A 43,396-nucleotide genomic window follows, 5' to 3' on the forward strand; every position below is an offset into this window, starting at 1 on the left:
CTGAGTCTTTCCATTGCTAGTCTTAGCTTGTATCTAAGTCGTTTGAATTTGTGTCCAATACTTAGATCATGTTTTGATTTAAGTTTATCAAGATGTGAGCAAAGTTTGGCTATTTTGCTGAAATCTCCCTATATTATTTACTTACCTTTTTTAGCCGCAATGGTATCAACGAGTTCTAATTCTGGTAAGCGGAAAGTGATAATTTTATCCCAATTACCACCTTCAAATAATACAGCCACTTTACCATCACTTACCCGTTGTACAAGTCCTTCATAGCGATAATAAGTATCTGCGGGGTTTTTTACACGAACAGTAGCACCAGGTAGGATCATTTTTTTAGCCTCGTTTGTTAGTTGTTAGTAATTAATTTGGCAGTCAGCTTATAGCTTACGCCACGCTACGCCAACAGCTATCAGCGTTGGGCCGTATTTTTATCATGTATGTAAGTTGCTTGTGAGATGTTAGGCGGAATTTTCATCACCAATACAATAATAGAATATCCGATACAAAAAAGCTAACTAATGCTAACAAAAGTTCGCTTTTTCTTCATGCTTTATCCTAGAAGTGTCAGCACTATCTAGTCCACAGGTTAACACGGTTAATCTAACCCATCAGCAATTACCATCTTTGACGATAACGGTGATTAGCTACAGATTCTACAATGCCTATAGCAATGAAATTTGTCAACATTGCCGAACGTCCGTAACTCATCCAAGGTAAAGGAATACCTGCTACTGGTGCTAACCCTACAGTCATAGCTACATTAACAATAAGTTGAAATAGGATCATGGACAAAACACCGATGGCTAAAAGAGAACCAAAGTTATCTTTAGCAGTTTTGGCAATATGTAGCAATCGTAAACAAATCCCACAAAATACAGCTAATACAATTAAACATCCAAATAAGCCAAACTCTTCTGCTACAGCAGAAAATATAAAATCTGTATGTTGTTCAGGAACAAAGTTTAATTGAGTCATGGGACCTTTGAATAAACCCCAACCCCAAATTTCCCCTGAACCAATAGCAATACGAGATTGTATTAAATGATAACCTGCACCTAGAGGATCGTGATCAGGATTAATAAAGACACTTAACCGATCTTTTTGGTAATCTTTTAGTACATGATTCCATGCGAAAATTCCTAGTTCTCCACCTAACATATTTAATAACCAACAACTTATAGCACTAATGCCAAAACTTTTCCAGGGTAAGGTTTTCCAACCAATTATGGCCATTGTACCTGCCCAAATCAAACCTAGTGGAGTAATGGCAATATCTTTCAGTATAAATATTGATTGCGGAAGTGGCCAAGATATGCTAAACATAATCGCAGCTACTATAGGGGAAATTAATAAGATTAACCAGCCTGGGTTAGCATTTGCCCAATAAAGCATTCCAATAACGATAGCAGCAAATACTAATGAGGTAGCTAAGTCTGGTTGTAGGAAGACTAAAGCCCAGGGAGTGGCGGTAATGAGTAAGACTCGAAAGAAACTGTCAAGGGTGGAAGCTGTGCGTTTATGGAGTAATGCGGCTATGGTAATAATGACACCGATTTTAGCAAATTCTGAAGGTTGTACGTTAAAGCCAAAAATTGGTATCCAGCGTTGTGCGCCTTTGGCACTTGTACCAACAATCATTACTGCAATTAAGCTGGCATTAGTTAAGGCATAGATAGTCCAATAGTAATTTAAAAGGTTTTCGTAGCGAATGCGAGCAATAAAGAGGGCAATAATTGAACCAATAATTGCTACTAACCAATGCCACCACCAGTCAGTTACGGGCTGTTTAAGTTCAGTACTAAGAATCATTAAGCCACCAAACATACTTACAGCTATTGGTAAAATAAATAGAAGTATATCTACTTGTTGCCAAGGTTTAAGCCAATATTGCCAAGAAAATTTAGAGCGTAAAGGTTTAAGTAGCATTTTAAGGTAAGTAGATCAAGGAGTCACCAAGTCAATTCAGTAGGGGTTTAGCAGTGCTAAACCCCTAAATGGAGTTAGGAGTCAGTTTTGTATTTTAAGCCAATAGATGATAGCTAAACTGAACTTAAAGCCATCACAGAAATTTTTGCTGCTACTGTTTGCGCGATCGCTTTTAAAGCCTTTGCAGAAGCAGAATTAGGTTCAGATACGACAATGGGTACACCATGATCACCACCAATTCTGGTAGAAATTTCTAAGGGTACACATCCTAATAAGGTAATTTCTAACTCGGAAGCAGTTTTTTCTCCACCTCCTGAACCAAAAATATCGTATTGCTTATCAGGTTGATCTGGAGGAATAAAATAACTCATATTTTCCACAATACCTAAAATGGGAACATTCATTTGTTCAAACATCCGTAAACCTTTACGAGAGTCTAACAAAGCTACATTCTGTGGTGTTGTCACAATGACAACGCCAGCCATCGGCACAGATTGAGTTAAAGTTAATTGTGCATCACCTGTTCCTGGTGGCATATCTACTATTAAATAATCTAACTCTCCCCACTCCACTTGATACAAAAATTGACGAATTACTCCGTTTAACATCGGTCCTCGCCAAATCACAGGCTGATCTCTATCTATTAAAAAGCCCATAGATACCAATTTTACACCATGATTAAAAGCAGGTTCTAAAATCTCTCCTGCATCTGTGGAACGTACCGCTATTTCAACATCACTCAACCCTAACATGGTGGGATCATTTGGTCCGTAAATATCTGCATCTAATAAGCCAACTTTAGCTCCTGTTTGTGCTAAAGCTACTGCTATATTTACTGCTACTGTGCTTTTACCAACTCCACCTTTACCACTGGAAACAGCGATAATATTTTTTACTCCTTTGACACCAGTACGATCCGGTAAGCTCTTTTGTTGTGGTGTTTCTGCTGTCACTTCTACCTGAATATCTGTAACTCCAGGTAGTTTGTTAATGGCTTTTTTGCAGTCTTCAACAATAAATTCCCGCAATGGACACGCAGGAGTGGTTAACACTAAAGTGAAACTTACTTTGCCACCGTCAATTTTAACATTGCGAATCATGTTTAATTCTACCAGACTTTTGCGAAGTTCTGGATCTTCTACTGGTCGCAATACTTCTAGGACTGAGTGGGTATCAAGAATATCATACATGGGTGTTTACCGTTGCTGCCTTATATCAATCTTTAAAAAGTTGGCAAAAAATTTGCATTGTCATGTCTTTGCATCTTAACTTTTTTTGTGGATATCCCACTAGACATCTAGTGGTAATTAAATGTTCATAACCATTAAACTCCTTGTAAGCTGATGAGCAGCACTCTCTGCATAACTAAAAAACCTAAAATTAGTGTAGTGCAAGCATCTTGCTTGCATCTATTATTCAAATTAAAAGCACAACAGCTTATTAGGGACAATTCATGAATTGTCCCTACGATAATTTTCACTCCTATGTATACTAAATTTCTTGAATCACTCCAGGATATGATTATATTTGTAATTGATTCAATAAGTCTGTACCACATTCTAAATTAATTTTATTCAATATATGATTACGAATAATATTAATTCTATAATCTCTTTTGTTATGCCAATTCTGCAAATTAATAGTTGTGACATGACGTACTAACTTTACACTGTTTGTTAATAAAACAATATCGGCGGCCAATAGTTCATCCCACGTTAATGATCTCTCTTCAGCTTGAAAACCCATTGATTCGGCATCTTGTAAAATTAGGTGACGCATTATACCTGGCAATACACCGTCACTAACTGGCGATGTGACAAGTCTTGTATTGTATAAACAGAAAATATTTGCTGAGGTACTACATACTACTTTATTACTTGTGTTAAGCATGACTGCATCACTGTAACCTGCTTCTACTGCTTCCTGTAATGCCATAATTTGATCCAAATAACAGAGACTTTTGATCCGTGATAGTGGAGAATTTTCATTGCGTTTTATTGTAGATAGAAAAAGTTTGATAGGTTCGTAATTAAGGGGTTGCCAATTATTTACGGTGGCGATAATTGTTGGTTTAGGTGTAGATAATGATGGTAATAATCCTCGCTCCCCTATTCCTCGTGTGACGGTAATCCTGAGAATACCATGAGGGTTGGTTAATTGTGGAATAATTGTAGTAATGGCTTGATTAATGCGATCGCTGTTTATTGGTATTCTTAGTAAGTTACATCCTTGTTCTAGTCGTTGAAGATGTGCTTGTAGTTGAAATGGAGTATGATTGAAAATTGCTATTGTTTCAAATAAACCATCGCCTAATAAAAGTCCCCGATCTCGCAGATCGAATGGAACTACTGTTTCTTTGTATAATATACCGTTGATCCAAAGCATATCTTATTTATTTAAAAATCTAATATAAAGTACTTAACTGTTCATAATTAAGATCATTTGTGGTTTGTAACCCTAGCATAGAATATATATCTACTTCTGAATTTCCCTCTATAGTAATTACTAAAGCTTGAATTAGGGCTTTAGCTTTCAATAACGTTTCTTGAAATTCCATTTTTGGGTCAGAAAGTGCTATTACTCCACCACCAATACCTATAGATATATGTTCAGGAGTTAAAACTGCCGTGCGGATGACAATATTCAAGTCTGTACTACCATTTAACGCTAAAAAACCGATCGCTCCTGAATACACTCCTCTAGCTTCTTTTTCCAAGCGATCAATAATTTGCATAGTACGCAATTTTGGTGCACCAGTCATTGAACCTCCAGGAAAGCAGGACTGAATACAATCTATTGTTGTTAAGTCTGGTCTTAATTTTCCCTTTACCGTTGTTACTAATTGATGTACTGTTGCATAAGTTTCTACATCCATCAATTTTGGTACGGTAACACTACCAAGTTCACAAACCCGTCCTAAATCATTACGTAACAAATCTACAATCATCAAGTTTTCAGCCCGATCTTTGTCACTATGGTATAATTGGGTACGAAGGATAACATCTTCAGATGGGGTTTTACCTCGCGGAATTGTTCCTTTAATGGGTTTAGTTTCTACCCATTTTTCAGGATTAATTTTGAGAAAGCGTTCTGGAGAAGAACAGGCGATCGCTATTTCACCAAACCGTAAAAATGCTGAGTAAGGCGCAGGGTTAATGTGACGTAAATTACGATAAAATCCTAAAGGATCAAGAGTATGATAGCTGTGTAATTGATTTGTAAGACATACTTGATAAGTTTCTCCTTCGTAAATTTGCTGTAAACAGTGATCAATATCTTGGATATAAGTCTGATATGGACGATGTAAAGATAAATTAATAGACTGTTTATTTTCTTGATGGACTATCTTAGGTAGAGGATCAAGATTTGTTAATTGTTGTTCAATATTGTCAAACCAGGTTCCTGGAGAGGATGGTTCTCCTATTTTGATTAATTGCAACAAGTAAATACAATGTTCTTGATGATCAATAGCAATGAAGCGATCGGCAAACAAGAAAATAGCATCAGGTAAAGGAGAAAAATTGACTAATTGAGATCCGCATTCTGCTTTCAGTTCATAACCAAAATAACCCACAAACCCACAGTTAAAATCAAAAGGTAGTTCATCAGTGTAACAACGACGATATTCTATTTCCCTGTTAAGATAAGTGAAAATACTTTCATGACGACAAACTACTGTGTCTGATTGTGTAATTGTGAGTTTTTGCGTTTTGGTATAATAGCGAATTAATAAACTATGGGGACCACTGCCATCTCCCATAAACGAAAAACGAGATAAACCAGATTCTACAAGACTACTATCCAGCCAAAAAGAATTAGGTGCATCTCCAAAAATTTGGACAAATATTTTCTCAGTATCATGATAAACATTCAATTTACGAGTATATACTTGAAAATCCTGGGACTGTTTTGAGTAATGATGGCTATAAGACTTTTTATTATTATATCCTGTAAAATACTGCTGTCTTGTAATTTTACAATGGTGTTGTATAAAATTTAATGTTATATTTCTGAAATTTTCCAGTAATTTTTGACCATATTCTGTACAAATAGACTCTGGATGAAATTGTACACCCCAAAAAGGTAAATAGCGATGACGCAAAGCCATAATTAACCCTGTTTCTGTCCACGCAATTTTTTCCAAACAGTTCGGTAAGTCATCAGCAATTATTAAAGAGTGATAACGTACTACTGAAAATTGTTGAGGAATATCTGTAAATAATTGAGAACCATTATGGAAAATTTTACTAAGTCTACCATGTTGCACTTCGGGAGCATGAATTACCCTAGCACCGTGTAAATAACCTATTCCTTGATGTCCTAGACATACTCCCAGTAAAGGGATTTTAATATTCTTAATTATTTGTTGACAAACTCCAAAATCTGCTGAATTTTCAGGACGGCCTGGACCTGGAGAAATGACAATGTTATCAAAGGACATTTTGCTAATTTCGTCCCATTTTATCTGATCATTAGCAATGACTACAGGTGATTCTCCATTTACTTCCCCAATCATTTGGTATAGATTAAAGGTATAAGAGTCATAATTATCAATGATTAGTGTTCGCATAATTAAGTTACATTAAACCCTGTAGAGGGCAAGAATTTGTTACCTTACTTGACAAGGTTGAGTCTTTATATCAATGCGTTGTGTTCTGCTGTTGCTTAACTCAACCTACAAAGTTATAAAGTTGATCTTTCAGATTTTACATGAATTATCTGCTTTTTTGACAGGATGAGTTATATATACATAGAAGTTGGGTTATTTTTTGCAACCTAACTACAAAATACTGCTAAATTCACCAATTAATTAACCGTCAACTTAACTAACAACTCCTCACGAGAAAGCTGAGATAAATTCAATAATAAATCAGTTCTTTCTGTTAAAGGAAGTTCTATTATTCCATTCACAGCATTAGATAATTCCTCATCTAAATTACCAAAACGGGCTGTTAATAAACTCACAATTATTAAACGTAAACCCTGTTGTAAACCTTCTAATTTTCCCTCCTCACGCCATTCTTCCCGTTGTTTAAGATATGCTGGTGATAAAGTCATAATTAACTCCCTATCTTCATCAGTAAAATTAGTCTTCACTTCTATATTTTTACGCCATGATGCTAAAATTTCCAGTAGGTAATGCCATTTTTTATTCTCTGTAGATACTTTAATTAATTCTTTGACTCCTTGGGTTTGAGTCTTCCCTTTTCCTAACACTGTTAACCAAAATGTGTCTTGATTTACTGGTAATTCATTAAGAACTACAATAGCTGTCTTTTGTGCTTCAGGTAGAAAATAAATTACCTTACACCACTCATCATCTTCTTCAGCCCGAAATGCTGCTAGTTTTTCTTCTGAACAAGTTGGTGTTAAAATCCATAAAAATGCTAATTCTTTCTCTAATATTTTTCTTCCTTCCCTTTTTGCTTGTCTGAGTAATTCGCCATGTACACTATATAATTTTAGCATACAATTTCTAAATGGTTCAATTAGACATTTTCTCAGTAGGAGTTCCTGGACTAAACCATATATCTATTTCTCTCACTTGACTTTTAACATTTTTATCTATTTCTACCATGCCTAAACATTTGAGTAATTCCTCTAAATATTCCTTGGCAAATTGGTCGTGAGGTTGTCTAGTCATGGTAATATTTTTTATCAAGATACAATAGGTAAAACTTGCTGAAAACGTTGACTTTGTTGGGTTAGAATATTGATTGATCTACAAACTTTTGTAAAACCTATTTAACCCAACCAGCAGTAATTACAAATTCAAGTTTTCTAAAAATGGTTGAAAATTAGTAATTAAATCTTCATAACTAAGTACAATAGTTGGAAAAGACTTACTACCATAATCAACACCAGATAATAATGGAAAGGGATCATCTTGTAAAGATTTCCAAGTACCACCAGCAGCTTTTAAAATTACCCAAGCACCTGCAATATCCCACACTTTTGGAGTTGCTTCTATACCTCCCAAAACTGCTCCCATGGCCACAGTTAAAAAATTATAACTAGCAACTCCTAACATCCTCAATTTACAAGGAAAACCCGCCTGAATAATAGCGGTACTTCGAGAACAAAGATTCAAAAAATGATTACCACTGATAGGATCTTTGCTAGTTTCAATTAAGCCATGATTTAAAAACGCTCCCGTTGGCATTTCTAAACCAGAATTACCACCCCAAAAACCATGAAAAACCTGATTTAAAGGTGGCATAAAAACATAACCAAAAACAGGTACACCATGATAAAGTAATCCTAGAGAAATTCCCCAAATGGGTATACCTCTAGTAAAATTGGTTGTACCATCTAAAGGATCAATTACCCAACACCAATCTGTACCGGGAAAAACTTGATTGTTCTCTTCGCTTAAAATACCATGATCAGGAAATGCTTTCATAATAGCATTAGTTATTTCTTGATCAGCCCATTTATCAGCTTGAGTTACTAAACTACCATCAGCTTTTTCTAAACCTTGTACTTTGCCAAAATCTAACATTAATTGTTTTCCCACTTTGTTAGTAGTGGTTACACAAAAGTCTAAAATCTCACTCCAAAAATCCTGCATAACTTAACCATTACTAATTATTTATCAACTGTAGGACTTACGCAAGTGTCACACTAAACAATCTGTTGAGTGGGTGCGTCAGATATCAAGAATTTGGTTATTTACATGATTTATAATGTCTGACGTGGTTGGTGAGCTTGTCGAACCAGACCCTACCAATGTACCAGTTGCCTAAGTCCTGAACTGTATCAATTATCAATTGTCAATTATTCATTGTCAATTAATCTAAATCACTTTCTAAAACTTTAGACAAAGCCTGTTTACCACTAGTTTTAAATTCAGCGACATTTACTTGATTTAAAAACCAAATTGATATGATCATTCCCGCAGCTTCTAAAGCAAAAACTGCACCGTAAGCTAAACTTAAATTACCTACAAAAATCTGTTTTCCTAAATCTAAAACACTACCACCAATTATAGTAGCAATACCCCTAGATATAGACTGTGCTAAACCCCATGCACCAATAAATGTACCCGCAGCTTCAGCTATGGTTAAATCTAACATTAAACTTACTGCACCAGTAGTTACAAAACCAGTGGATAACCCAAATATTACTAAACCAAACTTTAAATAATTACCATTGGCAGAAAATCCAGAAAAGCCCAATAATAAAGCGGAAAAAGCTACTAATAAACAACCTAGTTTTATTGTTCTTCTTTTACCTAAACGTGGTACTATGAAAAATCCGGTAATGCTATAGGCAATTAAAATTCCTGTACCATAAAAAACGTTTAATTTTGTACTTTCGGAAAATGGCATATTAAATACTTGTCCTGCATAGGGTTCTAAAATTGGATCTTGCATAAACAAGCTAATTGTCATCACTAATAAAAACATGAAAAATAGTCCAGTTTGTGGACTAGCTGTTAAAATTTTCCACGCTGTTTCTAAACTAATATTATCGTCTCTATTTTGAGAATTTGCCCTGATAAAAAATCGAGAATATTTTTTTTCTACCCCTACTGTAGCAATAAGCGATAAACAAAATACAATACTAGGAACTACTAAAAATAAGCGATTTATGGCAGTTTGTAAAGTTTCTAATGTTGTATTTCCATCCAATTGTTCTAACAAGCTAGAACTAATAATTGCGCCCACAATTATTCCTACCATTAACATAGACCATACAATTCCCACAACTTGAGAACGGTTATCTTCTTCAGAAATGTCTACTAATAAGGCTGCAAATGCTGTGCCACTAGCGCAAATTGCTAACCCATAAATACCAAATACTAAACTTAAAACTGCTAACCATCCGATACTTCCTAAATTCCAAACCCAAGTATTATTAATAGTGGCTACATTATTTAATTGCCACATTACTTGTATCATTAAATAAGCAGCGATCGCAAATATTGCTGCCCCAAACCAAATATAAAAAGTTCTATGATATCCTAACAATGGTTTACCATCAGAAAATTGCCCAAATAAAATTCTTGTTGGGGCAATAAAATAGGGTATTGCCAATATTAAACTGCCTATAGTTGCAGGAATTGCTATTTCTTTAATCATGACTCTATTTAACACTCCTAGAGTTAAAATAGACATCATACTTAAACCCATTTGAAATAATCCTAACCTAAACATTGTTAAAATGTTCACTGTTGGCACATCTAAAAATGTCTTTTGTTCATCAAAAGTCATAACCAATTTTTCCGTTATTTACACAATTGAATATCCCATTAAATAATATAAACCGAAAAACTAATTATTTCTACACAGACTTATATATAAATAGTAGGTATAAAAAAAGTTGACTATAATATATATTAGCGATCATTTCATAGTAAATAATTATTTTTAGCCTGTCTAAATATAAAACCTAGTACAGCTTGGCGTAAATAAAACAACCATTCTAAATTGTCCAAAAGCCTATACTGTCTTGGTTTTAACTTTTGACTTTCGCCCTGCGGTAGTAGTCACTCACTCATGAGTTTTATCAGGATCTTTAGTAGCTACTTCGAGAACTAAACCTTCTTTAGCCATAATTGCACCTGAAAATTTTGCTGCTGCTTGTTGGGCGATATTATCGAGAAAATCGTCATCATGGGATGGATCATGGTGATAAATAACCAGAGTCTTTACCTTAGCAGCTTCAGCCACTTTTATCGCTTCCTGCCATGTAGAATGTCCCCAACCAATTTTAGGCGAATTAGGAGAATTATATTCATCATCAGTATAAGTAGCATCATATACTAATACATCCGCATCACGAGCTAACCATAACACATTTTCATCCAAATGATGAGGATAATGTTCCGTATCAGTGATATATACTGCCGCACCGCCACGCCAATTTACTCGATATCCCACTGCTTCCCCTGGATGGTTGAGATGGGCAGTTTCCACCTCAATATCATCTATCTGTATGAGTTGTCCCGGTTTAATATCATGAAAACTTAAAGTAGACTGCATAATCTGTAAAGGTACAGGAAAATTAGGATGCAGCATTTGATCATTCAGACGCTGTTCTATAGTTGAACCATCAGGAGCGATCGCACCATAAATGTTAAACTTATTACCAGTAATAAATGCAGGTATAAAAAAAGGAAATCCTTGAATATGATCCCAGTGGGAATGGGTAAACAAAAGATGTCCTTCTACGGGCATTTGTGATAACAGCGACTGTCCTAATATATGAAGACCTGTACCACCATCAAATATCAATCTTTTACCACCGACTTGCATGGATATGCAAGGTGTATTACCACCGTAACGGACAGTATTTAAACCAGGACTGGGAATACTGCCCCGAACGCCCCAAAAATGCACTGTAAATTTATTTCCTATCCTAGTCATGAGTATTGTTTACTGAACGGTCAAATGATTAAAAAACATTAACAAACAAAATTTCTTAATTTTTTACTGTAAATCAGGTTTCAGATGATGAGGCTTTCTTCCATTTACGAATCCTATATATTTTACTATTATGGACTAAGTTTGAGTGTCATACATTTTATATTGTCAAAATTTACGGAAATTTACGGAAATTTAAGTTCATAATTAGATAATTTTTCCAGACCATTACCATAGGTCAAATTATACTGTAGTGGTGTAATACTAATATACTGTTCCTGAATGGCAACCACATCAATAGGAATATTTTGAGGCAAGTTTAAACCTATAGGTGGTTCAACATCTTCCAAAACCTCACCAGTTAACCAATAATAAGTTTTACCGCGAGGATCGACTCTTTTATCAAAAACATCTACATAACGTCGCACTCCTTGGCGAGTACAAACAACACCAGCAATTTCTGACCAAGGAACTGGAGGAACATTGACATTCAGTAACATTAATTCTGGTAAAGGTTGCTGGGAAATTCGTTTCACTAAAAGTTCAGCAAATTGAGCGGCAGTTTCAAAATTTTTGTAAGTATGACTAGTTAAACTAAAGGCAATACTGGGAATACCCTCAATTAAACCTTCCATAGCCGCAGAAACTGTTCCAGAATAAAGGATTTCTGTCCCTAAATTTGCACCTTGGTTAATTCCCGATAGTACCAACTCTGGTGGCCTATCTAATAAAGCCCATAATGCTAATTTTACACAGTCTGATGGTGTGCCATCACAAGCCCAGGCTTTTACGGTAGGATGAAATACAGACTCAATCATCTCAGCCCGAATAGGTTGTAGTAAAGTTAGTCCATGTCCAGTAGCTGATCTTTCCCGATCTGGACAAACCACAGTAACATCATGACCTGCTATAGCTAGAGTATTAGCTAAACTATGAATACCAGGGGCATAAATGCCATCATCGTTACTAATTAATAATCTCATTTGTCACCAGAAATAGTTATTGTAATTTGTGCAATACAAAACTCACACAAAATGCTCATATCTGAACAAATAGAGCAAATTTGATGTTTGCTTCCTGCTTCTTCCAAGGATCTTGTCCACAGGCCTAAATTCCGCACTTGCCGCACGTATTCGGTGTTCTAGGGCTTTTTTTAACAATATAGCAGGATTTTAATTATGATCTTTAATCTGCCGACAGCCATTATGGTCAGGACTTACACAACTGGCACATTGGTAGGGTCTGGTTCGACAAGCTCACCAACCACGTCAGACAGTATAAATCATGTAAATAACCAAATTGTTCATATCTGACGCACCTACTCAACAGATTTTTTAGTGTGACACTTGCGTAAGCCCTAATAGTAATTAATCTTTTCTACCTTACTACATAAGTTGGGGATCTTGCTGCTATGTCTGATATACCAATCCTAAATCATAATTATTCATGATCAAATACGTAATTAGTAAAAGATATTTTTAATATCCTACAAAGTTTGACTTTGTGGTTGAAGTGGTATATTGAGCGTAATCCATAGTCTTAACCATTAGTTGCATAAGACACAAACTTAATAACCGTATTTTCTTTAATTAGGATTGCTATAGTTAATTAAATGTGCATAACCACGAAACCCTTGTAGGGACAATTCATGAATTATCCCTACGATGATTTTCACTAGATGCTTATTAACTAGTACATTTACGTTTTCGTAAACAGTCCGTAGTTTGATCATCCCTGGACAATATATCTGCTGTTACTTTTAAATCAGTACTAGCAATCAATGTGATTTGAGTATTTTTTGTGACAAGCTCATAAACCGCAATACTAGAATGAGTGTTGCATAAATAGAATGACAACATCATCAATCCTATGGTAATGTTTTTTTTCATAGGTACATTTAAACAAACTTTTATTTGAGATAACGGTTCTAAATTGATGCCATCACGATAACCTTACATAAACTTTCTATTACAATAATATCTGTAAAAATTCGCACAAAAATCTGTCTGTAGAGTCTAATTAGATACTACAGAAGTGAAATTTTTCCTTCTATTATCGCTTACCTGCTTTGAGGTAAGAATATATTAAGTTTTATAGGTTATTAGCTGTTAATTGCTCAAATCAGCCATAACTAAACTGAACAATACCCCCCAGTAAGTCAATTTAGTTACAAGATAACAATCTATTTAATTATTCTCCTCTCAGTAGAAAGACCCGGATAAAAAAAATCTTTTTTACATTTATTTTTAAAAGATTCTACTTTAAATACAAGTTCTATAAAACACATAAACAATAAACTCTTTTAGACTGATGACTGAGTACAAGGTTCCCCAAATCTAAAAAATATTTCAAATTAATCCAAATCCCAGGCTGAAATAACACTAGTAATTCCAGTAATAATAATTTTATAACTAGATAACTAACAAGTAATTAAAATGTAATCAATTATGCTTACTACTCAGAGAATTATCGAACTAGGTCAAAATATATTACTGACATTTAATATCTGTTTTTATGCTAAATACTACAGTATATTTTTAGCTATACATAGGATAGCTAACCTATTTAATGACTATAACCGCTAGATAAATGTTGCTGTCTAATAGACATAGGAGTGAAAATGAATGTGGGACAATTTATAAATTGTCCCTACAATGATTTCAAACCACGCTTATGTAATTATCACAGAGGTATAATAAACATAATGTAAAACTCAGGTTACAAGTCAGTAACTTAGCCTGCCGTAAGCCATAGCTAGTGTAATAATGTGAGATCCTAACGTAGTTCTTACTTGGCTTCGCTAATGCACCTTTGCGCGAAATAAAAACTGTGGTTCATTTAGCTGAAAATAGATGTAAAGCTGAAAATAGATGTAAAATAGATATAAAAATACTACCTAGTTTATATAAATAAACTGAGTGTCAAATTACACAAAATCCACTTAAATAATAAGGGGCTTACTTGTAAACAATAACTTGCGTATAACCTAATTATCAGTAAAGTCAAAACTTATTAACTATATTTTATCAGTGACAAGGAGTAGTAGCTGTGTCAGAGTCCAATAAAAAAATCATCCCCATATCTCGTACAGAACCCAGCAAACAACGCCGTCGTCAGCGACAGGTATCGAAAACAGGTGATAAAAAGGCGACTAAGCAAAAGCCATTACCATCTAGGGACACTGGCATGACTCCCACAGCACCTAATCAGAACAAGGGTACTATTGCTCCTGGGGAGAAACAACCACCATCAGGAGTGATGATACCTACCGCATTTAAACCTGTACCACCAGTTAAAGAACCAGGTAGAGGACAAGTTAACAGGCAAATTAGCGGGCAAAAACCAACTACATCAGGAAATACGAGATTAAAAACGGTACGTATAGAAAAACCAAAAGTTCACAGACGTACATCTCGCAAAACCAGGTTAAAACCAATGGCACAAACTATGTTATATGCTTTGAGGTTATTAATTATGGGTGTGGGTATTGGGGCAATTGTTGGCACAGTTCTATCAGTTTTAGATCCAGCTAATCGTATTAATACTACTACTTCAGTTACTTCAACTAATCAAGCTCAAAAACTACCTCAAAATCATACTTCTAGTCTTCTTGTTAACCAAGAAATTACTGATTTAAAATCATCCGTTCAGAGTTTAACTACTGCTAGTGCTGAATTAAACGCAGGAGTATTTTTACTAGATTTGGATAATGGTAACTATGTAGATATTAATGCAAATACTGTTTTTTCCGCTGCTAGTACCATTAAAATTCCTATTCTTATTGCTTTTTTTCAAGATGTAGATGCAGGTAAAATTCGTCTGGATGAAATGCTAACTTTAGAAAAGGAAATGATCGCTAGTGGTTCTGGAAATATGCAATATCAAGAACCAGGAACTAAATATACTGTGTTGGATGTGGCCACAAAGATGATTACTATTAGTGATAATACAGCTACAAATATGTTAATTGCTAAATTGGGGGGAAAAGATGTCTTAAATCAGCGTTTTAGCAGTTGGGGATTGACTAATACTAACATACGTAATCCTTTACCAGATTTAGAAGGAACTAATACCACTAGTCCTAAAGAGTTGGGGGTATTGATTTCTTTGGTGAGTCAAGGTAACTTTGTGAGTATGCGATCGCGTGATTTAATCTTAGATATTATGAGTCGCACAGAAAGAGACAATTTGATTCCTGCTGGGCTAGGAAAAGGAGGAAAAGCGTACCATAAAACTGGGGATATTGGCAAGGTACTAGCTGATGCAGGTTTAATTGATATTCCCAATGGTAAACGTTACATTGCTTCTATCATGGTAGCAAGGCCAAAAAATGATCAACGTGCTGCGACATTAATCAATCAAGTCTCTAGCACAGCATACCAGTATTTTAGTCAAACTCAAGTTACACCACTAATCCCTACAAATAATATTCCTACCAACAATATTCCTACCAACAATATTCCCACAAATATCATTCCTACAAATAACACAAATAACATCAATAATCTACCTACTACTAACTATTATCCTCAAAACTATAGATAAAAACTATAGATGAGATAATTTATAGAGTTGTTATTCAAATCTTATACTTGAGATGATCTGATTCAGACATCAAAAGAAGTAGCTACTCATTTCAACACTAGTAATATTATTTTTATATTCTCATACTTATATCTAACCATTTAGATTGAGTTATGGGCGCACTACTAGAAATATAATCAACTCCAGTTTCTGCAATTTGACGAATAGTAGTTAAATTAACATTTCCCGAAGCCTCAATTTTCACTTTACTATCTTGCTGTCTAATTAATTCGACTGCTTTTGTGATCATTTCTATGGACATATTATCTAACATGATCATATCCGCAGCACAATCTAAAGCCTCTTGTACCTGTTCCAAGGTTTCTGTTTCTACTTCAATATTTAAAGTATAAGGAATAGAAGCGCGAATTTGAGTAATAGCTGAGGTAATACCTCCAGCAGCTACAATATGATTGTCTTTAATCATTACAGTATCATCTAACCCCATTCTATGATTAATTGCACCCCCTACAGCACTAGCATACTTTTCTAAGATTCTTAAACCAGGCGTTGTTTTGCGAGTATCAACAAATTTAGTAGGTAAATCAGCTATTCTTGTTACGTATTCATGAGTTAAAGTGGCAATTCCACTCAAACGCATAGCTAAGTTTAATGCTACACGCTCACCCATTAATAAACTATCGAAAGAACCATGAATCTCAGCTATAATATGACCTGGTTGACAGATAGCACCTTCACTAACGACATAATTAAACTCGACTTTATTACTGAGTAATTGAAAGATTCTAGCGGCCACAGGTAAACCTGCAATGACACCAGGTGCTTTAGCAATCCATTTAGCAGATTTAAATGTAGATTTGGTACTTAATAAAGATTGAGTGGTGCGATCGCCTCTTCCTATATCTTCAATTAACCAGCTTTGTAACAATGGATCAAGAATTAGGAAGGGTGGTAATATATTTGTATAAGTATTCACGGTTGCAAGTTTGATGAACAGTATCAGTAATTTTAGCATAAGATCCGTAGATCCTTACAGGATATACAGCAGTTTCCGTTATTATGAGGTACAGATGTTAATGATAAAAGCCTTGTAAGACAGTCATCTTGCTGTGTTCATAGTGTACCTCATGTAGATGGAATGTGCTGTAACATTTGCAATGTATCGTGGTAATTTTATGATGATGGTGTGACAAAATGAGAAATTATTTAATGAAAATTAATAATTATTCACAACATCTATTGATATAATTTTACATGAACTTCTAAATAGCATTGATTCTAATATTCTATGTAAATTCTGCTACAATAAGCTGTTGTGCAGCTAGATTTTATATAATGATATTCACAGAAAAGTTTGCTGAAACTTTTTTCAATTTTGAGTGCATGACTCTTGAGTTGCTGCTGTGTATTAAAAATGCACAACAGCTTAATCCTGTTAAATATCAAATAATTATCAAATAATTAAATTAAAATCTCAAAATTATGAACACAATAAATATCGGTAAAATCTACGGATTTGATTATCTTCGTGCAGTTTGTTGTATACTAGTTGTGGCTATACATTCTAATATATCTGGTTTATTTTGGGGATATGAGAATATTTATGAATTTATAGTATACAACATATTTAACTTAGCAGTTCCTATATTTATGCAGACAGCACTAGTTTTATTTTTTATTAACCGTCAAAAGTATCCTAATTATTTCTGGAATAAAAGATTATTTAAGATTATTAAACTGTATTTATTTTGGGGAATGGTTGCCCATATTTTCAACTTAATTTTCAACAATGCTATATATACTAATTTTTTAAGTCAATCTATAACTTGGCGTAGTTTAATAAGTTTTATTATTGAAGATGGATATGGAAACCCTTTTTACTTTTTCTCTTGCTTATTATTTATGACAATGTTAGCTGAATTGGTTGTGATGCTCATAGAAAAAACTCGGATACAAGCAGAATTTATCATCTATCCAGGGTTAATTCTATCTTGTATAACTGTTTTCTTATTACCTTTAATTCCAGAAATTATAGGTACACAATTTAAGACTATAGTCGAAGTTGCTAACCCTCTAAATTTTATACCTTATGTATTTTCGTCATTTTTAATTACTCAATGTCTAATTAAAAAGAAACAAGCAAATGATACCTATCAAATTAATTATCTGCAAATATTTGTCTTACTATTTATGATAGTAATATTTATTTTTATTGAGTGGAAATTTTTCAGTAAACCCTTTGTTTGGGAAGATCACAAACATTTTTCTCTTTCAGTATATACTAGATTATCTTTAGTTTTTAGTGCTTGGTTAGTTACTTTAGTCTCAATGAAAATATCATCAATTCCTCAACCAATTATTAAACTATTTTCTGATTTATCCCTGGGTATATATGCTTTACATACATTTATCTATATATTCTTGCAAAAACTAATAATAGGTATAGTTCCTGATCAAACCTATTTACCTATTTTATTATTTACCATGACTTTAATAACAGCAACTTTTTCGACAAAAGTCGTGAGAAATTTCCGAATTTTTCAGGATGTTGTTTAAGGAAAACAACAAATCTCATAGTAATATTTTCTCAGTATGATAATTTATATATGGTATAGAAAATTGAGAGCGATCGCCTGATTTACCCCTTGACAAAATCTTCAATTTCATCTATATTAATGTTATCTGTGGGAAACTGTGCACCCATATATAAAGTCTCCGAACAAGCTAAAATAAACGTCATAATTGGTAAAATTCATCTTGGGTATAAAAAACCAAACTTTGAGGAAAAACAATGCGGGACACATTTAATCGTATGATCGGTAAAACTCGTTATATTGTATCTCGATTATTTCTAAACTTAAACGGAAGTGATGTTGCACCAATATTAGGAATATTAAATCGGGTAGCAAGAGAGGCAATAGATACAGAAGGGGACATAGAAGAATTAGGAGAAGGATTAGTAGATATTTGTCAGACTATCTTACAGTATGATCAATATTGGCATTCTGCATCCAATGAAGGAGATGTTTTTTGGAATGAAGGGGAAGCAGGAGACTACTTTAATGAACTATTTACTGACTCGGCACAGAGGTATGGTGCAGATTTACAATTAGATAGTAGTAGTGAATTACTATCACTGCCAGTAACTCGTAATATCATGATTATGATTACAATAGCTTGTGAAGGGGAAGTTCCTGACATAGAAACAGATTTATCCAATAGACAAGCCTTGAAAGAAGGTTTAAAAGCTATAATTAATCTGCATTATAAACATAAATTACGGGCTATTCAAGTACATTTTTCTCCAGCAAGGTTGGGAGATGAACTTACCAATGATCAATTATTAGAGTATTATCCAGAATTGATTCCATTGTAAAAATTTATCAGATTGCAGCTTTGAGTCATGAATAAAAAAGACTGGCAATACTTAGCAAACTTTGACAATACCAAAAACCACCAACCTGAACAATACAACAGTAAAACAATGATTATGATCATATTACGTAAATTTACAGTCATTTGTTTAGCCTTAACTTTGTGCTTAACAACAGTTGCTTGTGGAGGTGGAAATCAAACCACATCATCCACATCTAATAATAGAAATGTGAGTCAAAGTGTGACTCCTACCAAACTTAACGATGGTCAATATGATGTACAACAGGGTACATACAATGATGCTAATGGAGAGTATACATTATTTTTGTTGAATCATAAACCTCCTAGTTTTGCCACAGAAAACTTACAAATGGCAAGATTGACAGATGAGGAAATTAAAGCTGGGAAAAAGACTTATTTGAAAGTAGAAAATGGTCAACCTAGCTTATATATGAGTGAAGATTTTAAAATTGAGTATGTGCATAATGTCACAGAAACTAGAAATAACCCACAAACAGGACAAAGAGAAACTATCATAGTTCGTCAAGAAAGTAGTTTTTGGGCTCCATTTGCTGGTGCTGTAGCGGGACAAGCTATTGGTAGTTTATTATTTAGACCACAGTACTATGTACCTCCAGTATATCAGCCGGGAGGTATTATGACAGGGTATGGTGGTTATGGTTCTAGTTATGATGCAGCAGTTTCTAATTACCGTTCACGCTATAATAGTCCACCAGCAGCCGTAAAAAATCGTACCACATTCCGCACCACAGGAAATTTAAGAAATTCATCAACTACAACAAGCGCGACAAAGAATACCAATGGACGTGCTACTGGTTCAGGTTTTGGTGGTAGTACCCTGAGAAGTTCTGATAAATCTCAATCTACGACACAACGTAGTTCTAATAGTTTTGGTAGTGGTGGAGGTTCATCAACAAGACGTTCTTCGGGCTTTGGTAGAAGAAGATAGTATGTAAATCGGTAGTTGAGCTTTAGCTCAACTACATAACTACCTTTCGTAGTTGTGGTTAAGCAATAAACTATGCTCCTACAGCCTCCTTAGCAGCATATAAAACCTCAGCCGAAATATCTTTCAAACCACGTTCACGGGCAAACTTTTCTGTATTTCGCTTCACTTTACCCCTTACAAAACCAGGAATTTTATTCAATTCTGCTAACCCATCTTTTGTCCAATTCAAATCAGATTCTGCAGATATTCCCTTAGTAATTACCTCTTTAGTATCATGTCCTCCAAAAATTTCTAAAAGATGATCTTCCATCCCCAGAGTAAAGGAATTATAGATTAAATCTGTAATTTGATTTGTACCTTCATAACCCATAAATGGTTTATAACCAATGGGGAAATTTTGCACATGAATTGGCGCAGCAATTACACCACAGGGAATATTCAAACGTTTACCTACATGGCGTTCCATCTGTGTTCCAAATATGGCAGCAGGTTCAACACGAGCGATCGCATCCCCAATTTCTCCATGATCTTCTGTAATTAAAATCTCATCACAATATTCACTCACTTGTTCTTTAAACCATTCTGCATCATACTTACAATAGGTACCAGCCCAAACTACATGAATACCCATTTCTCTTGATAAGATTTTCGTCATAGCCGCGGCATGGGTACTATCACCAAATACCACTGCTTTCTTACCAGTTAAATTCTGACAGTCAATAGAACGAGAAAACCACGCCGCTTGTGATACATATAATGTTTGTTCGTTGATCAATTCCTCATAATTAACAGTAGCACCTTGAGCATTAATTACTTCTTGAATTTTGCGAATACATCTAGCAGTTTCCACTACTCCCATTGGTGTAATATCTATAAAAGGAGTACCAAATTCAGCTTGTAAATAATTGGCAGTCATCATTCCTAATTCCCGATAAGGAACTAAATTAAACCAGGCTTTTGGTAAGTTCTTTAATTCATGAACTGAAGCACCTTCGGGAATTACAGCATTGACTTCAATTCCTAAATTATTCATCAACTTTTTCAATTCTGTACAATCATGATTATTGTGAAATCCTAAAGTGGAAACACCAATAATATTAACGCTTGGTTTAACCGTTTTCTCTGTGGATAATTCACCTTTTTTTTGTGCTTTTTGAATGTAAAATTGCACAATTTGATGTAAAGTTCTATCTGCTGCTTGTAACTCATTTACTCGATAATGATTCACATCCGCTAATAATACATCACCCTTAGTATCTATTTGCGCTCTTTCCACAAAATTCTGCAAATCTTCTTGTAAAATACTAGATGTACAAGTGGGAGTTAAAACGATTAAATCAGGATGTTCTTCTGCATCTTTGCGAGTTATATTATCTACTACTTTTTCCTGAGAACCACGCGCTAATACATGACGATCTACAATACTAGCGGTAACAGGTGTAAAATCACGTTCTCTGGATAACATCGAACGCATTACATTAAAATAATCATCTCCTAGGGGTGCGTGCATAATAGCATGAACATTTTTAAAAGAACTCGCTACTCTTAATGTACCAATGTGAGCCGGACCAGCATACATCCAATAAGCTAATTTCATCGGGTTTTCTCCCTTAATTAGTTCCAAAACTATGATTACGTTTATTAAATAGGATTGTCGCAAAAGTTTGAGCAAAAAAAGAATAAGGTTTTTTAAGTATTTATTTAGTAGGTAATTGTTGAAACCTAGTCTTTAATAAGGTTTTAGCTATTTATGATTACTATATTTATCTTGTTTATGTAAATAACTCTTAATAATTTGAAATAATATTTAGATCCCGGACTTCTTTAAGAAGTTGGGGATCTGGATCTTGCTGTTATATATTAAGATATTGGTGACAATCGGATGTAAAATTTTCAGGTTATGGCTGGACATAGTAAATGGGCAAATATTAAGCGTCAAAAGGCTGTAGTAGATGCAAAAAGGGGTAAAACCTTTACACAATTATCAAGAGCAATTATTGTTGCTGCTAGGAATGGTATACCAGATCCAGCAGGTAACTTTCAATTAAGAACTGCCATTGAAAAAGCTAAAGCAGCAGGTATTCCTAATGATAATATTGAACGTGCGATCGCTAAAGGAGCAGGTACTTTCAACGATAATAGCATTTTAGAAGAAATTCGTTATGAAGGTTATGGACCAGGTGGAGTAGCAATTTTAATAGAAGCGTTAACAGATAATAGAAATCGCACAGCCGCAGATTTACGGGTATCATTGAGTAAAAATGGTGGTAATCTCGGTGAAACGGGTTGTGTAAGTTGGATGTTTACTCAAAAAGGCGTTTGTATTCTTGAAAATGTTGTCAGTGAAGAACAACTTTTAGAAATTTCCTTAGAAGCTGGTGCCCAGTCCTATGAAATAACTGATGATATCATTGAAATATTTACAGAAATTGCCAATTTAGAAAACCTCAGTCAAACATTTAAAAAAGCTGGGTTGACGATTATAGATGTAGAATTGCGCTGGATACCGGATAATTATATTGAAATCACAGATAACGCTCATGCTAAATCTTTGTTAAAGTTAATTGATATTTTAGAAAAATTAGATGACGTACAAAACGTTACAGCTAATTTTGAAATGTCCGATAGTTTAATGGAGCTAAGTATAATATAGTATCAAATTAAACATTTTTATTAATCAATAATCTATATTGATACAATTGACAAATTCTAGTTTGTGACTATAATTACAAGTTAGTTAAGTATAGTAGTTCTTGTGTCTAAACTAACAATTTTTTTGTCACATTTCAAATACAGAGATTGTAGGATAACTATACAGTTCTTTACTAGTGATGAAAACTTCTTTTATGAATAAGTTAATCAAAGTTTTACTGTTAGCTGTAGCATTTACCACTCCTATGGCTATTTCTATCCCTGGAGTTGAAGCTAATACTTCTGGTACTAAAGCAGAAGTTACTAATGCTCAACTAAACCCACGCTTAAACCAACCATTAAACCCACACTTAAACCCACGCTTAAACCAACCATTAAACCCACACTTAAACCCACACTTAAACCCACCATTAAACCCACACTTAAACCCACGAAATCCACGCTTAAACCCACACTTAAACCCACGAAATCCACGCTTAAACCCACACTTAAACCCACGAAATCCACGCTTAAACCCACCATTAAACCCATAGGCAAATCTCAGTAAGTTAACCTTTGAGGTTTTATAATCTAACATATATTGAAGCCTTACTAATCAGGACTTACGCAACTGGTATATTGGTGAGGTGTGGTTCGACAAGCTGACCAACTACGTCAGACAGTATAAATCATGTAAATAACCAAATTGTTGATATCTGATGCACCCTAGAACAGATTTTTTAATGTGACACTTGTGTAGGTCATACTAATATCAGAAGTGAGGCTTCTTATTCTGAGCACATCAATAGAAATTACATGATAATTGATGGCTTTCCCAGAGTAGGTATCATAATTTAATAAAAAATAACAGTTGAAAACATTACAGATAACTTTTTCAGCAAACCCTATTTACTGATATTTTAAAAACAAAAGAAAGAAGCAGTATAAGTAAAAGTTTTACTCTTTCTTTTGCTAAATTTTCGATAATGAAAAGGCCATGTGGCGAAAGTTGGTTAGATTTTTGGAGATTATTGGTTTTATGTAATACATTTCAAATAACTTCTTATACACCAGAGAGATTTTTACATCTTTTCTTACTTTTCAAGCATCGTCTTAATTTCTCATCTATGTATTTATAATTTCTTGGTCAAAAATAGATTTTTAGGTGAGACAAAAAAGCATTATATCAATAAATAATGACATTCAACAAAACAAATTATCTTAATGTTTATTATTTACAGAATCTTAATAAAATTACTATTAAAACTTAATATTAATTGCACATAAAAAAAGTCATGCCAAATAACGAATTAGATACAAAGACTTCGGCATTACTGCCAGATCCTAACCCTTTTAATGGCAGTCTTAACCCTAATCCTAATCCCTATCTCACTAGTGCGGCTATAGTTCCTGATTTTAATGCAGATGGTAAAACAGATAAACTTTGGGTAAATATCCAAACTGGAGAAATTTTTGTCCGGTTAATGGATGGTACAAAAGTTTTAGAACAAGCATCATTAGGTAAATATGATTTACAAACCTGGAAGTACAATTTAGCTGATTTCGATGGTGATAATAAAACCGATTTCCTATTAAGAAATCAACAAACTGGGGAAAATGTTCTCGTATTAATGAATGGTACAAAAGTCGCTAATTATGTAGCATTAGATCGAGTAGATCCTGGTTGGAATGCCCAAATTGGTGATTTTAATGGCGATCGCAAAACCGATATTTTCTGGCATAATACACAAACAGGTCAAAATGCGCTTTGGCAAATGAATGGTACAAAAGTAATTGGCGCTACCTTATTAGAAACCACTAGTTTAGGTTTAACAGCAGAAATTGTAGACTTTGATGGCAATGGTAAGAGTGATCTTTTCTGGCGTGATACTACCACAGGTGCAAATAGCGTGTGGTTTATGGATGGTAGTCAAGCCACCAAATATGATTTACAATCACAAGATGCTTCTTGGGGTTACAGCCTGGGTGATTTTAATGGTGATATGAAAACTGATATTTTATGGCGCAACACCACCACCGGCGAAAATAAAATTTGGACTATGAATGGTGTGTTTGTCACTGAAGGAGTTCTCAACACACTAGACACTGGTTGGACAGCCAAGATAGGTGATTTTAATGGCGATGGTAAAACCGACATTTTCTGGCACAACCAGACTACAGGCGCGAATACTGCCTGGTTAATGGATGGTACAGCCATCAGTTCTGAAGCCTTCCTCCCTAGTAACCGCGCTGGTTTAACAGCATCTTTGGGCGACTTTAATGGTGATGGTAAAACAGATATTTACTGGCGTGATCAACAAACCAGTGCTGATGTTATTTGGACTATGAATGGTACTTTAGCTACTGAGACTACCATTGCTGATACAGAAAGACTGACTCCAGAGTGGTACACTGGTTGAAGATAGCTGAAAAGCGGGTTAAGTTAAATAGTTAAATAATTAAATAATTAAATAGGGTTTCTCAGAATGTAGATCATAGTGTACATTATGATACACCCTACCAACCTTGCCTCTCCCCGTATGGGGGAGGGGTTTATTGATACATTAAAAATTTTTAAAACATCCTCTAATAACCTCTAACAAATATCTTAATAAATATCTGGTTCTTGCCAAAAAATTCGTTAAAATAGCTGATATTTTCTACAAATTTTCATCAAAACCTGACATGACTTCATCAGAATATCAACAACGTCGTCAACAATTAATGAGCAAAATCGCTAATGGTACGGCTATTTTCAGAAGCGCACCTACCGCAGTTATGCATAATGATGTAGAATATAATTATCGTCAAGATAGTGACTTTTTCTATTTAACTGGATTTAATGAACCTCAAGCGGTGGCAGTGTTAGCACCTCATCATCCTGAACATCGTTTTATTTTATTTGTACAACCTAAAGATCCAGAAAAAGAGGTTTGGAATGGTTATTTATGCGGTGTAGATGCTGCAAAAGAACTTTATGGTGCTGATGTGGCTTATCCTATTACGGAGTTGAATGAGAAGTTACCGCAATATTTAGAAAAAGCAGATCGTTTATATTATCATTTTGGACGCGATCGCTCATTTAATGATACTATCCTTAGACATTATCAATCTTTGTTACGTACCTATCCTAAACGGGGTACAGGTCCAGTGGGTATTGAAGATGCCAGTCTCATTGTCAGTACCATGAGATTAGTAAAAAACAAAACAGAACTCAATTTAATGCGTCGCGCTGTAGAAATTGCGGTAGAAGCCCATAATAAAGCCTTACAAAATAGCACTCCTGGGCGTTATGAGTATGAAATTCAAGCTGAAATAGAACATATTTTCCGGCTACGCGGTGCTATGGGACCTGCTTATCCTTCCATTGTAGCATCAGGCAAGAATGCTTGCGTACTGCATTACGTTGAAAATAATTCTCAAATACAAGATAATGATTTATTGCTGATTGATGCAGGTTGCGCTTACGGTTATTATAATTCTGATATTACCCGTACATTTCCTGTAAATGGTAAATTCACACCAGAACAAAAAATACTCTATGAAATTGTTTTAGAAGCCCAAAAACAAGCCATAGAAGAAGTTAAACCTGGTAATGGTTTTGATGCACCCCATAAAAAAGCCTTGAGAATTTTAACAGAGGGTTTAGTAGAAATCGGTTTGCTTAAAGGTGATATTGATAAACTCATTGAAGGGGAGAAGTATAAACCCTTCTATATGCACCGAACCAGTCATTGGTTAGGATTAGACGTACACGATGTCGGTGTTTATCAACATGGAGAAAATTCGCACATTTTACAAGCGGGTCATGTATTAACCATAGAACCGGGATTATATATAGTACCAAATATAAAACCTGCCGAAGATCAGCCAGAAATTGATCCACGTTGGGTAGGAATTGGTATTAGAATTGAAGATGATGTATTAGTCACAAGTGATGGTTGTGAAGTTTTAACTGCGGGAGTTCCTAAAGAAGTTAAGGATGTAGAAAGGTAAAAACTATGGAATATCTACCAGAATTTCCTGTTATCTTAGTTACTGAGGCTGACTATCAGTTTTCTAGTAATGAAGCTATTGGCAGTGAACTGAAATTCTGGTTTGATCATCAAGAATTAGGTTGTTGTTCATATAAACAAGTTAAAAAACAACATACAGGAGAAGGTTGGGCGGAAAAAGTAGCATCAGAATTACAGCACATTCCATCTACATGAGGTACACTATGAACACAGCAAGATGCCTGTGTTACAAGGGTTTTATCATTAATATCTGTACCTCATAAGCTGTTGTGCTTTTAACTTGAATAATTAATACAAGCAAGATGCTTGTGCTACTGTAACTTCAGGTTTTTTAATTATACAGTGAGTGCTGCACATTAGCTTAATAACGGAAGCTGCTCTAAATGAAATTTTTTAATTTACAAATTAATTTACAAATAAAAAGATCCCCAACTTCTTGAAGAAGTTGAGGGTCTGATCACATCACAAAACCTTATAGTTGAGGTACAAATTGCGATTTATCAGGGACAAAAGTGTACTCAGCTACAATTTGTCTAAATTCTTCCCCATCAATGCTTTCTTTGTCAATTAATAGGTCTACTAAACGATCCATTAAACTGCGATTTTCCCGCATAATTTTCTTAGCTGTTTCATAGCAGTCTTCTACAATGGCGCGTACTTGTGCATCTATACGAGACGCGATCGCTTCCGAATATTCTGATCTAGTGGTCCAGTCTCTACCTAAGAAAACTTCCCCTTGTTGGCTTTCTAATGACAACGGACCTAAATCGGACATTCCAAAACGAGTTACCATTTGTCTAGCCATGCCGCTAACCTGCTGTAAATCGCCTCCAGCACCAGTTGTCACCTCCGCAGACCCAAAAATGATCTCTTCGGCTGCACGACCGCCTAAAGCGCCAGCAATGCGAGCTTTGATTTGGGAACGGGTAATTAAACCTTGTTCCTCATTAGGCATAAACCAGGTTAAACCCTGAGCCTGTCCTCTAGGAATTAAGGTAACTTTTTGTACTGGATCATGGTCTTTTAATACTGTACCTACTAAAGCATGACCAACTTCATGATAGGCAATTAATCGCTTACTCTTGCTATCTACTAAAGGTGTACCTTCCATACCAGCTACAACCCGATCCACTGCATCATCAATTTCTAATAATGTAATGGCTTCTTTGCGTCTTCTTGCTGTTAAAATCGCTGCTTCATTTAATAAGTTCGCTAAGTCTGCACCACTAAAACCAGGAGTACGACGAGCGATCGCTTCTAAAGATACGCCTTCGTCTAATTTCTTATTTCTAGCGTGAACTCTTAATACTTCTAAACGTCCTTTAATATCTGGTGCATCTACCGTTACCTGTCTATCGAAACGACCAGGACGTAATAAAGCTGCATCTAATACATCAGGGCGGTTAGTAGCTGCGATGATGATAATACCAGTATTACCTTCAAAACCATCCATTTCAGTTAATAGTTGGTTGAGTGTTTGTTCCCTTTCATCGTTACCACCACCAATACCAGCACCACGCTGACGACCTACAGCATCAATTTCATCAATGAAAATGATACAAGGAGCGTTATCTTTAGCTTTCTTGAACAAATCACGAACACGGGACGCGCCTACACCTACAAACATCTCTACAAACTCAGAACCGGAAATACTGAAAAATGGTACTCCTGCTTCACCTGCGATCGCCTTTGCTAATAGAGTTTTACCAGTACCAGGAGGTCCAACTAGCAACACACCTTTAGGAATACGCGCACCAACGGCTGTAAATTTTTCTGGTTGCTTTAAGAAAGTTACAACCTCTTGTAATTCTTCCTTAGCTTCTTCAATACCTGCCACATCATCGAATTTTACACCAGTTTTCGCTTCCATTTGGAAACGAGCGCGAGACTTACCAAAGTTCATCGCTTGGCCAGGACCTCCGGGAAGGTTATTAGAACGACGGAATAAGAAGAATAAACCACCTATAAGCAATACAGGGAAAATTAAATTTCCTAAAATGCTCCAAATTGCTCCATCATTTCTCATAGGATGCGCGTCAAAACTTACGTGCTTATCTTTGAGCTTTTGAATTAACTCAGGTGCATTTACAGGTAAATCTACTCGCCAACGTTGAACACGATTTTCAATATCTTGATCATTCGCTTCAATAATTGCCGTTCTTCCACCATCATACAGATCCACTTTGTTTACACGATCTGCATCTAAATATTCTAAAAAGCGTCCGTAGGTCATGCGAGTATTAGCCGCATTTCTGCCTGCATCAGTAGGATTATTTGCAAAATTACCTTGCCAAAAGAAAAAGCCAATCACTAAAGCCAGTATTGACCAAAGTGCGACAACTCTCCAAGAAAACTTCATCTTTAATTTGCCTCTAAATGTATCTTAATATGCTGTAGTTTGTTGAATTTAGCAATCTAGCAGTTAGTAACCAGTTTTCAACAGTCAACTTTGGAGTCAAGAGAACGGGATGATCAACTAATTGGGGTACTAACCACATTGATGCTTGCTATATCAAGAATCTTAATGAAACTTAACTTAATTCTAATATAATTTTGGCTCAGAAGTAAAATTGTCAGAATAGGGAACACAGAGAAAATTCTTTATTATGACTCCTAGTAGGGGTAGAGCGTAATCCTCCTTGATGTCAAATTAACGTAAAACCCTTAGCGATGGCGTTTAGCCAGGGGTGAAAATCCCGATGTCGTCACCTATTTAGCTCAACGAGCAAAATTATTTGTAGGGCTTACGCAAGTGTCACAGTAAAAAATCTGTTGAGTGGGTGCGTCAGATATCAACAATTTGGTTATTTAGATGACTGATACTGTCTGACGTGGTTGGTGAGCTTGTCAAACCACTCCCTACCAATATTTTAGTTGCGTAAGTCCTGAAAACGAAAAAACGACATCGAGAAACACAAAAAATTAGAGAGCACATTTGGGAAGCTATACCTTTAAGTTGAAACCAATGAGCGCTGCTAAACCCAAAACTTCACACCCTACACCCTGCACCTCAGTAACAAAACCCCATTTCTTTTAACCCCTGTTTTAACCTTTCTGCTTCTTGAGGATTATACTGTTCATGAAGAGCGATCGCATTTTCAAAGGCTATTAAACTATTTTGTACATCACCAATTTTTAACAAAACCACCCCTAAATTTTGATATGCTTGAGCATAATCAGGATTTAAACTGATAGCTTGATCATAAGCATTAATAGCCTCAACCCACAAGCCCATCGCCTTACATACCATCCCTAAATTATAATAACCAGTAATAAAATTTGCATCAATACCAATTGCTAATTCATAGGCCATCTTAGCTCCAAGTAAGTCCCCTTGAACTTTTAATAAATTTCCCAAATTATTATAACTTCCTAACTTTAAAAAACCATAAACAGGTAAATTCACCGCCGCATCATAATGATGAATAGCTTGAATTGAATTACCTAAACGTCCATAAGCAATACCTAAATGATAATGTAACTCATACAAAATATCATAATTAATATTTTCCCCCTGATCACCACTTTCTAATATTAAATTTAAACCCTTTGCTAACAACATTAAACCTTGAGAAATTTCGCCCATTTCTACATATAAAGCACCCAACTTACTACATACATAAATATCATCAGGATGATCTTGGTAAAATTTTCTCATAGCTGTAATAGCTTTACCATGTTTATTTTGATGATCAATTACAGCTTTTTGATATCCAGAATGGATAATTGCTACATTAGATAAATAACCAATTTTCCAATAAGATTCTTTTTTGATAATTTCCGTAATACTATCATCAACTAACGCATGATAAGGACGACTAAATTTAATATTAGCATGATTACGAAATAACCGAGAAACTAATGAATAAGGAGACTGTACTGATCCTAATTCCTGTCTAATTAAATTAATTAAAATATACTTATCTGTAGCTATTGCTGCTTTTAATTGTGGAACTATTTCTGGTTTTAAAGTTTCATCAGCATCTAACACCAATACCCATTTTCCTGTTACATATTTTAACGCTTCATTTCTGGCTATACTAAAATCATCACACCATTGAAAATCATACACCTTTCCACCAAATTGACGCGCTATCTCTCGTGTTTTATCAGTTGAGCCTGTATCAACTACTACTATTTCATTAACTATATTTTTAACACTACTAAGACACTTAGGTAAAGACTTCTCTTCATTTTTAACGATTACGCACAAACTTAAACTCATATTATAATATCACAATTAACAAGGAAATATAGAATTTTGGTCGGTTACTCAAAGAAGATCAAACTTATGGGTGTTATTATATCTTGATTGGAACTTATGACCCTAAAAATAATTCATATTTTTTATCCTACAAAACATTGTAGGTAAATTCAGGACATAATTTCCTTGTGAGTTTATCTGTGACTTGATATTTATTGTACCTCCCTATTATATGACATTGGTGATCAAAATGCTACACACTGACAATGGTTATGCTTCTAATTGGTTGCAAAAAGTAATTACCAAACCAAATTTATTAAAATTGGTCATGGGTATAATCATTTTTGCCACATTAGATTTTCACCTTAAAGCTGCTGCACAATCAACAAATATTACCAGCAAAGAAATAAATAGTTATGCCCAAGCTGTATTAGCTATGGAACCATCTCGCCAAAAAGCATTTGAGGAAATAAAAACTATCATTGGTAGTAAAGATGTACCTCCAGTTATTTGCACTGATCCTAAAAGTTTCTACCCTCTACCCAACAAGGCTAAAAAAATCGCTGCTGAATATTGTGATAAATCAAAAAAAATAGTAGAAGGAACTGGACTGACAGTAGATAAATTTAATAGTATTACTTTAGATATAAAAACTAATAGTGAGTTAAAATCTTTAGTATATAAAGAACTATTGCGATTACAAAAGACTTCTAAGTAATTTGTCACAATATTGTGATATCCTGTCGTGTTACTACTTATTAAAATCGGAGATTAGCAGCCAAATAATTTTGCTAATTTTGCACAAATTTGAGTAATTAAGTAAAATTAGGTGATCATGAATCCTTAGCTAGATTTACATATCAATGAGATCAATATTAAAGAAGTTATGTTAGATATGTTTATAAACAGTCTCTTAACCAAGTCATGCATAAATTCAATCATTTTCTTTGTGATATAAGACAGTAGAGATTTGATTCTTTTAAATTAGCATCTTAAGCACTGGTTGTTTCTTGAGTACAAATAAAAGTGGTAAGTTTTATATTCTTAGTGAAAAATTGTTTATATGATTAAGATTAGGTTAATCTACATAGTTCTACAGTGATACAAAAACTGGTGTGTGATATAAAACCAAGAAAAATGTGATACAGCTTTTGTTCATGCCTGAGTTAGATCAATAAGCAAGTATTGAGTTTAAATCACAAAAATATAGTCAAACATAGTCAAATATAATCATTTGTGTTATGATTGGAGAATGAAACTATCTGACCATGCAAAATTAAAAGGAATAAGCTATCAGACTGCTTGGAGAATGTGGAAACCCAATCTGCCAGTTGCGTAAGTCCTGGATCAGATAAATTATTATATTATTAGTTACTTATTTGTAAATTGATTATTGGTAGTGAACAAATCTCACAATTTCTATTGCTGTATCAAGCTATTTTAATATAAATAGATATTTAATTTGCATTAGTTTATGTCTTAGTTTATATTAATTTGCATTAATTTGCATTTATTAAGGGAAACAAGCCTAATATTAAGGCTATCTTAACCATGATTAACTATAATACTGATGCTAATTAAATATATAATATCATGTCCGCCCAATCACTTACGATATAGTTCATCATTGTATTGCCTTTTCCCAATTACCTATTACCAGCCTCAACAGATATGATAAGTGTTCCACCGGACATGATATAACAGTTTATTCACGTTTTTAAAATTAATGATGATTATACTTATGCTTATGCAACAGTAGAGCAATAATTAGTAATAATTAATAGATAAACTTTTAGTGCCAACACTCATAAATCCTAAGAACCTGAACTATCAATGACTCTGCTACCTCCTCCTTCTCCAAAAAAGGTTAAAAAACTCCTAGCTTTTTTCACACCTGAGATCCCAATTAACCAGTTAATTAATAGTTTTCAACCTTCCCCAGAAACAGGTATACTGCTCCTAGCCATTTTAATCGGCGGCAGTACCGGGATGGGTGTGGTGACATTCCATTATTTGATTGAGCTTATTCATCACTTAATGTTAGAAGAACTCATGGGAAAAATCGGCAATTTAGGTGCTTGGACTCTAGCTGCTGTTCCTATTATGGGGGGATTAATTGTAGGTTTAATGCGCTGGAGAACTCAGGATTTTGGTCCAGGACTATCTTCTTTAATTGCGGATACTGAGGGTAAACCAGTCAAGCATAAACTTAGACCTGTAACAAAGATGATTGCTGCTGCTGTGTCTTTAGGAAGCGGTGCATCTTTAGGACCTGAAGGACCTAGTGTGGAAATAGGTACAAGTTTTGGAGTGTTGTTATCTGATATTTTACAGGTTTCCCAAGAAAGACAGCGTTTATTATTAGGTGCCGGTGCTGCGGCTGGTTTAGCTGCGGGTTTTAATGCACCCATAGCAGGGGTATTTTTCGCTTTAGAAATTGTTATGGGAACCACTTCTTTTGCTACTTCGGCTGTAAGTGTAGTATTATTAGCGGCAGTGGTAGCAGCTTTAATTGCTCAGATTGGCTTAGGTTCTCAACCTGCCTTTGCCTTACCTGCTTATCAAGTGCGTAGTTATTTAGAGCTACCACTTTATTTAGGTTTGGGTTTATGTGCTAGTTTAATTTCTCTGACTTATAAAGAATCTATTCGCATCTTTAAGGCTGGTTTTGATGGAAATCTACCAAATTTGCATCTATTAAGAAAAATTCCCCAATGGTTTAAACCCATTATTGGTGGTGTTATTGTAGGGTTAGTAGGGTGGCGTTATCCGCAAATTTTGGGTATTGGTTATGGTATTGTCCAAGCAATGTTACAGGATGAGGATTTTTCCTTAAATTTACTACTGATCCTGTTGGTGTTAAAACTATTAATGACTTCTATTAGTGCTGGTAGTGGGTTTGTGGGAGGCTTATTCGCACCTGCAATGTATTTGGGAGCATCCTTGGGATCCGCTTATGCAAAAATTTTGGCTTTAATTATACCTACCATAGAACAATATATGGCTGCCCCTCCTGCGTATGCGATGGTAGGAATGGCAGCGGTGTTGGCAGGCAGTGTGCGAGCACCATTAACTGCTATTATCATGTTATTTGAGTTAACCCGTGATTATCGTATTGTGTTACCATTAATGGCGGCGGTAGGTTTAAGTGTATGGCTGGTGGAGAGAATTAAACCAACTATGGATAGTAACTCTAATTTGCAACAAATCGGTCTGCCAGAATTGAAAGATGAAAAGGTAGAAATATGGCAACAGATGCTAGTAGTAGATGCAATGGTTTATAATCCGCAAAGGTTATTAGGTAGTTTAGGTGTTTTGGACGGGGCAAAGATGATGATTAATCAGCGATCGCGTAGTGCTTTAATTATTGATGAGAGTAACAATTTATTGGGTATTTTGTCTTTAGAGGATATTAGACGTAATTTACCTATTTGGGGTCCTGAAGTAAATTCCTTGGTGGACATAAGGGAAAATTTTGCTACTCAAACTCTGTTAGATATTTGTACCACTGATATTATATATGCTTGGGAAGATGAACCTTTATCCGAAGCTATAGATAGAATGGAGTTAAGGGGTTTACATCAGTTACCAGTAGTAGCACGGGATAATCCTAATTGTATTTTAGGATTATTAGAAAAGGAACAAATTCAATTAACTTGTAATTTAACAGCTATTAATAAAGCACTTGATCACTATTTACCAGCTTTACCGACTGTAGTTAATTAGTCAGCCGTCAGCCATCAGCAGTTAGAATAAGCTGTTGTGCCTTTAAATTGAATAATTAATACAAGCAAGATGCTTGTGCTACTGTAATGTAACTTCAGGTTTTTTAATTATACAGTGAGTGCTGCACATTAGCTTAAAGCATTTTCTCCCCTCTACCTGCACTCAATCACAGTCAAGAGGCCACAAAAAAGAAATTAAAAAATTTTTTTTCTAACCTATTGACATTCTCGGAATAACCCTGTATATTATAAAAAGTGATGAGTGAATCGCAGTCCAAGCCCCCATCGTCTAGAGGCCTAGGACACCTCCCTTTCACGGAGGTAACGGGGATTCGAATTCCCCTGGGGGTATTTAGAGAAAATATTATAATTTAAATTGTACAGATTATACTAGTACAACTTAAAGCTTGTTTTTAGTTGAAACAAAGCAAAATTAACTAACCTACTAGCCATGATATCATGAGACGATATTAGAATGTATAATAATTATGCAACAACTAGGTAAGGCTGATATAAAATAGAGGGGGGTATAATTAATTATGTCTCTGGATGAAATTAAGCCTGTGGATGATCTAACAGCCAAGTTATATCTACCATATATGGGTAACAAAAAAAACCTTTTACGCTTCTTACCAATAGCTATAGGGCTGTACCAACAAGGTAGAGTAGAAGGTTGCCGTGTGATTGAAGCTAGTGAAAGTATACCCTTTGCAGCAACTTGGAATGTTTCGACACTACCCACAGATATAACTTGTTGTCGAATGCAGTTTAATCGTGATCCCGATTTAACCTATGAAATCATCATGGGTAGTTCTGAGTTTATTAATTTTTTAATTGAACTCTATGATAATTATAGACGTTCTCACACTACAGATTTTTCTAAGAACTTTTACCGCAGACTCTTACAGGTTGAAAACATTTACAGGTAGATATATCTAGTAGATTTTAGTAGGTTTTATTAAACGGCAGAAGATTAGTTTATGGGTTTTTACAGTTAATTGGTAAAATTCTTCTTAGTCTTTTATCTTCTGCTAATTTTTGTAACTTATAAAAATCTCGTGACTTTTTGAACTCCTTCTTATCTGTCACTTATTACCTTTCTCCTTTGATCATAAACATCTAAAATGAGTAAACACATTAATTTTAGAAAGTTTTGCAATTAGGAGTGCATAAGTGCCTAAGTTTCCTAAATATTTGCTAGTTGGATCAGTTGCAGCTTATAGCGGTAAATCTACAACTGTTTTAGGTTTGTCTCATCAGCTACAACAAAAAGGTCTGGATATTGCTTATGGTAAACCTTTAGGTAATGTTGTCAGCACATCTGTTGGAATTGTGATGGAAGAAGATGTGCAGTTTATTACTGGTAGCTTGGATTTATCAGAGAACCGCATTGCTCCTACTTTATTATCTTTGGATGAAATTAGCATTCAGAAACGATTAAAAGGGGAAGATGTTACTAATTATCAAAGTTTACTGGAGCAAGAATATTTACAAGTTCCTAGAGGTAATTTGGTATTGTTAGAAGGTCCTGCTAATTTATCCGAAGGACTTTTGTTTGATTTATCATTACGTCAGTTATCTCAAGGTTTAGATGCATCTGTCCTATTGGTATGTCGCTATGAGTCATTAATAGCAGTAGAATCTTTATTATTTGCTAAACAACAACTAGGCAATTATTTGCTAGGCGTAGTAATTAATGATGTGCCCCATGAAACTATGAATACTGCACAAACATTATTACGCCCCTTTTTAGAAAAACAGGGAATTGGAGTTTTAGGGATATTACCCAAAAATGATTTATTACGGAGTGTAAGTGTAGAGGAATTAGTCAAACAGTTAAAAGCGGAAGTTTTATGTCGTAGCGATCGCCTAGATTTGTTAGTAGAAAGTTTAGCCATTGGTGCAATGAATGTCAACGCAGCCGTTAAATACTTCCGCAAACGTCGTAATATGGCAGTAGTTACCGGAGGCGATCGCATAGAAATTCAACAAGCAGCCTTAGAAACATCTACACAATGTTTAATCCTCACTGGACAACTACCACCACCATCATTTATCCTTAATCGTGCTGAAGAGTTAGAAATTCCGATCTTATCCGTTGACTTAGATACTCTTAGCACAGTGGAAATCATAGAACGTACTTTTGGACAAGTGCGTGTTCATGAGCCTATAAAAGTTAAATGTATTCGTCAACTAATGTCAGATCACTTTGATATTGATAGGTTGTTGTTGCAGATGGGATTAAAAACAGCGACGGTCAGATCATAATTGTTTAGAGTTTTAGGGTGCGTCAGAATCTTAAAATTGGTAATTTTAACCTAAATTATTCTGTTTGACGCACCCTACAAACTACTACAAACTACAAAATATTCAAAAATTCATAACTAGCAACTTGGGTTATTAGGTTTATTGAGTGGTATGTCTTGTGTCACAGATTCTGAATCATTTTCTTTTAGCACTTTCTGTACAGGTACAACTTCTACCATAGTAGATAAATCAACAGTAGTTTGTAGTTTTGTATCTGATTCAGAAGGTAAAGATAAATCCGTAACTTCTTCTACGGGAGATTCAGAACTTACCACTTCAACAGTAGTTTGTAGTTTTGTATCTGATTCAGAAGATAAAGATACATCCGTAACTTCTTCTACAGGAGATTCAGAACTTACCACTTCAACAGTAGTTTGTAGTTTTGTATCTGATTCAGAAGATAAAGATACATCCGTAACTGCTTCTACAGGAGATTCAGAACTTACCACTTCAACAGTAGTTTGTAGTTTTGTATCTGATTCAGAAGATAAAGATACATCCGTAACTGCTTCTACAGGAGATTCAGAACTTACCACTTCTTGAAGTTCGGGAATATTTTCTACTGGTTGTGATGGAGATACAGGCGTTTTTTTCTGTGCCTTATTCTTCACAGCACCAACAAAATTACCAATAAATGTTTGTAACTTAGTCCAGTTTTTCTGGACGGACAACTTAGAGATAGTTTCTTGCAAACTCACCTTAATCAAAGCTACACTAGGCAAAGGCGTTTGTTGTACCTCTGGAACAAGTTGACGACGGAGAGATAAAGTTTGCCAACCAAACCATACCAACAACGACACACTAGCCAAATGTCCCAATAATAAGCCCCCAGTAATATGGGGTGCAAAAATCCATAATGTTAAAGCATAAAAGAAACCTACACCACTCCAGATAAAATCATTTTTACGATGAATTTCTGGAAGCAAGAAAGCAGATAAGTAAATAGCTAAACTACCCAGTACAACTGTTAAAGAAAGGAAATAGGCCAGCATTTTTTTTAGGCTCCAGTTTAATCAATATGTGCCACTACTTTAATTTCGCAAATTTTGTCACTAAATTGTTGACTTAGATACAAAATAAAACTAAATATCTGTATTGCCTGTAAATTTCATCTATCTACATCAACTCTTAATATCTTCTTTAGAAGTGAACTGAAAATCTCAGATTACCCTTAAAGAAGAAAGGATCTACAAGAGTTAGCCACATAATTTAGCCACATAAGTTAGTCAGATAAATTTATGACCCTACAAAGTTTTGGTGTGATTGGATTAGCCGTTATGGGCGAAAACATTGCTCTAAACGTTGAGCGTAATGGCTTTCCAATAGCAGTGTACAACCGTTCTCGTGAAAAGACCGATGCCTTCATGTCCAACCGTGCCACAGGCCGTAATGTCAAAGCTGCTTTTACCTTAGAAGAATTTGTCGCCTCATTAGAACGCCCCCGCAAAATTCTAGTAATGGTACAAGCTGGTAAGCCTGTTGATGCGGTAATTCAACAACTTAAACCTTTATTACAAGAAGGAGATATCATCATTGATGGTGGTAACTCTTGGTTTGAAGACACTGAAAGACGCACTCAAGAATTAGAACCCATCGGCTTACGCTATATTGGTATGGGAGTCAGTGGTGGAGAAGAAGGCGCGTTAAATGGTCCTTCTTTAATGCCAGGTGGTACAAAGAGTTCTTATGAATATCTTTCTCCCATTTTCAACAAAATCGCCGCACAAGTTGATGATGGTGCTTGTGTAACCTATATTGGACCTGGTGGTTCTGGTCACTACGTAAAAATGGTTCACAACGGTATTGAGTATGGCGATATGCAGTTAATTGCAGAGGCTTACGATTTACTGAAAAATATCGGTGGTTTAAATGCCCAACAATTGCATGAAGTATTTAGCGATTGGAATAAAACCGATGAACTCAATTCCTTCTTAATTGAGATTACAGCTAATATTTTCCCATACGTTGATCCAGAAACTAAGAAACCCTTAGTAGATTTAATTGTAGACGCTGCTGGACAAAAAGGAACTGGTCGCTGGACAGTACAAACTGCGTTAGAATTAGGCGTTGCTGTACCTACAATCATTGCGGCGGTAAATTCCCGAATTTTATCTTCTATCAGAGATGAACGAATTGCTGCTTCTAAACAATTAACTGGACCTGTTCCTGCTAAATACTGTGGTGATATCAAAACCTTTGTGAATATGGTACGGGATGCGCTGTACTGTTCTAAGATTTGTTCTTATGCACAAGGTATGGCTTTATTATCCACAGCGTCTAAAACCTATAATTGGGATTTGAATTTAGGGGAAATGGCACGTATTTGGAAGGGTGGTTGTATTATTCGCGCTGGTTTCTTGAATAAAATTAAGAAAGCGTTTGATGAAAATTCTACCTTACCTAACTTGTTGTTAGCACCTGAGTTTAAACAAACAATTCTCGATAGACAAGCAGCTTGGCGGGAAGTAATTGTTACTGCGGCAAAGTTTGGTATTCCTGTACCTGCTTTTAGTGCGTCTTTGGATTATTTTGACAGCTACCGTAGAGAACGTTTACCACAAAACTTAACTCAAGCACAACGCGACTATTTTGGTGCTCATACTTATCTGCGTACAGATAAAGCCGGAGTATTCCACACAGAGTGGGTTCCTATTACTGAAAGCAAGAAGTAAGCATTAATTAATTAATTAATTAGCTGTCAGCCGTCAGTCGTCAGCCATGAGTTTTTTGAATTTAAGCTGACAACTGATAGCTGATAACTAATTACTGATAACTAATTACTGATAACTGATAGATGAATCTTGATATTGTTTACTAATTCCTAAGTTAATTTGTTTCATGAGCGAATATAAACCTAAGAGAATTATGAATGTAATAAAAATAATGATTAATGGTTGTTTACCAAGTATTTCTTCAATACCTTTAGTAATAATTGCATCAGGCTGAGTCACAAGATCCCAACTATTGAAGCGTAGAAACCTCCCCCAATAAATACCAATAGAATTGAGAATATGGGTAATTAATTCTGCCGTGAAAATCCATGAACTTTTACCAATTTTGTGAAAATAATGACCCATATTAATTAAGGAAATAACATAAGCCTGAAATCCTGCCATAATCACAACAAAATATACCGGAAATAACACGATAGCAATAATCCATACTGATTGCACTCGACGAATATCATCTATTAAGTGAATCACATCTGTTAATAAATAAGGTGCATTAGGTAAAAAAGTGTAAAATACGATAAATCCTAACCACCATAACCAAGTTTGTCCGCGTTTTTTCCTAAATAACCAAACACTTAACGCTAAGGGTATAAATGCTAAAAATAAATTCCATGTCATCCAGCGCATATTGATTTGTAATACTTGGATAACTGTAGCAATTAAGTTCATCATTTCTGTTTTCATAGTTTTCTCAGAAGTATTTTAGAAAATGTTATCGTACAATTTTATTCAAGTTTATTTAATTTTACCCTCAGATTATTTTCTAATATAACTAGCAATTGTCATAATTTTTAGAAATTATCTCTAAAATAAAGTAATATTTTTCTTAATAGCTACAATAATTTTTTGTCAATTCCACATTTTTCGTTAGTGATTTTGGTAAGTTAGTAACATAAAAACCTCAACCGAGAAAGTCGAGGTTATTTTGTTAAGTGCGGGGAGAAAATTCTTTATTCTGACTCCGTGACTCGGTGACTACTTAGGCTGACTACAATAAGTATTGAGTTCTTTTCCTAAGTTATCTAAATCTTTGCCAGCAGTATTAGCTGCGGTTGTGAGGGTAGCATCTATTTGTTTTCTAGCATTTTTTATTGTAATTCTGCCTGGTACTGATGCTTCCGCTGTTTTAGTATCTCCCAGGGCTTTTGATGCTTTTGCTATGGACTGAGATAGCTTATCAAATATTTTTACAAATTTATTTTGATATTCTGTGAGTTGAGGATCCTTCAATTTTAGTTTTTCTAATGATTTAGTAGTGTTATGTAGATCCTTGGATAGTTGTAAACTGGTTGATACTTGTTGACCTTTCTTTGTGTCAATTAATGATATACCTTGGTTAACTGTGGTAATCAATTTTTGACATTGGGAGGTTTTACTTTCGCTACAACTCGTAATGAAAATGGCTAGGGTTAAGCTAATTGGAGCGATTATTTTAGAATAAGACATACCTAACTCTATAACCTTTATCTACATATCTTTTTAAAATGCTTGGATGCAAACACAGAGATTAAACCCAAGTAAAACGGAAGTTAAACCTATGATTATCGGGGCACAATGGTAAATAAATGATAGCATAAGTTAGAAAATTCGGCTGTGCTGAATTAGAGTATGAAATGGAAAAGTTACAAAAATGAAAGTCTTACTCTTGTATACCTGGAATGCCTTTGCGTCAAACCTTGATTATACCCTCAATCAGCAACGCCGAAAATTCTAGTGTTAATTTCTGCTGTATTGAATTTGTGTACAACATTTAAACTGAACAATGCCAATATTTCCACTGGAATCTAGTCTGATGATAATATAAATAGTTAGCTATTTAGCTATCTCCCATCACCAATTAATTACCCATGACCTATGTTAAACTATTTACAACATCAAAAATGGATGAATTATGCCTTAGAATTAGCAAATAGGGCAGGTGAAGCGGGAGAAATTCCAGTGGGGGCAGTAATTATTGACCCCAAAGGCGATTTAATTGCAGTAGGGGAAAATCGTAAAGAACGAGACAAAGACCCTACTGCTCACGCAGAAGTCATAGCTATTCGCGCTGCTAGTGAACATTTGCATAGTTGGCGTTTGCTTCACTGCAGCTTGTACGTAACCTTAGAACCTTGTCCTATGTGCGCTGGTGCCATCATTCATGCGCGATTGGGAACTATTATTTATGGTGTGGACGATACTAAAACTGGCGCAATTCGTACTGTTATTAACATTCCTGATCATCTGGTGTCTAATCATCGTTTGCAAGTGTTGGGAGGTATTATGGAATCGGCCTGTCGAGAACAACTACAGAAGTGGTTTTTACTTCACCGTCAGCATCAGAAATAACAGACAAATATCAAACTGTCCAGATACTAGCACAAAAATTACCCAAGAAAATTTACGGTGGAAGTAATTAAGTTTGTGTCACATTAGACTCAAGAAGTAATATCCACTGTTATGATGAAATTTTTATCTGCTTGTACTTTCTACAATAAAAACCTGACAAATACAGGAAATACTTTAGTACCTGAAAATACTTCCCGGGTTTCTTCTTGGTTAGTTCCCATAGCGTATTTTTTAGGACGTTATTTTGTCATACCAGCATATTTTGGCAATATTAAAATTACAGGACAAGAATATTTACCTACGGATGGTCCAGTAATTTTTGCCCCTACTCATCGTTCTCGTTGGGATTCGCTATTATTACCTTATGCGGCTGGTCGTCATGTTACAGGACGAGATATGCGGTTTATGGTGACAATTAATGAGTGTAAGGGATTACAGGGTTGGTTAGTACGGCACTTAGGAGGGTTTGCTGTAAATATTGATCGTCCAGCGATCGCCACCTTGCGTCATGTGTTAGATTTAATGCAGCAGAAGCAAATGTTAGTCATTTATCCTGAAGGAGGGATATTTCGAGACGGTAAAATTCACACATTAAAACCTGGTATTTCTCGTTTAGCACTCACAGCTGAATCTAATTATCCCGGTTTAGGCATTAAAATCATACCGGTAGCAATTCAATATAGTCAACCCTATCCTAATTGGGGAACGAATATCAATATTCATATTAGTGAACATATTGATGTGGTAAATTATCTTGAAGGAAATTTAAAATCTCAAGCAAAGAAACTAACCGCAGATTTAACCAATGAATTACAAAAGTTAACCTATCAACAATCGGAAAATAATCCCCATATTTTAGCAGAAATACGTAGTTAGTAAGTAATTTGGTAAAAATAAACGGCACTTGGGTGATCATGGTAAATTGTCTGCTGCTTATGTAGCATTAATTTGTCAATATTTATCTGATTTCTTTTTATTTGAAAATGTTAAGGGTTTAAGTAGAACTGACAAACACCTTGTATTTTATTAATCTTTAAGATAACAATTGTAAACTGTTGGCTATGCTTTAACTGAACGTTTAATTAATTGTCTGGAATATGGTGTACCTCAAGATAGAAAAAGAGTTATTTTAATTGGTTTAGGACTTACGCATTGACAAAAAACATTATCTATGTATTCTAGATCATGCGATCGCTATTAAGATTAGCAAAAATATGCTCACGTACAACTAAAGTAAACAGATTCCTCTGTACTTCATACCAGTTG

34 protein-coding genes, 1 tRNA gene and 1 pseudogene are annotated in these 43,396 nt (G+C 35.0%); 17 read left to right on the forward strand and 19 right to left on the reverse strand.

Features of this window, described 5'->3' with window-relative positions; genetic code table 11:
- Positions 1 to 137: 137 nt before the first annotated feature.
- From H6F32_RS14925 to surE, 11 genes are all read right to left on the reverse strand, one after another.
- Positions 138 to 332 (reverse strand): NAD(P)H dehydrogenase subunit NdhS, encoded by a 195-nt coding sequence (locus H6F32_RS14925; protein ID WP_190370105.1) that lies wholly within the window; start codon positions 330 to 332, stop codon positions 138 to 140.
- A gap of 286 nt (positions 333 to 618) precedes the next feature.
- On the reverse strand, positions 619 to 1,929 hold the full coding sequence (rodA, locus tag H6F32_RS14930; RefSeq protein WP_190370106.1) for a rod shape-determining protein RodA: 1,311 nt from the start codon (positions 1,927 to 1,929) through the stop codon (positions 619 to 621).
- Positions 1,930 to 2,042: 113 nt separating this feature from the next.
- The gene (locus H6F32_RS14935; protein WP_190370107.1) at positions 2,043 to 3,119 is read right to left on the reverse strand and encodes an Mrp/NBP35 family ATP-binding protein; all 1,077 of its coding nucleotides are present in this window, start codon (positions 3,117 to 3,119) and stop codon (positions 2,043 to 2,045) included.
- A gap of 331 nt (positions 3,120 to 3,450) precedes the next feature.
- On the reverse strand, positions 3,451 to 4,314 hold the full coding sequence (locus H6F32_RS14940; protein ID WP_190370108.1) for an aminotransferase class IV: 864 nt from the start codon (positions 4,312 to 4,314) through the stop codon (positions 3,451 to 3,453).
- Positions 4,315 to 4,333: 19 nt separating this feature from the next.
- Positions 4,334 to 6,499, reverse strand: coding sequence for an aminodeoxychorismate synthase component I (pabB, locus tag H6F32_RS14945; RefSeq protein WP_190370109.1), 2,166 nt, complete (start codon positions 6,497 to 6,499; stop codon positions 4,334 to 4,336).
- Between the two features lie 236 nt (positions 6,500 to 6,735).
- Complete coding sequence (locus H6F32_RS14950) at positions 6,736 to 7,398, reverse strand: hypothetical protein (RefSeq protein ID WP_313926650.1); 663 nt, start codon at positions 7,396 to 7,398, stop codon at positions 6,736 to 6,738.
- A gap of 16 nt (positions 7,399 to 7,414) precedes the next feature.
- Positions 7,415 to 7,573, reverse strand: coding sequence for a hypothetical protein (locus tag H6F32_RS21110; RefSeq protein ID WP_313926651.1), 159 nt, complete (start codon positions 7,571 to 7,573; stop codon positions 7,415 to 7,417).
- A 120-nt stretch (positions 7,574 to 7,693) separates the two neighbouring features.
- Positions 7,694 to 8,500 (reverse strand): inositol monophosphatase family protein, encoded by an 807-nt coding sequence (locus tag H6F32_RS14955; protein ID WP_190370110.1) that lies wholly within the window; start codon positions 8,498 to 8,500, stop codon positions 7,694 to 7,696.
- Between the two features lie 220 nt (positions 8,501 to 8,720).
- Positions 8,721 to 10,145, reverse strand: coding sequence for a BCD family MFS transporter (locus H6F32_RS14960; RefSeq protein WP_242031150.1), 1,425 nt, complete (start codon positions 10,143 to 10,145; stop codon positions 8,721 to 8,723).
- A gap of 279 nt (positions 10,146 to 10,424) precedes the next feature.
- On the reverse strand, positions 10,425 to 11,300 hold the full coding sequence (locus H6F32_RS14965; protein ID WP_190370111.1) for an MBL fold metallo-hydrolase: 876 nt from the start codon (positions 11,298 to 11,300) through the stop codon (positions 10,425 to 10,427).
- A gap of 182 nt (positions 11,301 to 11,482) precedes the next feature.
- Positions 11,483 to 12,280, reverse strand: a complete 798-nt coding sequence (gene surE / locus H6F32_RS14970; protein WP_190370112.1) for a 5'/3'-nucleotidase SurE — start codon at positions 12,278 to 12,280, stop codon at positions 11,483 to 11,485.
- Positions 12,281 to 14,345: 2,065 nt separating this feature from the next.
- On the opposite strand from surE, the gene H6F32_RS14975 reads away from it, so the two are divergent.
- Positions 14,346 to 15,842 (forward strand): serine hydrolase, encoded by a 1,497-nt coding sequence (locus H6F32_RS14975; RefSeq protein WP_190370113.1) that lies wholly within the window; start codon positions 14,346 to 14,348, stop codon positions 15,840 to 15,842.
- A 112-nt stretch (positions 15,843 to 15,954) separates the two neighbouring features.
- Here the strand turns inward: H6F32_RS14975 and nadC are convergent, their stop codons facing one another.
- On the reverse strand, positions 15,955 to 16,857 hold the full coding sequence (gene nadC, locus H6F32_RS14980) for a carboxylating nicotinate-nucleotide diphosphorylase (RefSeq protein WP_190370114.1): 903 nt from the start codon (positions 16,855 to 16,857) through the stop codon (positions 15,955 to 15,957).
- A gap of 467 nt (positions 16,858 to 17,324) precedes the next feature.
- Here nadC and H6F32_RS14985 point away from each other — a divergent pair, with 467 nt between their 5' ends.
- The 3 genes from H6F32_RS14985 to H6F32_RS14995 all read left to right on the forward strand — a co-directional run bounded on the left by H6F32_RS14985 (position 17,325) and on the right by H6F32_RS14995 (position 20,187).
- The gene (locus H6F32_RS14985; protein WP_190370115.1) at positions 17,325 to 18,398 is read left to right on the forward strand and encodes an acyltransferase family protein; all 1,074 of its coding nucleotides are present in this window, start codon (positions 17,325 to 17,327) and stop codon (positions 18,396 to 18,398) included.
- 235 nt (positions 18,399 to 18,633) lie between these two features.
- Positions 18,634 to 19,218 (forward strand): DUF1517 domain-containing protein, encoded by a 585-nt coding sequence (locus H6F32_RS14990; RefSeq protein ID WP_190370116.1) that lies wholly within the window; start codon positions 18,634 to 18,636, stop codon positions 19,216 to 19,218.
- A 108-nt stretch (positions 19,219 to 19,326) separates the two neighbouring features.
- Positions 19,327 to 20,187, forward strand: a complete 861-nt coding sequence (locus H6F32_RS14995) for a hypothetical protein (RefSeq protein WP_190370135.1) — start codon at positions 19,327 to 19,329, stop codon at positions 20,185 to 20,187.
- A gap of 70 nt (positions 20,188 to 20,257) precedes the next feature.
- Here the strand turns inward: H6F32_RS14995 and bchB are convergent, their stop codons facing one another.
- Positions 20,258 to 21,784 (reverse strand): ferredoxin:protochlorophyllide reductase (ATP-dependent) subunit B, encoded by a 1,527-nt coding sequence (bchB, locus tag H6F32_RS15000; RefSeq protein WP_190370117.1) that lies wholly within the window; start codon positions 21,782 to 21,784, stop codon positions 20,258 to 20,260.
- Between the two features lie 303 nt (positions 21,785 to 22,087).
- Between bchB and H6F32_RS15005 the strand changes: the two genes are divergently transcribed.
- On the forward strand, positions 22,088 to 22,840 hold the full coding sequence (locus tag H6F32_RS15005) for a YebC/PmpR family DNA-binding transcriptional regulator (protein WP_190370118.1): 753 nt from the start codon (positions 22,088 to 22,090) through the stop codon (positions 22,838 to 22,840).
- 302 nt (positions 22,841 to 23,142) lie between these two features.
- Here H6F32_RS15005 and H6F32_RS15010 read toward each other — a convergent pair whose 3' ends face one another.
- Positions 23,143 to 23,370, reverse strand: coding sequence for a hypothetical protein (locus H6F32_RS15010; RefSeq protein ID WP_190370119.1), 228 nt, complete (start codon positions 23,368 to 23,370; stop codon positions 23,143 to 23,145).
- 743 nt (positions 23,371 to 24,113) lie between these two features.
- On the opposite strand from H6F32_RS15010, the gene H6F32_RS15015 reads away from it, so the two are divergent.
- The 3 genes from H6F32_RS15015 to H6F32_RS15025 all read left to right on the forward strand — a co-directional run bounded on the left by H6F32_RS15015 (position 24,114) and on the right by H6F32_RS15025 (position 27,029).
- Positions 24,114 to 25,238 carry a VCBS repeat-containing protein gene (locus H6F32_RS15015; protein WP_190370120.1) on the forward strand — a complete coding sequence of 375 codons (1,125 nt, stop codon included), beginning with the start codon at positions 24,114 to 24,116 and terminating at the stop codon, positions 25,236 to 25,238.
- A gap of 265 nt (positions 25,239 to 25,503) precedes the next feature.
- Complete coding sequence (locus tag H6F32_RS15020; RefSeq protein WP_190370121.1) at positions 25,504 to 26,814, forward strand: aminopeptidase P N-terminal domain-containing protein; 1,311 nt, start codon at positions 25,504 to 25,506, stop codon at positions 26,812 to 26,814.
- Between the two features lie 5 nt (positions 26,815 to 26,819).
- On the forward strand, positions 26,820 to 27,029 hold the full coding sequence (locus H6F32_RS15025) for a hypothetical protein (protein WP_190370122.1): 210 nt from the start codon (positions 26,820 to 26,822) through the stop codon (positions 27,027 to 27,029).
- A gap of 277 nt (positions 27,030 to 27,306) precedes the next feature.
- Here H6F32_RS15025 and ftsH2 read toward each other — a convergent pair whose 3' ends face one another.
- Together ftsH2 and H6F32_RS15035 are read right to left on the reverse strand one after the other, a co-directional pair.
- Complete coding sequence (ftsH2, locus tag H6F32_RS15030) at positions 27,307 to 29,193, reverse strand: ATP-dependent zinc metalloprotease FtsH2 (RefSeq protein ID WP_190370123.1); 1,887 nt, start codon at positions 29,191 to 29,193, stop codon at positions 27,307 to 27,309.
- A 651-nt stretch (positions 29,194 to 29,844) separates the two neighbouring features.
- Positions 29,845 to 31,059: a glycosyltransferase gene (locus H6F32_RS15035; protein ID WP_190370124.1), complete on the reverse strand. Its 1,215-nt coding sequence runs from the start codon at positions 31,057 to 31,059 to the stop codon at positions 29,845 to 29,847.
- Between the two features lie 229 nt (positions 31,060 to 31,288).
- On the opposite strand from H6F32_RS15035, the gene H6F32_RS15040 reads away from it, so the two are divergent.
- From H6F32_RS15040 to H6F32_RS15060, 5 genes are all read left to right on the forward strand, one after another.
- The gene (locus tag H6F32_RS15040; RefSeq protein WP_190370125.1) at positions 31,289 to 31,756 is read left to right on the forward strand and encodes a DUF4168 domain-containing protein; all 468 of its coding nucleotides are present in this window, start codon (positions 31,289 to 31,291) and stop codon (positions 31,754 to 31,756) included.
- A 1,115-nt stretch (positions 31,757 to 32,871) separates the two neighbouring features.
- Positions 32,872 to 34,764, forward strand: a complete 1,893-nt coding sequence (locus H6F32_RS15045) for a chloride channel protein (protein ID WP_190370126.1) — start codon at positions 32,872 to 32,874, stop codon at positions 34,762 to 34,764.
- 277 nt (positions 34,765 to 35,041) lie between these two features.
- Positions 35,042 to 35,114: transfer RNA gene (locus tag H6F32_RS15050), tRNA-Glu, on the forward strand.
- Between the two features lie 188 nt (positions 35,115 to 35,302).
- Entirely contained in the window at positions 35,303 to 35,692 is a 390-nt protein-coding gene (gene ebsA / locus H6F32_RS15055) for a type IV pilus biogenesis protein EbsA (RefSeq protein ID WP_190370127.1), read from the forward strand.
- A gap of 244 nt (positions 35,693 to 35,936) precedes the next feature.
- A complete protein-coding gene (locus H6F32_RS15060; protein ID WP_190370128.1) occupies positions 35,937 to 37,031 on the forward strand; it encodes a DRTGG domain-containing protein in 1,095 nt (364 codons plus the stop codon).
- Between the two features lie 116 nt (positions 37,032 to 37,147).
- On the opposite strand, the gene H6F32_RS15065 is transcribed toward H6F32_RS15060, so the two are convergent.
- Entirely contained in the window at positions 37,148 to 38,062 is a 915-nt protein-coding gene (locus H6F32_RS15065) for a Ycf66 family protein (protein ID WP_190370129.1), read from the reverse strand.
- A 246-nt stretch (positions 38,063 to 38,308) separates the two neighbouring features.
- On the opposite strand from H6F32_RS15065, the gene gndA reads away from it, so the two are divergent.
- Positions 38,309 to 39,742, forward strand: coding sequence for an NADP-dependent phosphogluconate dehydrogenase (gndA, locus tag H6F32_RS15070; protein WP_190370130.1), 1,434 nt, complete (start codon positions 38,309 to 38,311; stop codon positions 39,740 to 39,742).
- A 105-nt stretch (positions 39,743 to 39,847) separates the two neighbouring features.
- Here gndA and H6F32_RS15075 read toward each other — a convergent pair whose 3' ends face one another.
- Both H6F32_RS15075 and H6F32_RS15080 read right to left on the reverse strand, forming a co-directional pair.
- A complete protein-coding gene (locus tag H6F32_RS15075; RefSeq protein ID WP_190370131.1) occupies positions 39,848 to 40,486 on the reverse strand; it encodes a DUF1361 domain-containing protein in 639 nt (212 codons plus the stop codon).
- Positions 40,487 to 40,777: 291 nt separating this feature from the next.
- On the reverse strand, positions 40,778 to 41,248 hold the full coding sequence (locus H6F32_RS15080) for a hypothetical protein (protein WP_190370132.1): 471 nt from the start codon (positions 41,246 to 41,248) through the stop codon (positions 40,778 to 40,780).
- Positions 41,249 to 41,656: 408 nt separating this feature from the next.
- Here H6F32_RS15080 and tadA point away from each other — a divergent pair, with 408 nt between their 5' ends.
- The 3 genes and pseudogenes from tadA to H6F32_RS15095 form a co-directional block, all read left to right on the forward strand.
- Entirely contained in the window at positions 41,657 to 42,130 is a 474-nt protein-coding gene (gene tadA / locus H6F32_RS15085; protein WP_206754651.1) for a tRNA adenosine(34) deaminase TadA, read from the forward strand.
- A 111-nt stretch (positions 42,131 to 42,241) separates the two neighbouring features.
- Positions 42,242 to 43,006: a 1-acyl-sn-glycerol-3-phosphate acyltransferase gene (locus H6F32_RS15090; protein ID WP_190370133.1), complete on the forward strand. Its 765-nt coding sequence runs from the start codon at positions 42,242 to 42,244 to the stop codon at positions 43,004 to 43,006.
- A 22-nt stretch (positions 43,007 to 43,028) separates the two neighbouring features.
- A pseudogene (locus H6F32_RS15095) lies at positions 43,029 to 43,286 on the forward strand (DNA cytosine methyltransferase); the annotation flags it as partial.
- Between the last annotated feature and the right edge of the window lie 110 nt (positions 43,287 to 43,396).

It is taken from the genome of Anabaena sp. FACHB-1237, assembly GCF_014696225.1.
GTDB lineage: Bacteria > Cyanobacteriota > Cyanobacteriia > Cyanobacteriales > Nostocaceae > FACHB-1237.

Bases quoted from the DNA above. Each gene is read 5' to 3' on its own strand.
- H6F32_RS14925 (WP_190370105.1), bottom strand. From the start codon at position 332: ATGATCCTACCTGGTGCTACTGTTCGTGTAAAAAACCCCGCAGATACT.
- rodA (WP_190370106.1), bottom strand. From the start codon at position 1,929: ATGCTACTTAAACCTTTACGCTCTAAATTTTCTTGGCAATATTGGCTT.
- H6F32_RS14935 (WP_190370107.1), bottom strand. From the start codon at position 3,119: ATGTATGATATTCTTGATACCCACTCAGTCCTAGAAGTATTGCGACCA.
- H6F32_RS14940 (WP_190370108.1), bottom strand. From the start codon at position 4,314: ATGCTTTGGATCAACGGTATATTATACAAAGAAACAGTAGTTCCATTC.
- pabB (WP_190370109.1), bottom strand. From the start codon at position 6,499: ATGCGAACACTAATCATTGATAATTATGACTCTTATACCTTTAATCTA.
- H6F32_RS14950 (WP_313926650.1), bottom strand. From the start codon at position 7,398: ATGCTAAAATTATATAGTGTACATGGCGAATTACTCAGACAAGCAAAA.
- H6F32_RS21110 (WP_313926651.1), bottom strand. From the start codon at position 7,573: ATGACTAGACAACCTCACGACCAATTTGCCAAGGAATATTTAGAGGAA.
- H6F32_RS14955 (WP_190370110.1), bottom strand. From the start codon at position 8,500: ATGCAGGATTTTTGGAGTGAGATTTTAGACTTTTGTGTAACCACTACT.
- H6F32_RS14960 (WP_242031150.1), bottom strand. From the start codon at position 10,145: ATGACTTTTGATGAACAAAAGACATTTTTAGATGTGCCAACAGTGAAC.
- H6F32_RS14965 (WP_190370111.1), bottom strand. From the start codon at position 11,300: ATGACTAGGATAGGAAATAAATTTACAGTGCATTTTTGGGGCGTTCGG.
- surE (WP_190370112.1), bottom strand. From the start codon at position 12,280: ATGAGATTATTAATTAGTAACGATGATGGCATTTATGCCCCTGGTATT.
- nadC (WP_190370114.1), bottom strand. From the start codon at position 16,857: ATGCTAAAATTACTGATACTGTTCATCAAACTTGCAACCGTGAATACT.
- H6F32_RS14985 (WP_190370115.1), top strand. From the start codon at position 17,325: ATGAACACAATAAATATCGGTAAAATCTACGGATTTGATTATCTTCGT.
- H6F32_RS14990 (WP_190370116.1), top strand. From the start codon at position 18,634: ATGCGGGACACATTTAATCGTATGATCGGTAAAACTCGTTATATTGTA.
- H6F32_RS14995 (WP_190370135.1), top strand. From the start codon at position 19,327: ATGATTATGATCATATTACGTAAATTTACAGTCATTTGTTTAGCCTTA.
- bchB (WP_190370117.1), bottom strand. From the start codon at position 21,784: ATGAAATTAGCTTATTGGATGTATGCTGGTCCGGCTCACATTGGTACA.
- H6F32_RS15005 (WP_190370118.1), top strand. From the start codon at position 22,088: ATGGCTGGACATAGTAAATGGGCAAATATTAAGCGTCAAAAGGCTGTA.
- H6F32_RS15010 (WP_190370119.1), bottom strand. From the start codon at position 23,370: ATGGGTTTAATGGTGGGTTTAAGCGTGGATTTCGTGGGTTTAAGTGTG.
- H6F32_RS15015 (WP_190370120.1), top strand. From the start codon at position 24,114: ATGCCAAATAACGAATTAGATACAAAGACTTCGGCATTACTGCCAGAT.
- H6F32_RS15020 (WP_190370121.1), top strand. From the start codon at position 25,504: ATGACTTCATCAGAATATCAACAACGTCGTCAACAATTAATGAGCAAA.
- H6F32_RS15025 (WP_190370122.1), top strand. From the start codon at position 26,820: ATGGAATATCTACCAGAATTTCCTGTTATCTTAGTTACTGAGGCTGAC.
- ftsH2 (WP_190370123.1), bottom strand. From the start codon at position 29,193: ATGAAGTTTTCTTGGAGAGTTGTCGCACTTTGGTCAATACTGGCTTTA.
- H6F32_RS15035 (WP_190370124.1), bottom strand. From the start codon at position 31,059: ATGAGTTTAAGTTTGTGCGTAATCGTTAAAAATGAAGAGAAGTCTTTA.
- H6F32_RS15040 (WP_190370125.1), top strand. From the start codon at position 31,289: ATGCTACACACTGACAATGGTTATGCTTCTAATTGGTTGCAAAAAGTA.
- H6F32_RS15045 (WP_190370126.1), top strand. From the start codon at position 32,872: ATGACTCTGCTACCTCCTCCTTCTCCAAAAAAGGTTAAAAAACTCCTA.
- ebsA (WP_190370127.1), top strand. From the start codon at position 35,303: ATGTCTCTGGATGAAATTAAGCCTGTGGATGATCTAACAGCCAAGTTA.
- H6F32_RS15065 (WP_190370129.1), bottom strand. From the start codon at position 38,062: ATGCTGGCCTATTTCCTTTCTTTAACAGTTGTACTGGGTAGTTTAGCT.
- gndA (WP_190370130.1), top strand. From the start codon at position 38,309: ATGACCCTACAAAGTTTTGGTGTGATTGGATTAGCCGTTATGGGCGAA.
- H6F32_RS15075 (WP_190370131.1), bottom strand. From the start codon at position 40,486: ATGAAAACAGAAATGATGAACTTAATTGCTACAGTTATCCAAGTATTA.
- H6F32_RS15080 (WP_190370132.1), bottom strand. From the start codon at position 41,248: ATGTCTTATTCTAAAATAATCGCTCCAATTAGCTTAACCCTAGCCATT.
- tadA (WP_206754651.1), top strand. From the start codon at position 41,657: ATGTTAAACTATTTACAACATCAAAAATGGATGAATTATGCCTTAGAA.
- H6F32_RS15090 (WP_190370133.1), top strand. From the start codon at position 42,242: ATGATGAAATTTTTATCTGCTTGTACTTTCTACAATAAAAACCTGACA.